Source organism: Pseudomonas sp. S2_E01, from assembly GCF_054668365.1.
This window is the reverse complement of the sequence record NZ_CP162762.1, coordinates 3,200,786-3,257,793: the sequence shown is the minus strand read 5'-3', so window position 1 is coordinate 3,257,793 and position 57,008 is coordinate 3,200,786. Positions and strand designations below refer to the sequence as shown.

Below are 57,008 nucleotides of genomic sequence, written 5' to 3'. Positions count from 1 at the left end.
GGTTCGACGAAGTAGGGCGGTCGCTCTTCCTCGTTCGCAATGGCGCGTGCGCCCAGGGAAATCATCAAATCTGCGGACTGGCCCAGGGGCGTGTCGTTCAGGCTCTGCACCACCACGCTGGCGTTGGCGGTTTTGGCATTGACCTGGATGTTGTCGAGGTTGATCGACTCGCCGCCAATCCAGCCGGAAGCGGCCTGGGTGCGCGGCGTATTGATCGTGTACACACCGCGTTTCCAGTTGCGCTTCAGTTCGCCGGTGTCGGAGGTGGATTCGCTGGCATTGGCGTCCAGCAGCGACTGGTTGGGATCGGCAAACACCTTGGCGTTGTTCGCCGTCGAACCGGTTGTCAGCCAGGGCAGAGCCGGTGTTTGTGGCATGACGATCTGCAACTTGCCTTTCTCCATGGCGGTGCGCAGCAGTGCCGAGTTGCTCGGTGTAATGGCCTGGCCGAACAGCGTGTCCGGCGTCGGCGCGAAGGCATACGTGGTCTTCGCCTCGGCAACATCGCCGCGCCGGTAAAGCAGGGCGGCGGCGGGAAAGGTGGACAGCAATGCCGGGTCGTTATAGAGGTTCCAGTTGCCGACCGTCCTCCACGTTCCAGAGAGGCCCTCCTGGCTATAGGCATACTGCATCATCGCGTCCCAACCCTGGTAACTGGCGGTGCCCGCCAGATAGAGCGGCACGGCGTGGCGGTCGGGCGTGGGGAAAGGTTCGCTGTTCCACTCAGTGACGGTCAGCGGTTTGCCGCTGACCTGGGCGGCGCCAATCCAGTTGATGATGCCGGGGCTGGTCAGCGGGTTTTTCTCCAACTGGCCGAGGCCGCCGTAGCTGTGGGCATCGATGACATCGCCGGAAGTCAGGGCCGGCAGCGCCACGAGACCGTCGCCACCCCAGCTATTGGTTGTGGCGATGGGCACTTTCACGCCCAGGTCGCGCAGGTGCTGGATCATGTCGACGTTGAAACGACGTTCCAGGTCATTGAGGAACATCTTCGAGGCACCGTATTCCCAGGCGCGCCAGGTCTGGCTCGAGGACAGGTTGTGCTGCCTGGCAAACGCCTCGGCCTCGGCCATGTAGACCTTGCTGTGCTTGGGCACATCCTTGTCGCCCAGCAGGATATTGCCGAAGTGGTTGGTGATGTCGTTCTCGTTGGTGATCAGCACGGCGGCGATCGCCGGATCGTCCTTGTAGGCGAGGCCTGTGTAACTGTTGACGTGGTTCATGTAAGCGGCGGTAAAGCGCTTCATCGCCTGTTGAATGGTGATGTTGACGTAGTTGTAACCCTTGAGTCCCGCGTTGCCGTGCTCATCCTTTGGCAGCTCTTCGAAACCGTAGATATTGTCCCTGGCAGTGAAGGCCCGTTCGACGTGCATGTCGAGCCACACATAAATACCTTCGTCTTTCAGGTACTTGATCCACAGGTCGAGCTGTTTCAGCGACGCCGGACTGGGTTGTTGGGTGTCCGCGTTGGGCGCCTTGCCGAAGACGTTCGGGCTGACCCAGGGGGAGTCATGGTGGTGCAGGCGCACGAGGTTGATGCCCAGTGCCGACAGGCGCCTGGCCTGGCGCTTGATGTCTTCTTCGGCGGTGTCGAACAGCGAATAGGCTGACATGTTGGTGCCCCAGAAGCGCGCCGGGGTGTTGTCGGCGAACATCAGTTGCTCGCCGGAAGCCTTGACGAAGCCGCGCTTGCCGGCGGGTTTTTCGTTGGCATTGAGGAATGAAAGGTCGACCGGTGAGGTTTGCCAGTCGATCTTGTCGGTTGGCCAGGTTTTCGGATCGACCAGGCCGAATCGCTCGCTCGTGGTCGGAGCAAGGGCCACGTCGCCTGAGATGCTCAAGGTCGCCTTGAAATGCTGCTGGCCGGGCTTGATGGAGTTTTTGTAGAAAAACGCCCTCACTTCAGACCCATCGCCCGGTTCGACAAAGACATCCGCCAGCGCCGGCTCAAAGCGCATCTCGATGCGTCGGCCCTGGGCATTGCCCCAGGCCCAGCCCTTGTTGCCATCGAGCAACTTCGGCTTACCCATATCGCCCTGGAACAGCGCCGGGTCGAAGTTGAACACGAAGCCTCCGCCGATGACGTTCGGCTTTGCGCTGTGTGCATCAAGGGTGACGTCCCAGCTCAGTTGCTGTTCGCCTTCCTTGCGGATGTTGGCTTTGAGATCAAAGTCGAGGGTCGGGTTCTGCCCGATCAGGCTGTAGCTGTAGGGCGCCTGGGTGGTGAATTGGGTCGGGAACCCCGTCCAGCCATAATTGGCCTCGAAAAACACGAATGAGGACGCCAGGGCAGGGCTGCCCCCTTGCGTCAGCGCGGGCAAGCCACTTTTTTCATCGACATTGGCCACCCAGTCCGACGCCCCGGCGCTCAGTGGCAGGAAAACGACAGACAAGACAACCGGAAGCAGCAAGCGGATGCGGCGAGCAATGTGAGCCATGGGGTTACCGGAGTTGGAGGTGGGCACTGGCCGTGACGGCGGGCGCGGTTTGCTTGAGATTGCGCACCATTCGGACGTAGGCAACGCCCAGCCCGGCCACCGACCAGTACACCACTGGAATGATCGTGATGCTGCTGACGGTGAAAATGGTCACCATGATGCCGGCCAGTGTCGCGAACAGCGCCCGGCCGAGCCTGCGCCCTTCATCATCCTTGTCGGGGAACGAACGCATGGACTTGCGGATGCCGAACAGTACGGTGGCAAAAAAGGCGACGAACACGGTCAATCCGACCAGTCCATAGGACAGTGCGACGCCGATGTAAGTGTTGACGATATCAATGATGCCCTCGCCCTGGATCATGACCTGCATCTCTGGGGCCTTGCGGTAATCGAAGGTGCCCAGCAGCGGGTTGCGCTGGATCACCAGGAGGGAGTTGTCGATCAGGCGTTCACGGTAAGTGATGTTCTCCACCTCCACCGTGCCGATGAAGGGCAGCAGGTCGAGGACCTTCTGCCCACCCGGCACGAGGGTCAGTGCGGGGAGGGAGAGTACCCCGGCGCATCCCAGCAGCATCATGCGCTTGATCACTTTCTCGCCGGTGGCGATGTACACCAGGAACATGGCCAACGCCCCCATCCACGGGCCCCGGGACAGCGGCGCGAACAGTCCGCCGGCGAGCAACAGGGCGCCCAGGCGCCGTTGCAGCTTGCTGCGCACGCTTTGTTGCAAATACAGGTAGAAACCGAGCGCCGCGCTGATCACCAGTCCCAGCGCGATGGCCTGGCCGGTGGTGACGCTGGCGCGCAGCAGGCCGCCACGACTCAAGTAGCTGGACATTTCCCATTGCATGCCCATGGCGCCGATCAATGCGCTGTAGAGCAACCAACCACGGGCAAACTCGAAAAAGCCGATCAGCGACATGACCATCGCGGCGAGGACAAAACCGAGCAGGGCGTCCTTGAAGTCATTGATATTCTTCAGGGCACGGCTGGCCACGTAATACGGCAGGAAAACGTCGGTGAACTGGTAGAGCGTCTGGCGCATGGTGTCGGTGACGGTGGTTTCGCGCAACAGAAGCAGGCTGGTCAGGACCAGGTAGACGGCGAGGAATTTGTCTGGCCAGGTGCGACCGAAACCTTGGGTGTCGCTTTGCCGACGCAGTGCCAAAAACGCCGGCAGCAGCACGCACAGAGACAGCAGGCGCACATAGTTGAGGTCGAAAAAGTAGTTCATCAGGCCGAAGCCGGGGATTCGCGCCTGAGCGGGCGGCACCAGGAACGCCAGGATGAAGAACAGCGCCACGGGATTGTGTTCGCGCTTTCTCGCCACGGTCAGGAGGATCGTGGTCACGGCCACGTAGATCCAGAAGCTATGGGAAACGAATGCCAGGACGGTCAGCACGAACCACAGGTTGCGTCGACGGGTGAAGTCCTTGGCTGGGATCAGGTCGCTTGCAGGCCGGCGTGCCATGTAAAAAACGACACCGGCTAGAACCAGAATGACGACTAACGCGCGAAAGTGCTCAGGCATGGAGAGTCAGGCTTACCGGTGGGTGAATGACAGATACTAGTAGAATGGCAAAGTGCGACTATAGTACGTTTTTAGGGAGTTGAGTCCGGGGTTGTTCTGATGCCACCAGCTGATATCTCGCCATCGTTGAGCCTTCGCAGGCGGGCCATCTTTGCCGGGGCATGGAATTTGGGGGCGCTGATCACGTCCCAGGCCATCCGGCTGGGCGGCAACCTGATCATGGCCCGCCTGTTGATGCCTGAAATGTTCGGCATCATGGTCATCGCCACCACCGTGTCGGTGGTGCTGCACCTGCTGTCCGATGTCGGCTTTCGGCAGAACATCATCCAGAGTCCTCGGGGCGACGATCCGGCCTTTCTCAATACCGTGTGGACGGTGCAGATCATCCGCGGGTTCATTCTTTTCGCCTTCACCCTGTTGATTGCCGGCTGTTCCTGGTTCACCCAGCTTCTGCACCTGTGGCCGGACCAGTCGACCTACGCCTCGCCGCAACTGCCACTGGTACTGGCCGTCACCGGATTTTCGGCGATCATCTACGGGTTCCAGTCGACCAAGGTCGATGTCGCCGTGCGCGACTTCCAGCAGAAAAAAGTCGTGCTCGCCGAGTTCATTTCGCAGTTGGCGGGCCTGCTGACCATGTTGGTCATCGGCTATTTCACCCGGTCGATCTGGGCGTTGGTAGGTTCTGGCCTGGTCGCCGCCCTGGCCATGACGCTGCTGGGGCACTTCTGGTTTCCGGGCAAGCCCAACCGTCTACACTGGGATCGTGAGGCGCTTGCCGAAGTCGTGGTGTTCGGCCGCTGGATGCTGTTGTCCTCGGCGGTTGGCGTGCTGGCCATGAACGGCGACCGGATCTGGTTCGGTGGCAGCATGTCGGCCAATGAACTGGGGGTCTTTTCAATTGCCGTGCTGATACTGGGGGCGTTGCAACTGGGCATGGCGCGGTTGCTCGGAGCGGTGGCGCTACCGGCATTCAGCGAGGCCTCCCGGGTCAACGACACGGCACGGTTGCACCTTTTGTATGATCGCTTCAAATTGATATTCGATCTGGTTTCGTTGTTCATCTGCGGGTTGTTCTGGGTCATCAGCCCGTTGCTCATCAGCATTTTGTACGATGAGCGCTATGCCGAAGCCGGCCACATGCTGTCGGTGCTTTCGCTGTCGTTTTTCACCTGGCGCTTTGCGGTGGCGCATCAGGTCTGGCTGGCGCTGGGGCTGACCAAATACCAGGCCATGGACAACATCATCCGCGCGGTGTCGTTGTGGGTGTTGCTACCGCTGCTGTTGTCCATTGGCGGCGTGCATCTGGCCATCTGGGGGGTCGCTCTGCACGCCTTGCCGACGGTGTTCCTGGTGGTCTACGTGAATCGCAAGGTGGGCTTGTTTGATCTCAGGCGTGAGCTGATCGTCCTGCCCATGGTGTTGGTGGGGGTTGTTTGCGGGCAAATGGTGTTGGGGATTGCTGATTGGTTTTGATCTTGATGTCGGGGAGCTTTGAATCATGAATGAACTTGATTTGAGTACTTCTGCGATGGATCGCAGGGACTTCCTCCAGGTGTTTGCGCTGTTGAGCCTGGGAGTGTTGGCCTTTGGATGTTCCGAAACCGTCGCCCGGCCTTCCGCAGTCAAGTCCGGGTACATCGTTATCAATGGATGGGTGCTGCCTGCCCAGCACTTTCAGCCAGCGCAAACATGATCAAAGACTATCAAACGCAAAAAGAGCTGCGCGACTTCTACGACATCTGCATCATCGGTGCGGGGCCGGCGGGCATTACCCTGGCCTTGCAACTGGCGGTCAATGGCCGGCAGGTGTTGCTGCTCGAGGGCGGCGGGCACGAGTATTCGCAAAACTCGCAGAGCCTTTACCAGTGTCCCTCCACTGGACTTGAGGTCTATGCAGAGGAAACCCGCCTGCGTTATCTGGGGGGGACGTCCAATCATTGGTCGGGGCGCTGCCGTCCCTTCGAGGCGTCCGACTTCAATACCGGCCCGCCGGTGCGCCTGCCCGGTTGGCCGATCGCATTTTCCGAAATGGAGCGCCACCTGGCGCAGGCAATGGCGATTGTCGACCTGGTGCCCAATGCCAGCTTCAAGGCGATCAACCCGTCCCTGGACGGCGCCGACTTTGTAGCGGATCGATTCCTGCTCAGCCCGCCGACGCGTTTTGCCAAGAAGTACGCCAAGGAGCTCAATGACACCGAAGGGCTTGATGTCTTCATCAACTGCAACTGCGTTGATCTCGAATTCAACAGCAACACCGGGCGGATCGAGACGATCGTTGTCGCGGACTACGAGCAGCATCGTGAACGGGTCAAGGCCAGGCAATTCACCCTGGCCACCGGCGCGATCGAGAATGCCCGGCAACTGCTCAACAGCGAGTCCCTGGCCGTGGGCGGAATCGTCAGTGAGGGCGGCCTGGTCGGCAAATGTTTCATGGAACACCTGAACGTCGAGCTCGGCACCTTCATTCTCAAGGACGGGCAGGGCAAGGATTCCCGGGAGTACTTCACCACCGATACCTTCGTCTCGCAGCACAAGGCCGGCAAGGGCAACGTGGCGATCTCGCTGGTCTCCGAAGTCAAAACCTACGGGAGAATGGCGGCCATCAAGAGCTTCTTCGAGAACCTGATCTGCGATGTCGGTGTAGAGCAGAAAATCGAATTCATCACCAAGTTCGATTGCCCGGGCGACGGCGTCATTGGCACGCTGATCGAACAGTTTCCCAACCTCAACAGCCGCGTCTCGCTGGTGCCCGAGCGGGATGCCTTGGGCATGCGCAAGGCGACCGTGCATTGGGAACTGGGCCCTGCAGACCGTGACACCGTGAAGTCCATTGGCCTGGAAATGGCCAAGTGTTTCGCCGATACCGGCCTGGGCCTGGTCAAGCTGGAGCAGTGCGTCTATGACGAAACCGTGCCATTGAAGCTCAACCCCCATGCGCATCACATGGGGACCACACGGATGGCCACGGCGCCGGAATTCGGCGTGGTCGACGAGAACTGCAAAGTGTTCGGCGTCGAGAATCTCCATATCGCCGGCAGCAGCGTTTTTGCGACCGGCGGTGCGAGCAATCCGACCATGCCGCTGTTACAACTGACACTAAGACTGGCGGAGCACATTAATAGTATAAGTTAGCGCTTGATTGGATTTTCTGGCTGGTGCTCGTCAGGGTGGCTCGATCACGGCTCACCTGGCTGGATGTGCATCGGAATTTGGTAGCCAGCCTCCGGTTTTCCGGAGGGGGAATGGAGATAGCCTGTTGAAAGTGACTTTTGTTCTGAGTGTGGCCAGCATGTCCGGCGGTATTCGCGTGGTGACCATCTACGCGCAGGCATTGGCCGACGCCGGGCACGACGTGACACTCGTCTCCCTGCCTTATCCCGCGATTCCGCTGCGCAGAAAGATCAAGAGCTTCGTGACAGGCAAGGGTTGGTTGGTCACGCCGGTCATTCCTTCCTATCTGGACGAGATGGACCTCGATCACCGGGTGATCGAAAAGTACCGACCCATCGTGGAGTCGGATGTCCCGGATGCCGATGTGGTCATCGCCACCTGGTGGGAAACCGCCGAGTGGGTGAACGACCTCAGCCCGGCCAAGGGCGAAAAGGTGTATTTCGTGCAGGGCCACGAGATTTTTCCGTTCTGCCCGACCGACCGGGTCATCGCGACCTATAACACGTTGCCACTGCACAAAATCACCATTTCCCGGTGGCTGGCCGATCTGATGCGCGTGGAGTACGGTGACGCGGATGTCGACCTGGTGCCCAACAGCGTCGATCACCAGCAGTTCTTCGCGGCACCGCGGGGCCGTCAGCAGCGACCGACCCTTGGCTTCCTGTACCACGAAACCCCGTTGAAGGGGCTCGACGTGACGATCGACGTGATTAGCGCGCTCCAGAAGAAAATCCCGGACCTGCGCGTCATTTCCTTCGGCAGCTTTGCGCCCACCGGGGCGTTCGAACTGCCGGCGAGTGTCGAGTTTCACTTGGCGCCCGATCAGGAACATATCCGCGACCTCTACACCCAGTGCGATGTCTGGCTCGCCTCCAGCCGCAGTGAAGGCTTCAACCTGACGGCGATGGAAGCCATGGCCTGTCGCACGCCCGTGGTGTCGACCCGCACGGGTTGGCCGCTGGAAGCCATCACCTGTTTCAAGAACGGCGTGCTGGCCGACATTGATGACACCGAGGCGCTGACGGCGGGTGCCGAACACCTGCTGACCCTGGACGATTCGCAATGGCGCGCGGTGTCCGAGGCGGCCCATCAAACCGTGGCATCGAGCTCCTGGGAGCACTCGGCGAAGCTGTTTGAAGCGGCATTGGTCAAGGCGGTCGGGAAGCGATCCTCCGGGCAACGTTTGGCCAAAACAGCCTCTTCCGTGGTGTAAACCGGTGTGCCTGCCAGATTCCAGTGGTATGGCTGACGGCGACTATAGTACCTTTTCGTGTCATTGATTCCGGGGTTGTAGTGATGCCACCAGCTGATGTATCGCCACCGTTGAGCCTGCGCAGGCGAGCGATATTCGCCGGGGCGTGGAATCTGGGGGCGCTGGTGGCATCCCAAGGCATTCGCCTGGGTGGCAACCTGATCATGGCGCGCCTGCTGATGCCGGAAATGTTCGGCATCATGGTCATCGCCACCACCGTGTCGGTGGTGCTGCACCTGCTGTCCGATGTCGGCTTTCGCCAGAACATCATCCAGAGCCCGCGTGGCAACGATCCGGCATTCCTCAATACCGTGTGGACCGCACAGATCATCCGCGGCTTCATCCTTTTTGCCTTTACCCTGCTGATCGCCGGCGTTGCCTGGTTCGCCCAGTACATCCATATGTGGTCGGAACATTCCACCTACGCCGCGCCCGAGTTGCCTCTGGTGCTGGCGCTGACGGGTTTGTCCGCGATCATCTATGGCTTCCAGTCGACCAAGGTCGACGTGGCGGTGCGCGACTTCCAGCAGAAAAAAGTCGTACTCGCCGAGTTTGCCTCGCAGATTGCCGGCCTGTTGACGATGTTGGTCATCGGTTATTTCACCCGCTCGATCTGGTCGCTGGTGGGGGCTGGCCTGGTGTCCGCCCTGGTCATGACGCTGCTGGGGCACGTATGGTTTTCGGGGCCGCCCAACCGCCTGCACTGGGAGCGTCGTGCGCTCGAGGAAGTGGTGGGCTTCGGTCGCTGGATGCTGTTGTCTTCCGCCGTTGGCGTACTGGCCATGAATGGCGACCGGATCTGGTTCGGCGGCAGCATGTCGGCCGGCGAGCTGGGTGTCTATTCCATTGCCGTGCTGTTTCTGGGCGCCCTGCAAATGGGCATGCAAAGGTTGCTCGGAGCCGTGGCGCTACCGGCATTCAGCGAGGCCGCTCGGGTCAATGACACGGCGCGACTGCACCTGTTGTATGACCGCTTCAAATTGATGTTCGACCTGATCTCGCTGTTTCTCTGCGGCTTGGCGTGGGTTCTCAGCCCGCTGCTGATCCACTTTCTGTACGATGAGCGTTATGCCGGCGCTGGCCATATGCTGGCGATTCTTTCGTTGTCGTTTTTCACCTGGCGGTTCGCCGTGGCGCACCAGCTCTGGCTGGCGCTTGGGCTGACCAAGTATCAGGCCATGGACAACATCATCCGCGCGGTCTCGTTGTGGGTGCTGTTGCCGCTGTTGTTGGCCGTTGGCGGTGTGGAATACGCGATCTGGGGCGTCGCCCTGCATGCGCTGCCGACGTTGTTCCTGGTGGCGTATGTCAATCGCAAGGTGGGGTTGTTCGACATCAGGCGTGAACTGATCGTCTTGCCGATGGTGCTGGTCGGGTGGGCGTGCGGGCAGTTGCTGCTGGGGCTGTTCCAATGGTTTGACTGGGTGTGACGACAGTCGTGCCGGATTTCGGCGTGGGGACTACGCTTAGGGACACGAATCGAGAACCAGGGTGAACCGAACCCTGGCGCAGATGTTTACTGGTTTTTTGGGGCTGACAGGATGATTGGTCTACTGAAACGCGCGATTGCTTGTATTGCCATGAGAACGGGGCGATTAACCTGGATCTACAAGCGATTTTGTCAACCGGATGGCCTGCAATGGGCTATACATATGGCTCGCTGGGGCGGGCTGCACTCCATTGGCAAGAACGTGTGGATCAATCTTGGTTGCAATATCGCCGACCCGACGCTGGTACGCCTGGGCAACAACGTCGGGTTATCCGATTGCACACTGTTCGGCCACGACGCGACAGTTGGTCTGCTCAACGTGCGCTACGGCACCAAACTCGATTCCGTCGGCCCGATCGACATCCTTGATAACTGCTTTATCGGTCATGGCGCGATCATCCTGCCGCGCGTGACGATTGGTCCGGATTCCGTCGTGGCAGCGGGAGCCGTGGTGCTCCGGGACGTTCCACCCGGGGTGGTCGTGGGGGGAAATCCAGCCAGGGTGATCTGTACGATGGAAACGCTATTGAAAAATTCCCAGGAACGCTGCGCCGCTTATCCGTGGATGGACCTGATCCGCGAGCGTGACGGTGAGTTCGACCCGGAACTGGAGTTGAAGCTGCGAGCCATGCGCGTCGAATATTTCTTCGGTGAAAAATCCAATGGCTAGTGCTCCCCTCGATGTACTGGTGGTCAACTACAACACGGCGGGCCTGTTACAGCCGATGTTCAACGCATTGCGCCAACCCGCCAGTGCCGAACCTGCGCGCTTTCTGGTGGTGGATAACGCCTCGGTGGATGATTCGCTGGAGCGTTTGGCGACAGTCTGTCCCGAGGCCCTGCTGTTGGCCAACGAGAACAACGTTGGATTCGGCCGTGCCAACAATCAACTGGTCGAACACCTTCAAGGCAAGTACGCGCTGCTGCTCAACACTGACGCGTTCGTCGCTGCGGACACCTTGAGCAAGACCCTCGAGTACATGGAGGCCCATCCCGATTGCGGCGTCCTCGGCGTGCGCCTGGAAGGCCGGGAAGGGGATCTGCAACCCTCTTGCCGTTATTTTCCGACGCCCCTGAATGTCTTTCTCTCACGCACGGGGCTGGAACGTTTTTTCCCGATGGTCAGGCGAGTCGACGACCTGCAGTGGGATCATGCCTCGGTCCGCGAATGCGACTGGGTGCCGGGCTGTTATTACCTGATCCGCCGTGAGGTGATCGACACCGTCGGGCTGTTCGACCCGCGCTACTTCCTTTACTACGAGGAAGTGGATCACTGTAAACGCGTCAAGCAGGCGGGCTGGAAAGTCATTTTCTACCCGCACACGACGGTGGTGCATATCGGCGGTGAAAGTGCCAAGTCCGTTGACGAACTCAATGCGGCGAGCCGGCAAATCCCCAGGCTGCAAATCGAAAGCGAGCTGCTGTATTTCCGCAAGCACCACGGCGTGGTGGGCCTGGCCTGGCATATGGCGCTGGTGTGCGCGGGAGACCTGATCCTGGCGCTCAAGGCGTTGCTCAAAGGTCGCGGCCGTCCGGCCATGGCTGCGTGCTGGGAGCACGCACGGGTCACCTGGGCGCTGCTGCGTGATACCAAACTTGCCACCCAACCCACACGGTAGAGCCTTTCATGTTTGACAACATACGCGCGGATTTACGTGCCTACGGCGGTGATTGGGGCGCCCAGGGGTTCTGGGTGATGCTGGTTTATCGCTTCGGGCGCTGGCGTTATGGCGTACGCCCGGCACTGTTGCGCAAGCTGTTCTCTTTCATCTACAAAGTGCTGTTCAAACTGGTGCAGATCGTCACGGGCATCGAGTTGCCATGCGAAGTGGCGGTGGGGCGCAACTTTGTCATCGATCATTTCGGTGGCATCGTCATCAGCGGCTACGCCCAGTTCGGCGACGACTGCCGGATCCGCAACGGCGTTGTCGTGGGCCTGAAGAATGTCGAAGAGCCCATTGCGCCGGTGATCGGCAACAACGTCGACATCGGTTCCGGGGCGAAGGTGCTGGGCAATATCCGCATCGGTAACAACGTGGTCATCGGCGCCAATGCCGTGGTGTTGACCGACGTACCGGACGACTGCGTAGCCGTGGGCGTCCCCGCGATCATCAAACAACGCAAGCCAGCACAGGCCAGGGAATGCTCATGAACATTTTTGCTTGCCGGACCTGGTGAACGCCTTGATCAATGACATGGGGGTCGTGGTCATCGGGCGCAACGAAGGCCAGCGCCTGGAGCGTTGCCTGGCATCACTGGTGGGTGCAGCGCAGCAGATTGTCTACGTTGACTCCGGGTCGAGCGATGGTTCGGTGCAAATGGCCCGGGCGCTCGGAGTGGCGGTGGTCGAGCTGGACATGACGATTGCGTTCACCGCCGCCCGTGCGCGCAATGAAGGGTTTGCCTGCATGCAAAGGCTGCTGCCGACCCTGCGTCATGTGCAGTTTGTCGACGGCGACTGCGAAGTGGTTGCCAGTTGGTTGCCCCGGGCACAGGCGTTTCTCGATGCGCGGCCCGAGGTCGCGGTGGTGTGTGGCCGGCGCCGTGAGCGCTTTCCCCAGCGCTCGGTGTACAACCTGATGTGTGACATCGAATGGGACACGCCGATCGGCGAGGCCAAGGCCTGCGGTGGCGATGCCCTGATGCGCGCGGATGCCTTTGCCGCCGTCTCCGGATACCGCTCGGACCTGATTGCCGGCGAAGAGCCGGAGCTGTGCGTGCGCTTGCGGGCCAAGGGCTGGCTGGTCTGGCGGCTGGACGAGGAAATGACCCTGCACGATGCGGCCATGACTCGTTTTGGCCAGTGGTGGAAGCGCACCTTGCGCGGTGGCCACGCGTTTGCCGAGGGCGCCTCGCTGCATGGGGCAACGGCGCAACAGCATTGGCGACGTGAATCGCGGCGTGCCTGGTTTTGGGGCCTTGGCGTGCCACTGGTGACACTGGTTGCCTGTTCGCTGCTGGGCGCGGCGGGGTTGTTGATCCTGCTGATCTATCCCTTGCAGGTGGCGCGCCTGGCTCGCCGTGGTGGCCGCTCGACACGGGAAAACTGGCTGCTGGCGTTTTTCCTGGTGCTGGGGAAATTTCCCGAGATGCTGGGCCAGGTCAAATTTCTATTGAGCAAATTCGGCGCCGGCAAGTCGGCCTTGATCGAATACAAGTGAGGCGTTCATGGATTATTGGCTCACCCTCAAAAGCTTGCTGAAGCTCAATGCCGGGGTCACACCGAGAGCGTTCAAAAACCAGCTCAAGGTGCCTGGGCTGGTGGCAAAAAACCGGCCGGCCCTCGAGCTGTTTTCGTCACGCATGATCAAGGCGCTGGGCGCGAATGGCTTGCAAACCCTGGGCACCGATTGCCTCGGCGTCGTTCAGTGGCCTTATGTCAGCAAGCGCTGGGAGGCCGAGCAAAGGCTGAGCGCGATCGCGTCACATTACGAGGTGGTCACCCAGCGTTGCCCGCAACTGCTGTTGTCCGGGCGCGATGAAAGCCTGAAGTTGGGCGACTTGTCCGAGTGGGCTCCCGAGTGCTCCCTGGTGATGGATCGACCGAAGTGGTTCATGCGCGAAGGCGAATTGGTGCTGAACCTGTTCCAGGACGATCTTCGAATCGCCTCACTGGCGTTCACACTCGGGCGCACCGAGGCCGGAGTCTGTCTGTTCATCGGCGCTGTCCAGGGGATTCACAAAGGCGTGGACAGTGACAGGTCCCTGGCGATCTATCGGGATCTGACCAAGGCTTTTGAAGGCCTGCGCCCCAGGAGCCTGCTGATTGAAGTGCTCAAGCACCTGGCGGTCAGGTTGGGCGTCGACAGGCTCTACGCAGTCGGGGATGAGTTTCGTCATCATCGCCATCCGTATTTTGGCGCCAACAAGGCCCAGGAACTGGCGGCCAATTACGATGTGATCTGGTTGGAGCACGGGGCGACGCCCTCTGATCGCGAAGACTTTTTCGAGATCCCCATGGCGCCGTCGATCAAGCCCCTGGAAACCATTGCTGCGAAAAAACGCGCCATGTATCGCCGGCGTTATGAGTTGCTGGAAAGCACGTTCAACAAAGTCGACAGCGTATTGATCGGCAGCGGTGCGGCCATTCCCCCCGCGCGCACCGATACACAGGCAGCCGTGGCCATGCCCGCCGCCGTCACTCCCAACGATCTTTAAGCCCGGTCCCTATGCGCATCGCTTACTTCATCAATCAATACCCCAAGGTCAGCCATAGCTTCATTCGTCGCGAGATCCTGGCGTTGGAACGCCAGGGGTTCGAGGTGCAGCGCATTGCCCTGCGGGGCTGGGATGCCGAATTGGTGGACGCCGAGGACGTGTCCGAACGGGACAAAACCCTTTATGTCCTGCAGGGCGGGGTCATGGCGCTGCTCAAACCGGTGCTGCAAGTGCTGCGCCACCGGCCACGGGCATTCTTTTCGGCATTGTGGCTGGCGTTGCGCATGGGTCGGCGTGCCGATCGCAGCTGGCCGTATCACTTGATTTACCTCGCTGAAGCCTGCCGTATGCTGCCCTGGCTGCAAACGTTCGGTGCAGAACACGTGCATGCGCACTTCGGCACCAACTCCACTGAAGTGGTGATGCTGGCCAATGCGCTGGGCGGCCCGACGTACAGCTTCACCGTGCACGGTCCGGAGGAGTTCGACAAAGCGCAGTTCATTCACCTGGGTGAAAAGGTCCGGCGCTCGGCGTTCGTCGCTGCCATCAGTTCATACGGGCGCAGCCAGTTGTATCGCTGGGTGGACCATGGGCATTGGGCCAAGGTGAAGGTCGTGCATTGTGGGCTGGAGCGGGCGTTCCACGATGTGCCGGCGGTGCCGATCCCCGCCGTGCCACGCCTGGTTTGTGTCGGGCGTCTGTGTGAACAGAAAGGCCAGTTGTTGCTGATGGAAGCTGCACGCCTGCTGGCGGCGAAAGGCGTGGCATTTGAAATGGTCCTGGCCGGCGACGGTGAAATGCGCGGGCAAATCGAAACCCTGATCGCGCAACACGGCCTTCAAGCACAGGTGCGCATCACCGGCTGGATCGGCAGCGAACAAGTGCGCGAGGAAATCCTGGCGGCGCGCGCCATGGTCTTGCCAAGCTTCGCCGAGGGGTTGCCGGTGGTCATCATGGAGGCGATGGCGTTGCGTCGTCCCGTGCTGACGACCTATGTGGCGGGCATTCCCGAACTGGTGCGCCACGGTGAGAACGGTTGGCTGTTTCCCGCAGGGGCCGTGGAGGAATTAGCGGACGTGCTGGAAGATTGTCTGATGCAACCCGATGAGGTGTTGCAAAGGATGGGCGAAGCCGCGTATCAGCGTGTGCTGCAGCGACACGACATCGACACCGAAGCGGCCAAACTGGCGGCATTATTCAAGGCGCAGGCATGATCACACTTCTCGGTTGGTTGTTCAGTGCGGTGTTGCTACTCATCGTGTTGCCGGTGCTGGTGCTGTTTGTCCAGGTGCTGCTGGCCTGCCTGCCGGTGCGCTCGAATCAGCCCCTGCGAGGGCCGCGACCACGGGTGGCGGTGCTGGTGCCGGCGCACAATGAATCCTCGGTGATCGTCGCGACGATCAACAGTATCAAGCCGCAGCTCCAGGCAGGTGATCGTCTGCTGGTGGTGGCCGACAACTGCAGCGACGACACCGCCGCCGTAGCCCGTACTGCCGGTGCCGAGGTGGTTGAACGCAGCGACGAACAGCAGCGCGGCAAGGGCTTTGCCCTGGAGTTCGGCGCCCGTCATCTGGCCAGCGATGCACCTGAGGTGATGGTCGTCATCGACGCGGATTGCCAGCTGGGGGAGGGCACGATCGAACGTCTGGCCATCCGCTGCATCGAGTCAGGGCGGCCGACCCAGGCGCTCGACCTGATGCACGCGCCAACAGGTTCCGGGCTGAAGGTGCAACTGGCGGAATTTGCCTGGTGCGTGAAAAACCGCGTGCGCCCGCGTGGCTGGGCATGGCTCAATCTGCCTTGCCCGTTGATGGGCACGGGCATGGCGTTTGTCTGGAAGGATCTGGCGCTGATCGAGTTGGGCAGCAACCACATCGTCGAAGACCTGAAGATGGGCCTGGATTTCTGCCGCAGTGGCAAGCCGCCGCTGTTTTGCCCCGATGCACTGGTGACCAGCTACTTCCCCCGTACCGATGAAGGCCTGGCCAGCCAGCGAACCCGCTGGGAGCATGGTCACCTGGGCGTGATCCTGGGGGATGCACCGAGGTTGTTCGTCGAATCGATCCGCCGCAAAAACTGGAACCTGCTGGCGATGACCCTGGATATGTGGGTTCCGCCGCTGGCGTTGTTGACCCTCATGCTGGGGGCCGGGTTCGTTCTGGCATGGCTGGTGGTGCTGTTGGGTGGCCCTGGCGCGCCGGCCTCCATCGCCACGGCGGGGATGGTCCTGCTGGGCGTCTCGATCCTGCTGGCATGGAGCCAATTCGGGCGGGCGATCATTTCGTTCACCGCGCTGATGTACGCCCCCCTTTACGCACTGAAGAAAATCCCCCTGTATATCGGCTTTTTGCTCAAGCGCCAGGTTGAGTGGGTGCGTTCGAAACGGGATGATCATTGATGAGCACCTGGGGCTGGCAACGTCACTGGCAAACGATCGTGCGCAAAATCCGTGTGGTTGGCGATGCAAGCGATGAACAAGCGTTGATTGAAGGCTTGTCCGACCCGCAAAAGGCCACGGTTGTCGGCTTCGTCAACGCCCATGCGATGAACCTGGTGACGGGCAACGACGATTACTACCAGGCCCTGTCGGCGGCCGACGTATTGCTGCGTGATGGCTCCGGCATGACTATCCTGTTTCGCCGGCTGGGTACCGAGCCCGGGCTGAACATGAACGGTACCGATCTGATTCCGAAGTTGCTGGCCGCTTACAGTGGGCGGCGGGTGGCGTTCTGGGGAACACAGGAACCGTGGTTATCCAGTGCGGTACGACAAAGCGAAGCAAGGTTTTCGGTCAATGTCGTTTCGGCTCACCATGGTTTTGCGCCGATGCAGGAATACGTTGATCTGGCCGTGAAACATCAGCCGCAACTGATTGTGCTGGGCATGGGCATGCCCAAACAGGAGGCTGTCGCTGCCATGCTGGCGGCCAGCAGCGAGCCCTGCGTGATTGTATGCGGCGGGGCCATCCTGGACTTTCTCGGCGGCAAGGTTTCCCGCGCTCCGCAATGGATGCGCCGCCTCGGTTGTGAATGGGTATTCAGGCTGATCAGCGAGCCGAAACGCCTGTTCAGCCGTTACGTGGTGGGTAACCCACTGTTCCTGTTACGGACTTTTCTCAGCAAGGATTTTTGAGGGGAGTCGGCCTAAGTAACAGTTCTGAAATATCTTGCAAAACACTCGGCTTGCATCTTTACTCTGCTTAGTATTTCGACTTGGCAGGTGTGCTAAAACTTTTATCTTCACAAGGGGTGTTGACGACTTAATGGCGTCAAAAACCGGTGTCCACGGAGGGAGTTGCGAGTTTATCGCAAGAAGGAAAGTTGGCATGTATTCAAAGACGTGTAATGTCATGTTTTTGCAGCACGTCGTAGAGCGCTGATGTCGAATAGTGGGTTTATTGGTTTTAAACCTGAATAAACTTTATTTGACGTGTGTTGAAAAAATGAAAGAAAAAGCAGCGCAAATATTACGCAAGTTATTATCACCATCGGTGCGATTTGAACTGCGAAAAATGCTCGCCTGGTTTCAGGATATCGCCGCGCGGGCCTGTTTCTGGCAGTGGGAGGTAGTTCGATTCAAGCTACGAGAAGACAGCGCTCACGACATCCTTTACCTGGGCACGAAAACACGCCGAGCGTTTGCGCAAGTGTTGTTGGGCGCAAAGCCCCAAGGTGCCGATAACCGGATGCGGCTGCGAAAGTCGGCGCACACCGTGCTGGTCACTGAAGTGCCCACTCCCGGTGCCTTGTACGTGCCGCAATTACTCAGTGCGGTGGTTCCGCTGAACCGCTCTATTGATGAGATTGCCGGACAATACAACGCCGAACTGCGGCGAAACCTGCGAAAGAATCGTGCTCGTTATCGTATGCAACAGGCGTTGAACGATGATGATATCGCCAGCGCGGACCGTGACATGCTGCAGCCCTATGCCAGCGCCAGGCATGGTTCCGCGGCCTCGCAAATTGCAACCCATGAGGTGCATCGCGTTGCAAAAACCGCCGGACGACTCGATCTGGTGCTGTTGGAAGATGAGGTCGTCGCTTGCCACCTTGGCTGCACCGTGATCCGCGCGGGCAAACGTTATTGGAGCACCGTACGGTTCGGGTATCCCGATACCGTGTTCTCTGATCAGAAAAAGTTGCGTGAAGTTAATTCGATTACCACGTTCATGGCACTTGAATGGGCGATTGAAAACAACTTCGATTACTACGATATCGGAACTTGTCTCGCTCGTCCGGATGACGGGCTTCTTGAGTGGAAGAGAAGGCGCGGTGGTGATGTCGATACGTTGGGTAATCACGGTTATTTGTTTGTAACCCTGCCGAAAGCGGGCGCTGCAGAGTTTCTTTGGGAAACGCCACTCTTCGCAGTTGAAAGTGGAAAGTTGACACTGCACTTGGGTGTGCCTGGCGATAAGAGTGATGCACAAGTTGCCACTCGTTATCGGGAAATGGGGTTCGGTGGGTTATCCAGGGTCTACCTCCATTGTCCAGATACACCACGGGAAGAACTGCTGGATATTTTGCGCAGTCGATACAGTCACCTGAACGATCCCCCGCTCCTTGAAACAGTTTTGTCGCCTGAACAGTCGCCCGTTGAAAGGGTCGTTGGGTATAGCCGCGGTTAGAGGGGGTGAGGACATGTTGCAGTTAAACGCGTCGGCCGGCAGCAGTCCATCGAAGTGGAGCCTTGCTGCGTACAAATACATGTTCAATACCCGAGTGACCCGCAAGCCCTCGGCGACCCTGGAAAGCCTCGCGGTCAAGTCCTGGGACATTGCGCCCGGCTCGAGCGCTATTGCACCGCCAGCGTTTTACCTGCCCAACCAACTGGAGCGGGTCACCGGTTGGGAAGAGGCGTTGTTTTATCCCAACGAGCACCCCCGTCGGACCATGGAAGGCACCGGGCTGGTTGAGCACGGCGCAACCCGGGGCTTTCTGCTCAAGGATGTGTGGATGATCGATGGCGCGCTTTACAAGGACAACGCCAAATCCTGGCTCACGCCGGGTGCCGGCCGGCTGCCGGGGATCCGCGTGGACCAGGAGATCGAGCGTGGGGCGTTGTATTGCACCGTCGGCGGCAACAAATGGTTTGGCACCTGGTTGATGGATGATTGCCTGACCTATCGCCTGGCCTGCGAAGAGGGTGTTCCAGTTACAACAGCTCCTTTTGCCGACAACGCATCCGTTGCCCGCAACGGTATCCTGCACGCACCCGGTTACGAGCGGTGGCTGGGGATGAGTCCCGTGCGCGTGCGCAATGCGTTTTTTCGAGAGCTGGTGATTTTCAACGACCTGAGCCAGAACTTGCATAAACACCGGCGTTTCCGGGCGATGGGTGAACAATTGCTTTCACACGTCAACGTCAACACGCATCCCGGAGTATTCATCGTACGGGGCGGCCATGGAGCCTCGCGGCGGTTACGCAATGAGATGGAAGTGGCTGAACGCCTGCGTGACCGGTGGGGCTTTCGCATCCTCGACCCCGCCACCAGTGATGTCCCGACCATCGTTGCGGCCTGCGCCGGCGCGAAAACCGTGGTTGGCATCGAGGGCAGTCATCTGATCCATGGGGTCAACGTGCTGCCGCCTGGTGGTTCGCTGCTGGTCTTGCAGCCACCGAATCGCTTCCTGTGTTTCTTCAAGTACCTCACGGACCGCGACCATCAGAACTTCGGGTTCGTGGTGGGGATCGCGCAGGGGGATGGTTTCAGGATCGATCCTGACGAGGTTGAGCGGACACTGGAACTGTTCCCGGCGTCGTATGAAGGATTGAACCGCTATGGCAGCCTTTGAAGCGGTTCGGTACTTGATCGGTTCACGCAGGTCGCGTGAACCGATCAAGTAGTGGCCCGCTCAATAGGCATGCTTGCCGGTAAACGCAAACAGCGTGCGCACCAGGATGGTGAAGTCGAGCCACAGCGACCAGTTGTTGATGTACTCGATGTCTGAATCGACCCGGCGGATCATCTGGTCGATTTCACGGGTCTCACCTCGCAGCCCGCGCACCTGCGCCAGGCCGGTAATACCGGGTTTGATGTTGTGGCGGGCAAAGTAACCCGAGACATCGGGTGAGTACTGCACGTCATGTGCGATGGCGTGGGGGCGCGGGCCCACCAGTGACATTTCCCCCATCAACACGTTAAACAACTGCGGCAGCTCGTCGAGGCTGGTGCGTCGGATGAAGGCGCCTACCCGGGTGACCCGTGGATCGTTCTTTTGTGCCTGCTTGATGGTCCCCTCGGCGGGTTGATGGACCACCATGCTGCGGAATTTCCAGATGCGAAAGGACTCGCCGCTCCAACCCATTCGCTCCTGGCGAAAAAACACCGGCCCCGGGCTGTCGAGCTTGATCGCCAGGGCAACCAGCGCCAGCACCGGGGCAGCCATCAGCAAAATGAGGGAGGACAGGACTTTGTCCTCAAGGTTTTTGAGGAACAGGCGCATGCCGATCAGCGGCGTTTCCGACAAGGTCAGTACGGGAATGCCGGCAATCTCGCGAACGCTGTGGTTGATCAGGCGCAGGGAAAAAATATCCGGCACCCAGTTAACCGATATGTGTTTGTCGAACAGTCTCAGGTACACATCCTGGATCACCTCGGATCCACCCAGCGGCGTGACAAAATAAACGGTACGGATGGAATGCTTGACCACCAGTTCGTCCAGGTGCGAGATATCGCCGAGGACCGACAAGCGATGCTTGACGTTCGCGGGCTCCTTGCCTCGATCATCGTCCGCGCCAATCAACACGCAGCCGACGATGCGCTCGCCCAGCCAGGGGTTGGTACTGATTTTCTTGTGCAGGTAGTTGGCCAGTTCGCCGGAGCCGATGATCAGGGCATTTTCCAGTTGCGTGGGGTGGGCGAGGAATTTCTTCTGCATTTCCCGGGTCGCCAGGTGCAACAGCAACTGGGCGATATAGCCCAGGACGAAGAGCTCGCCCATCAACAAGCGTGAATAGACTTCGCTCTGCTTGGTCAGGAATGCCATGGCCACCAGGAACCCGAAGGTCGCGGTCCACGCCTTGAGAAGCTTGAACGCCTTGATGGTAAACACCACGTTGCTGCGGTAAATGGCGTAGTGGTCATAAACCACGGCCAATGCGCCAAGCAGCAACAACAGCATGATGACGTAGTCTTGGGTGATGTAGCCGATGTGATAGGTGATCAGGAACCAGGCAACGCCGGTGACTGCAACACAATCCAGACCTGCCTGAATCACTGCACTGGTACTGCTTCGACGCTGGAGCACGGAGCGGGTGTTGTTAGGTTCAAAAATCATGCTTGGACCTCATTTGCTTTCCTTCGCGCTCGATAATGACGAGATTCAGGTCAGTCGACTCCCCTCGAGAGTCCTGGCGTCACCGGCAAGCCACTTCACCCGTCATCCATCTCCGCAATGTACAGATTACGGAAGATGGAGACGCGTGCTATCACTTTAGCAGTACTGTGCAATCATCGACGGTATTGCTGCGGTTTGATACAACATCCTTGTCAAAAAATGAAGTCTGTTTCCTGCAGATCAAGCGAGCATTGCCTGCAAGCTGCCCTGACGATCCAGTTTTGCCAGGTCGTCGAACCCGCCGACATGAATGTCGCCGATAAAAATCTGCGGCACGCTGCGCCGTCCACCGCTGCGGGTGAGCATTTCCTCGAACTTCCCAGGTTCGCGCTGGACATTTATTTCTTCGCCAACCACCCCTCGGCTGGCCAGCAACGCCTTGGCGTTGCGGCAATACGGACAGGTGTCGGTGGTGTAGAGCGTTACAGTGTTCATCAGCAATACTCCGCAATCGGGTAACAGGGTTCAGGCGACCGGAAAGTCGATCTCGGTCTGCGCCACGTTGTTGAGGTAGTTGGTCAGCGTCATCAAGGCGACCTGGGCGATCACTTCAATGATTTTGCTGTCGTCGATGCCGGCAGCTCGTGCGGCTTCAATCTGTTCGTTGGCCAACCGGCCACGGCTCTCGGTGATCTGCCGTGCGAGGAGGGCAACGGCATTCAATTGGCCATGGCGTGCGGCGTCGATGTCTTGCGCCGACATCCCGGCCTTGCCGGCAAAGAACGAGTGGGCGCTGAGGCAATAGTCACAGCCGTTGACCTGGGAGGTGGCGAGGGCGATCACCTCTTTTTCCACGGCGCTCAGTGACGTCTTGCCCAGGGTTGCCGACTGTTGCAGGTAGGATGTCAACACGGCAGGTGCGTGTATCAGCGTCTTGAACATGTTCGGCAGGAAGCCGATTTTTTTCTGCACGCCTTCCAGCAGCGGGCGGGTAGCGTCAGTGGCGTGTTCGAGGCTCAGGGTGTTGATGCGGCTCATGATGTTTCTCCGTAAGGGGCGCGGTATGCGCTGGGTACGGAGTTCATGTTAGTGATCATGGCTGGTGTATTGGGTGCAAATCGTCGAGGATATACAACAGATCGTCCAAACTTGTTGTCGGGAGTCCTTCCATGGATCGCTTGTCGACCTTGCTCAGTCATTTCGGCGTCAGTGCCGGCACCTTCCACAGCGGTACATTCTGCGGCATCACCGCGTTCGACGGTGAACAGGCCTGCGGACACCTGCATCTGCTGCGCGCCGGCGAGCTGACGCTGAAACTGGCCGATGAGCGCGAGCTGCTGCTGGACACGCCCACACTGGTTTTTTTCCCAGGCCTTATCGTCATCGTCTGTTTGCCGATGACGCGTCCGATACGCAACTGGTGTGTGCTTCACTGGATTTTGATGGTGGCGCCGGCAATGCACTGGCGGCGGCGTTGCCCGATTACCTGGTGCTGGATCTCAAGGACCTGCCGACCTTGGCCGGCACCCTGGACTGGTTGTTCCAGGAGGCCTTCGACGGACTGTGCGGGCGAGAAGCGATGATGGATCGCCTTTTCGAAGTGCTGGTGATCCAATTGCTGCGTCACCTGCTGAGCAGCCGCGAGCAAACCCCGGGCTTGATGGCGGGCCTTGCCGATCCACGGCTGTCCCGTGCCTTGAGCCTGATGCACGATACGCCGGCCAAGGCCTGGACCGTGGCCGAGTTGTCGGCAGCGGCCAACATGTCCAGGGCCAGCTTTGCTGAACACTTTCGTCAAGCGGTGGGGCAGACGCCAGTGGATTATCTGGTGAGCTGGCGGGTCAGCCTGGCGCAGAAGCGTTTGCGTGAGGGTAAGTCGATCGCCTTGATTGCCGATGAAGTCGGCTATGAAAGTCCATCGGCACTGTCTCGGGCATTCCGGCGCAAAACCGGGGTCAGCCCGCGTGAGTGGGTGCAGGGCAGCAAGCGACGCTAGACGCTTGCGCTCATGGGGTCATGCCGTCTTCGATGGCGATGCCTTGTGCTTGCATCGCCTTGATCAGCTCGGCACGGGTGCCGGGCAGGTTGAGCATGGTTTCAGCGCGCAGGGCCGTGACTTCTTCGGCGGTGTACGGCTGGTAATGTCCGGGCACGCTTTTGCCGGCCATGCCGTCCGGTCGCATCAGCCAGTTGAGCAGGTCAGCCAGTTGCGCGTTGTTCAATGCCGATTGCGACATGCCAGGGACCCGCACGAGAAACTCGCGCCCGCCCGGCACCTTCAGAAAGTTGCCAACGAAGCCGGCCATCCTCGGGGTGTCATTGGCAGGCGAGCCCATGCCATTGCCCAGGTGGCAGCCCGCGCATTGCAGCTGGTAGTTCACACCAACGCTGTAGCCGGCCTGGTCGATCGGCGTCTGCAACGCTTCGTTGCCCGGTGCATGACGTTGGTTGGGATTTGGGATGGCCCGCGCATGGGCGAGCGGGGCAATAAAAAGGCAGGCCAGGCTGAGGATTAACACGTGACGCATGACAGACCCTTCTTGTTTTTATGATCGGCCCTGTCCCTGTAGGAGCGAGCTTGTCTCCGGGCGGCGTTCCGACGATGGTCGTTAACGATAACGCTGGCTGTCTGAATGCCAGCGGTGCCTGGGCGTCCATCGCGAGCATGCTCGCTCCTACAGGGATTGCAGGGGTATGGGGGTTACATCAACTCAAACAGCCACACCACGAATGATCGAAACGGTGCAGTGATAGATGTGCGATTTGGCAGCCAGGCACCAGTTCACATCGTTGTTGTTGAACGGGCGATAGGCCGGTTCTTCACTGTCGTTTCGGGTACAGGCGCATTGGGCGCAGCTTTGCTTACCGCAGCAGTCGTTGTAGGAAATGATGTAATCCTTGCCGTCGGCCGGGTTGCGGCACGTGCCGATCCAGGTCACTTGGGAGGCCTCGGTGCCCGGCGGGCAGGAGGTCACCGACCCGCCGCAGCAGCTGCACAGAAAGCCGTCAATGGAGCAATAGCGCCAGTAATCGCAGCTATTTGGGTCACCAGGGTCGCCGGCTTTCGGGTCGGTGGCCGCCAGTGCCTTGCTGGTGCGATCCAGCGGCAGCAGCAAGGGCAGGGCGGCACCGGCCACCATCAGCGAGCCCATGCGCGCCAGCAGTTTGCGGCGCGAAGTGGTGTCGGCAACACGGCGCGAGGAGCGCTCGAACAACAGATCCAGCAGTTTCATGAAGGTCTCCCTGCCTTATCAGTGGCTATGGCCGTGGCTGTGATCATGCTCGTGGGGCTGAGCATTGAGGTATTGCTGCAACGTGGCGTGCTTGAGGTGTTCGACTTCAAACAGGCTGTCCAGGTGTTCGCGGGAATTGACCAGGCCCTTGGCTCGCAGGGTGCCGGCCTTGTCGATCAGGGCGGCATAAGGCAGCTTGCCAATCTGGTAGGTCATGCCCACTTCCGGGCCGACCACGTAGGTGGCGTCTTCGAGTTTGTGTTCGCGGATCAGGGCTTGCTGGGCGTCCATGTCGCCATCGCTGACAAACACCACGTCGAGGCGGTCTGCCTGCTCTTTGGCGATGGATTTGATCGCCGGCAGCAGCGACTTGCAGATCGGGCAGGTCGGCGAGAGGAAGAACAGCAATTGCGATTTTTCCCCGGCGTAGCCGAAGTTCACCGGGCGGCCGTGACGGTCCGAGGCGGTGATTTGTGGTGCGGCCTCATTGACCGCCACACCTTTGTCGACCATCAGTGCGCCGGCAGGCGCCAGGCGACCGTGCAGCACACCAATCTGACGCACCAGGCCCATGACGACGAATGCCACGGCGACCAGCAGCACCCAGAGCAGAACGTTGGAAACGATTAAACCTTCCATTTTGATTACCTACCAATCAATTTGAGCAGAAGAGGGGAGTTCGCCAGCAGGCCATCGGCTGCGGCGTAAATCAGTAGCGCAACGGCGCTGGCGGCGACGGTTACGAAGCCATCGAAGAAACCGAGTTCGCGCACGGCCGGCGTGACGCAAGCCAACAGCGCCAGGCCCACCAGTGCGCTGTTTCGCAGCAGCAGGATCGGGCGCAGCGGTTGCGCCTGATCGGGGCCCGCGCAGCCACAGTCGATGTCGCGCCGACCGCGCCACAGGTTGATGCCGATGGCGGCCGCGTACAGCGCGATCAGTGCACCAGCCGTCAGAGCAGCGTAGGCGCGGCAGGCCGGCACAAGCAGGGCGAAGGCAATCACCAGTTCAACCACCGGGATCAAGCGGGCAATGGGCCGCACCAGAACATCGGGCAGCAGTTGATAGTCCGCCAGTTGTTTTCTGAAGCGTGCCGGCGCGCGCAACTTGTGGGTTGCGGCGCTGGCCAGCAACACCGCGATGGCGAGTGCGCTGGCAATGATGAAAATCGGATCTGGTTGCATGGCCAAGCCTCGTTAGTAGCTCATGACCTGGGTCGCGGTTTTTGCGACCTTCGCCATGCTGCCGGTGTGCTTGTTGGTCTTGAGGTCGAAGATCTGCAGGCCGCCCTCGACGTCGCTGCCCAGCAGCAATGGCTTGTCGTCGCCAGTGGCCTGCATGCTCCAGATCGGTGCCGGCGCTTCCAGGGTGGCGATTTTCTTGCCCGTCTTGAGGTCGAAGGCCCAGATCAGCGGGCTCGGGTCTTCCCACTTCATCGGTTCGTGAGCGTCATGCATCAGCACGTACAGGCGATTCAGCTTCGGCGCGACCGCCATCAGCTGCCAGCCTCCCGGCGCCCAACCGGCCTTCTTTTCCTCTTCGGTGGTCAGCGACCAGCTCGGCAGGATCTTTGGTGCTTCGCCACTGAAATCCACTGCGCGGACGGTGCCGGTGGTCGTGGTGAAGTAGTAGGTGTCGCCGACGTTGACGGCGCGCTCCACCAGTCGCTCGGCGTTCGGATCGAAGAACGGCGTGCGGCTGCGCGTGGTTTCCTGGCCCTGGTCGTTGAGAGTGACGACCTGCAGGCTGCCATCGCCGCACAGCGAGGCGAAGCGACGTTTGCCCACCGGGTAGTTGAGCACGCAACCGGGGATCGCGATTTCGGTGACCACGGCCTTGGCCTCGGTGTCGACCACGGTTACCGATGTCGACGGGGTGAAGTTGTAGACGTAGACGAAACGGTCGTCGGCGCTGGTTTTCAGGCCATAGCGCTGGGTCAGCGACTCGGCGCGTTTGTTCGGGATCAGCACTTCCCAGGCCGGCGACAGGGTCGAGCTGTCCCAGGCGGTCAACACGTCGGTGCGCGTACCGCGAGTGCCGCGCGAGTACCAGATGTCGGCGCTGTAGAGGGTTTTCTGGTCGTGGCTCAAGGTCGACGGGGCGGCGAAACCGGTCGGCACCATGCCGAGCACGCGCTTCTTGTCGGGGTCGACCACGGTGACGCGGCCCGCGACGAAACTTTCGAATTCGACATCGACCACAAAGGCTCGATGGGCTTCGGGCGGGAATGCCAAAACGGTCTGGCCGATGCCAGTGTCAGCGGGAAGATCCGCGCTGGCATTGTTCAAACCCAGTACCAGCAGGCTGAGACTCAGCGCTGACTGTACGGTGATCCTGGTGGCTCGCATGGGAACTCCCTGAATTATTGTTCTCGCAAATCGCGGGTGCATGGCAGATTTTTACAGTTCGATTCTGCCTTGCCGGGGAGGAGGGGGAATTGCTGTGGGTGCCAAGAGGTTGTGTGTCTGTGCCAGTCTTGATGAGTGGGGGGCTGATTGGTGTACATATCCATTGTTGCGGTAACGGCCACCTAAGGTTCCGCCCTTTCGTTCGGTGCCTCGCCTAGGCTCGGCATACCCTCGCTCCGGCATCCCGAGGGGGCGGACACCGCGTCACGGCGACGCGAGGCGGCCTACCGGCCGGCCTGTTCTTTGAAGCGACGCATGCCCCTGTAGGAGCGAGCTTGCTCGCGATGGTGGTCAAGATGACGCTGGCGGCCTGACACACTGCGGTGCCTGATCCACCATCGCGAGCAAGCTCGCTCCTACAGGGATCGTGCCCGCTTTTGATCTTGATCTTCTGTGGGAGCGGGCTTGTCGAGGCGTAGAACCGTCGCGAAGGTCGTTAACGATGACGCGGGCTGTCTGGATGCCCCGCGGTGCCTGGGCCACCATCGCGAGCAAGCTCGCTCCTACAGGTCCGGGGCGATGGGGAGGGTGAAGCTGAACACCGCGCCACAGGGCTCCAGGTTCTGGGCCCAGATGTCGCCGCGGTGGCGGCCGATGATGTTTTTGCACAGGGCCAGGCCGATGCCGTTGCCGCTGACCTTGGAGGAGAAGAAGCCGTCGAACAGTTTCTCCTGGGCCTCGGCCTGGATGCCGCGTCCACGATCCTCGATGCGCAGCAGCGCCATGCCGTCCTCACTGCTCGCCTGAATGCGCAGCACCCGGCGTTCGACGGGCAAATCGCTCATTTCTTCAATCGCATTGAACGCCAGGTTGAGGATGACCTGGCCGATCAGTACTTTTTCGCAACTGACCCGCAGCGGCGTCGGGCTGGGGATGATCTCGACCCGAACCTGGCTTGGGTCGGCGCGCAGGCTGATGAAATAGCGGGTTTCGCGCAGCAGCTCGTTGAGGTCGATCAGTTCTTCGCTCTGCTCCAGTTTGACCACGTAGTCGCGCACGCTTTTGATGATCACCGAAGCGTGTTCGATCTGCCGTACAGCATTTTGCAAACCCCAGGTCACGCCCGGATCGGTGCTGGGTTCCTTGCCCAGGCGGATCACCGCGCCTTCGATGAAATTGCGTGTCGCCGCCAGCGGTTGGCTCAACTCATGGGCAATCGCCACGGCCATTTCGCCCATGGCGTTGTAGCGCGCGAGGTATTCGAGCTTCTGCTCACTCAAGCGCCTCGCCTCTTCGGTGCGCACTTGTTCGGTGACGTCACGAAACAGCAGCAGGTGGCCGACCAGGTCGTCCTCGATCTCGATAAACCGACAGGTCGCCTGATGCCAGCGCCAGGCTCCATCACGACGCTGTACGTGGTAATGCACGCTGAACGGCGCATGTTCCGGGGTTTCGCTGGCCAGTTGTTGCAACAGACGCTGGCGTGAGTCGTCGTCGCACCAGGACAGGAAGTTTTCCCCGGTCAGCGCATGCCCTTCGCCGTGCAGCAGGAGCGCGCCGGAGTCGCTGATAAAACGGATCTCGCCCTGGGGGCCGAGCACTGCCACGCCTTCGGCCAGGTCCTGCATGAATGCCTTGAGCCGGCTTTCGAACCGCTTGAGGTCACGCTTGACCTTGTCCTCTTTGGAGATGTCGCGGAACTGCACCATCAGCACATCACGGCCTTCGAGGTGCACCAGGGTCGCGACCGCCTCGGAGAGAATTTCCACCCCTTGCTTGGAGCGATAACACCACTCGATGGCGCGCTGGCCGGTGCGTGCGGCGCCTTCCAGCCAGCGCAGGCCGACCGAACGCCGGTACTTGGGCGCATTGCGGGTCATGTCGGGGGCCTTGAGCGGTGTCAGTTCTTCCAGGGTGAACCCCAGCGCGTCGAGGGCGGCGGTGTTGGCCCAGAGAATCTCCTTGCTGTGTGCGTCGTGAAGAATGATGCACAGCGGCATGGCTTCGATCAGGGTGAAGAAATCGTTGGATGTTGGCAGGTACATCGCGCAGCCCTTGCAGCCAGTGAAACCTGGGAATGGGAAGTATGGCTTTTTATACCCGCTTGCGCGTGGGGATGCGCTCAGAAGTAACCGGGGGCGGGGTAGGGGATTTCTTTAGCCATGGGGCTACACGCACCAATAGTTGCGCACTGAGGCGGTTTTTACACTGGAACCCAACACAAGGGTAACGGCCTGCCGCTTCCCCTGTAGGAGCGAGCTTGCTCGCGATGACGGTGTGTCAGCCACCAGTGATGTCGACAGGTACACCGCCATCGCGAGCAAGCTCGCTCCTACAGGGGGACGCGGGGCAACGAATAATAAATACAACGGAGACAAGCCATGCTGCGTTCAGCTGTCGCGGAGAAAGACCCTCTGCCAGGCGTTGAAGAGAACACCGCTTTTGCGCAAGTGCTGGAAGAAGTACGCCAGCGCCGCGATGAGTTCGATGCGGTGTCCCATGTGCCACGGGACATGATCGAACGCTTCAAGCAGATCGGCATCTACCGCGCCGCCACGCCGAAACGCTTCGGTGGCGATGCTCTGGCACCCGCGCTGTTCCTGCGCATGATCGAGCGAATCTCCGAGGCTGACGGCTCGGCGGGCTGGGTCGCCAGTTTCGGTAGCGCCGGTGTCTACCTCGCGGCTTTACCGCCAGAAACCCTGGCCGAACTCTATGCTGACGGTCCTGACCTGGTGTTCGCCGGCGGCCTGTTCCCGCTGCAACCGGCCGAAGCGGTCGAGGGTGGTTATCAGGTCAACGGCACCTGGAAATTCGCCAGCGGCTGCAAGGGGGCCGACCTGCTTGGTGTCGGCATCGGCGCGGCCGGTGGCAAGCCGCGCACTGCGGTGCTGCGCCCGGATCAGGTGGATATCATCGAAAACTGGGACGTGGTTGGCCTCAAGGGCACCGGCAGCCATGACTTGCGCGTCTGCGACAAACGTGTCGACGAACGCTGGACATTCATTCGCGGCGGCGCAGCCACCATCGACGAACCGCTGTTCCGCTACCCGTCAATTGCCTATGCCGCCCAGGTGCTGGCGGTGGTCAACCTTGGCCTGGCCCGCGCCGCGCTCGACGAAGTCAGCCGCATGGCTGCCGGCAGCGGCATCACCGGCGCGCCAAAAATGGCCGACCGCGCCTACGTGCGCATCGAGATCGCCAAGGCCGAAGCCAGCCTGGCCGCCGCGCGCGGTTTCTTCTACAACGCCACCGAGCAGGTGTGGAACTCGATCCTCGCAGGCTGCCCGGTCACCGCCGAACAGACCAGCCTGCTGCGCCTGTCCGCCATTCACGTGTCCCAGGCCGGTGCCGCCGTGGTGCAAAGCGCCTACAGCCTGGCCGGTACCACCGCCATTTACCTGCGCCACCCGCTGCAGCGTTACCTGCGCGATTCGATGGTGGTCACCCAGCACGCTTTTCTCAGCGAAGGCCTGTACGACGGCGCCGGTTCGGTGCTGCTCGGCGTGCCGCCATTCCCTGGCTACATCTGAACCCACACTTAAAGGATCACCCCATGTCCCAGACTACCCAGGAACCGTTGCGCGTCGTCTTTTGCATCGGCATCACCCAGAACTTCTTCGACCTGCCCACCGGCGAAGGCCTGAGCGTGTGGAAAGGTTTCAGCCAGATGATGGCCTCGCTTGGCGCCATGCCCGGCATCACCGTGCTCGGCGCGATGGACGATGATCGGCTGATGGTCGGCCCGTCCACCACCTCGCCCTGGACCGTGTACATCATGGCCGACGTCGATTGCCACCAGTCGGTGATCGACGCCTGCAACCTGTTCCGCACCACCCCGGTAAACGAGTACAGCCTGTGGCGCTACGCCAAGGTCGAAGCGCGCATCGGTCGGCCGCTGACCATTCCCGACGCGGCCAAGGTGTAAGCCATGGAACAGGCCTTGCTCCAGCGTCTGGCGACGCTCGAAGGGGAAAGTGAGGTGCGCCGTTTGATGGCGCGCTACATGGACCTGTGCGATGTCCCCAGGGCACCCAGCCACGTCAGCGAATTGGCCGAGCTGTTCTGCCTCGACGCAATCTGGGAAGGCATCGGCAGCCAGGCCGCGCAGACCTTCGGCCAGCATCACGGGCGGGACGCGGTGGCGGCATTCGTCGGCGGTTACCTGCCGCCGTCGGATCACTTCCGGCTCAACCTGCATTACCTCACCAGCGAGTCGATCCAGGTCTACGGCGGGACGGCGCAAGGGCAGTGGATCATGCAGCAGATTTCCACTTACGCCGACGGGCGCAGCGAGTTGTTTGGCACACGGTTGAACATCGATTTTCGCTGCGTCGACGGTTCCTGGCAGATCGCACATTTTCGCACCCAACGCCTCTTCAACCAGGAACTCAATGCATGAGCACCTTCATCAGCGAATTCCGCCTCGGCGGCAACGGCAAACGCGTGGCCATCAAGGACTCCATCGACATTGCCGGTCACCCGACCCGTTCCGGCAGCCGTGCCTTTGCCGACGCAGCGCCAGCGACGAAAAACGCCGAGGTGGTCGAATCGATCATCCAGGCTGGCTGGCAGATCGTCGGCAAGACCAACCTGCACGAACTGGCCTTTGGCGTCACCGGTATCAATGACTGGACCGGCACGCCGATCAACCCGCAGGCGCCGGACCGTGTACCGGGTGGCTCCTCCAGCGGTTCGGCAGCGGCGGTCGCGGCGGGGCTCGCGGACATCGCCATCGGCACCGACACCGGCGGTTCCGTGCGAGTGCCAGCGGCTTGCTGCGGTGTTGCCGGGCTCAAGCCGACTTATGGCCGTGTCAGCCGCGTGGGTGCGCATCCACTTCAATCGAGCCTCGATTGCGTCGGCCCGTTCGCCCGCAACATGGACGACCTGATTGCGGCCATGCGGGTGATCTGCCCGGGCTTCAACGTTCAGGGACTGCCCGCTGACGGCGCCCAAGTCGGGTTTCTTGAAGTCGATTGTGATGCCCACCTGCAAGCCCGTCTCGGTGCCGCTGCCGACCGCGCAGGATGGCGGCGCAGCTCGCTTTCGTTGAGCGAGTTCGAGGCCGCGTTCGCCGCCGGCCTGACCGTGATCAACTTTGAAAACTGGGCGGCCTTCGGCCACCTCACCGGCAAGGGTCTGATCGGCGCGGACGTCGAGCAGCGCCTGCTGGCGGCCAGTCGCACCACGGCGGCGGACCTGGCCCAAGCGGAAAAAGTGCGTGCGCGCTTCAGCCAGCAGGTGGATGCCGCGCTGGATCAATTCGAGGTGCTGCTGTTGCCCACGTTGCCCAGCCTGCCGCCGACGTTGGCAGAGGCCCGCAGCGCGAGCAAGGCAGTGGCCGGGATGACGCCGCTGGTGCGGCCTTTCAACCTGAGCGGCCACCCGGCGCTTTCGGTGCCGGTGGAACTCGATTGTGGCGGGCTGAAGGTCGGCCTGCAGATTGTTGGCCGCAAAGGCCAGGACGAACAGGTCTGCGCCTTCGGTGCGCAGTTGCAACAACGCATGGCCGGTTAACGCTTTAGGCCTGAAAACAATCATAAAAACGCCATGAGGAGAACCGCATGAGCACCCATGACTACCGGCTGATCGCATCATCGAAAAGCCCCGAAGACCTGGTCCAGCCTGACCGCGTCGACGTCTCGCTGTACAACGACCCGGCGCTGTTCGAAGTCGAACTGGAGAAGATTTTCTACCGCACCTGGGTGTGGGTGGCCCACGAAAGCGAAGTGCGCAATAGCGGCGACTTCAAGACTGCCATGATCGGCCGTCGCCCGGTGATCGTGGTGCGCGACAAGAAGAACACCATTAACGTGCTTGAAAACCGGTGCCGCCACCGTGGTGCCACCGTGTGCGAAAAGCACAAGGGCAACGCCACCGGTTTCACCTGCCCGTACCACAGCTGGTCCTATGGCCTGGACGGCAAGCTGCGTGCGCTGCCGTACCCGGACGGTTATGAAGGCATCCTCGAAAAATCCGAGCTGCCGCTGACAAGCCTGCGCGTCGAAAGCTACGCCGGCATGATCTTCGCCAGCTACAACGACGATATCGAACCGCTGGAGGACTTCCTCGGCGGGGCCAGACATTGGATGGACCTGTTCATGAAGCAGGGCGCCGGTTATCCGATCAAGACCCAGGGCGAACACAAGTTCAGCTTCAAGGGCAACTGGAAGATCCAGCTGGAAAACACTACCGACGGCTACCACTTCCCGATCGTGCACAAGTCGTTCATGTCGTCGGTGGATGAGGAAACCTCGGAAATGCTCTCGTTCATGACTGACGAGCAGGCCGTGACCCATTCGCTGGGCAACGGGCACAGCGTCATGGTGATGGTGCCGGAGCACGTCGATCTGGATCACGACGACGGCACCGAGCAGTTGCAGGAACGCTTCGCCCACGTCACCCGGGAGCTGTCCAAAACGATGGCGCCGGAGCAGGTGCGCCGGATCGTACGCTCGTTGCATGGCGCCGGGTTCAACCTGAACCTGTTCCCCAATGTGGCCATGTCGATGTCGTTCTTTCGGGTGTTGCGCCCGGTGTCGGTCACTGAAACCGAGATCCGCCATGTTGCCCTGGGCATGGACGGCGGTCCGGAAATCGCCAACCGCGAGCGCATGCGTATTCATGAACACTTCCAGGGCCCGTTCGGTTTTGGCAGCCCCGATGACGCCGAGGCCTGGGACCGCGTGCAGCGCGGGTCCTACGCGGGTGTCGATGCACCGATCCTGGTCAACCGTGGCCTGAACCGCGAAATCACCGCTGAAAATGGCGACAAAGTCAGCCACGCCACCGACGAAGGCGGGATGCGCGGTGCCTACGACATGTGGAAAAGGATGATGAGCCAATGAGCAATCACGACATCTTGAATGGCGGCCCGCTGGCCCAGGCCATCGAATTCATCTGGCGCGAAGCCGAGTTGCTGGACCACAAGCACTACGCCGAGTGGGCGACCCTGTGGAGCGAAAGCGGCAAGTACATCGTGCCGATCGACCCGGACACCGAAGACTTCGAGGCCACGCTCAACTATGCCTACGACGACGCACGCATGCGTGACCTGCGCATTGAGCGCCTGACCGCCGGTTACTCGCCGTCTGCCGTGGACGCGGCGAAAACCATCCGCACCGTCTCGCGTTTTCGCCTGGTGGAAGCGGCGGGAGACATCGTTGAAGTCAACTCGGCACAGTTGCTCTACGCCTACAAACGTGGGGTGCACACGCCGTTCGTGGCCGACCTCAACCACCGCATCCGCTTCACCGACGGCGTGCCGAGCCTGGAACGCAAAGTGGTACGCCTGATCAACTCCACCGACAGCCTGAGCGCGCTCGGCTTCCTTTTGTGAGGGCTTGAACATGGACCGAGTAGCCCTTGTCACTGGCGCCTCGCGGGGGCTGGGCGAATGCATCGCCCGGCGCCTGCATGCGGCGGGTTATCGCGTCGCCTTGGCCGATGTGCAGATCAACGGCGTGCAGCGCCTGGCCCTGGAGCTGGACAGCAGCGGGACCAGCGCGGTGGCCATCGAGCTCGACGTGCGCAGCAAGGATGATTTCGTCCGCGCTCGCGACCTGTTGGGCGAACGCTGGGGCGGCACCGACATCCTGGTGAACAACGCCGGAGTGTCGAAAGTCGCGGCGCTGATGGACATCACACCCGAAGAGTTCGACGATTCGATGGCAATCAACCTGCGCGGCACCTTCGTCGCCTGCCAGGTGTTCGGCGCGCATTTTGCCGAGCGTGGCTTTGGCCGCATCGTGAACATCGCCTCGCTCGCCGGGCAGAACGGCGGTACCGCCACCGGCGCGCACTATGCGGCGGCAAAGGGTGGCGTGGCCACGTTGACCAAGGTGTTCGCCCGTGAGCTCGCCCCGAGCGGGGTGACGGTCAACAGCATTTCGCCGGGTCCGCTGGACTTGCCGGTGGTGCGCGAGACGGTGGCGCCGGAGCGTCTGGAGCAGATCCTCAAGATGATCCCGGCGGGCACCCTCGGCGACCCGGCGTATGTCGCCGACAGCGTGCTGCTGCTGATCGCTGATCACGCCACCTCGATGACGGGCGCGTGTCTGGACATCAATGGCGGGTTGTTCATGCGTTGAAGTAATTTCAGCAACACCCTCACCCCTTGTGGGAGCGGGCTTGCCCGCTCCCTCAGGAGTAAAGCATTCCACCGGGGGCGGGGCATTCCAACAAAAACAACATGATTCAGGTGATGCAATGATGAAGGTGAAGATCGAAAGGATCGTCGACGAAGCGCTGGATATCCGCTCCTTTCGCCTCGTGCGCAGTGACGGCCAGCCGCTCGACACCTATGAGCCGGGTGCCCACGTCGATTTGACCGGGCCAACCGGGGTGACCCGTCAGTATTCGTTGTGCAGTCCACCCCAGGACCGCCGTGCGTACCTGGTGGCGGTGAAGAAAGAGGCGCAGTCCCGTGGCGGTTCGGCGGCGCTGCATGAAGTGCAGGAGGGCACCGAGCTGGAAATGGGCGCGCCGCGCAACCTGTTCCGCCTCGACCCTGAGGCGGGTGAACATGTGTTGTGCGCCGCCGGCATCGGCGTCACGCCGCTGCTGAGCATGGCCTACCGGCTGGCGGAGACCGGTCAACCGTGGCGCCTGCACTATTTTGCCCGTTCTGCGCAGTACGCTGCGTTTTCGGCTCTGTTAGCCGAGACGTTCGCCGGGCATGTGCAGTTTCACTACGGCGTCGAACCGGATGACATGGACGCGGTGTTGAGTGAGTGCCTGAGTCAGGCCGGACGCGCCGCCCACGTTTACACCTGCGGCCCGGCGCCGTTCATGAACAAAGTGGTGGAAGTCGCGGCGCGCGGTCGTGGCGATGAAGCCATCCACCTCGAGCATTTCCAGGCCGATCCGGCCGCGAATGCCGGTCCCTGTGGCGATTTCGAAGTCGAGCTGGCCAGTTCCGGCGTGGTGCTGCAGGTGCCCGCCAATATGTCGCTGGTGGACGTGTTGCAGGCTCATGGCTGCGACATCGATACTGAATGCCGCGAGGGGATCTGCGGAACCTGCATCGTCGAGGTGCTCGACGGTGTGCCGGAACACCGCGACAACTGCCTGTCGAACAAGGAAAAGGCAGGGAACAAGCAGATTTGCGCCTGCGTATCCCGCGCGCTTTCCGCTCGTCTGGTATTGGACATCTGATTCAAGGCAAGACTGGCTATGCTGCGCAGCAGTCTGTTGAATAGAACCTGCGGCTGTCGAGGGAGGCGGCGGCCCAGGTTGTGACATTTGCCGAACCGCTCGACGAAGCGGTCGAAAAATAACAATAAAAGACGTGAGGCTTTGCAGTGATGATGACTTCTTCGGCGGTTCGCAACGAGGCGTTCGAAAGCTGGTTGAACCAGGTCAACCAGGCGTGTGGGCGTTTCGATGCCCGGGCCCTGGACAGGGATTTCTATGGCGAGCTGGCGGAGTACCGCAACGGTGCCATCAATCTCAGTGTCGTCGACATGGCGCACGTGCACCTGTATCGCACCAGCAAGGACGTCAGCGTCAGCAGCGACGGGCATTACTACGCGGTGTTCCAGATGCGCGGCAGCTCACAACTTGAGCAGGGCGGCAATCGTGCCCGGCTGGGCGCGGGCGACATCGCCCTGATCGATGCCAGCCGCCCCAGCGACATGACTTATCACGACGATTCCCGGCAGTTGTCGCTGATCCTGCCTCGGCAGGTGGTCGAGCGCGGTTCGCACTTCAACGCGGTCAACTGCGCCACGCGCATTGGCGCCACATCGCCCTTGGCGGCCATGGCCAACAAGCTGGTGCTCGACACCCGACAGCAGGAAGGCCTGGACATGCAGGAGAGCGAAGCCGTGCTGGATGCGCTGGTGAGCTTGCTGCTACCGGGCATCAGCGCCCGTGATAATGGCGGCGACCCTCATGAGCGGCAGTTTCGCAAGATCATCGCCTACATCGACGACCACCTGGGCACCGAAGAATTGTGCCCCGAGCTGATTGCCCGAGAAGTGGGGATTTCCGTGCGCGGGCTGTACCGGATGTTCTCCAAACGCGGTTTGGTGGTGGCGCAATACATCAAGCACCGACGCCTGGATTTCTGCGCGGAAAACCTGCGCCGCTCAAACGTCGAGCAGAAGCTGTCGGCGCTGTGTTATGCGTGGGGGTTTTCGGACTCGAGTTATTTCTCGTCAGCGTTCAAGTCACGCTTTGGCGTGTCGCCGGGGGCTTATCGCAAGCGCTATAGCCAGGTTTGACCTCACTGCCGCCATCGCGGGCAAGCCCGCTCCCACAGGGTTATGCGCCGAGAACAAATGTCAGGCTAACCGCAACACCTGTGGGAGCGGGCTTGCCCGCGATGGCGTCCCAATGTTCACCTCAATGCCGCACCGGCTCCTCCGCCGGCAAATGCAGCACTTCGCGCACCAGCATGGCGATGCTGGTCACGCCCATCTTTTCCTTGATCTTGGTGCGGTGCACGTCAACGGTCTTGACGCTGATGTTCAGCTCCCGGGCGATGACCTTGCTGGCCTTGCCATCGATCACCAGCATCAACACCTCGCGCTCACGCCCGGTCAGCAGCGCCAATTTGCTTTGCAGGTGCTGTCGCTGCTGCTGGTCGGCCTGGGCGTGTACGGCGGTCTTCAGCGCGGCCTGGATGCGGTCGATCATCTGTTGCGGGTTGTAGGGCTTCTCGACGAAGTCCAGGGCGCCGTTCTTCATCGCCGTCACCGACATGGGAATGTCGCCATGGGCCGAGACGAAGATTGTCGGCAGGCTGCTGCCGCGCTGGTTGAGGATTTCCTGGAGCTGGAAGCCACTGGTTTCCGGCATGCGCACGTCCAGCACCAGACACGCCGGCTGCCTCGGATCGTACTGACTGAGGAACTCTTCAGCACCGGCAAAACACTGCGCCTGCACGCTGACCGACTCCAGGAGCCAGGCCAGTGAGGTGCGCAGATCCTTGTCGTCGTCGACGATATAAACAATCGGTTTGCGAGTTTCCATCAGGGTTGCCACGAATTTCTAATTATTGTTTTCGCACGCGTGCACGCAGCGGCGGTTGGCGTCCATGTGACGTCTACAAGCAGCATAACCACTGCTGCGGGCCCTGACGATAAAGAAACCACCTAGTCGACTAGCGGAAAGCCCACCTCGTCATGGTGATCGTCAGAATGGCTGCGCGCTGCGCCCGGCCTTAGTCTTGTATTCAATCCAACGGGCCGCGCAATGACGGCCCTGCACAAGAAAAAGGGGCACCGACATGGCCAACCTGAGCCAGCAGCAAATCGACTTCCGCAACGCCATGGCGCAGTTGCCAGCGGCGGTGAACATCATCACCACCAACGGCCCCGGCGGTCGCTGCGGGATCACGGCCAGCGCGGTGTGCTCGGTGACCGATTCGCCGCCCACCGTGCTGGTGTGCGTCAACCGCAACAGCGCCACCCACGACGTATTCCGCACCAACGGACAACTGTGCGTCAACGTGCTGTGTAGCGAACAGGAAGAACTGGCACGCCACTTCGCCGGAATGACCCAGGCAACCATGGCCGAGCGTTTCGCCTGGGACCTGTGGGACGGCGGCGACAGCGGCGTGCCGGTGTTGCGCGATGCGCTGGTGCAGTTGGAAGGGCGGATCAGCGAATGCAAGGAAGTGGGCTCGCATTCGGTGATGTTCGTCGAGTTGTCCAACATCGGTGTGCGCGGGGCGGGCGACAGCCTGGTGTATTTCAACCGCCTGTTTCACCGGATCGAGCATGCCGGGGTGGCTTGCTGAATGTGATTAACCTGTAGGAGCGAGTTTACTCGCGAGGGTCTCAAGGTCGCCGCGGGCTGTCAGGTTTGCCGCGTGATCGTTCACGACCATCGCGAGTAAGCTCGCTCCTACAGGGGACAGGGTGTACACAAATCATGTGAACACCGCTGGCCTTGTGGGAGCGGGCTTGCCCGCGATAGCTATGCAACAGGCACAGCAGATATCAGATCCGAAAACTCCCCACCAACTCATGCAACCGCCCAGCCTCGCGCTCAAGCTCGGTACACGCGCGCAAGGTCGATTGCAGGTTTTCCACCCCACGCTGGTTCAGGGTGTTGATCTCGGTGATGTCGACATTCAACGCCTCCACCACCGACGTCTGCTCTTCGGTGGCGGCGGCGACGGACTGGTTGACGTTGTCGATCTCGCCGATGCGCTGGGTCACGCTGCCCAGCCGGGTGCCGGCGAGGTTGGCGATGGTGACGCTTTGCTCGCTGTGCTGCTGGCTCTCGGTCATGGTGCTGACCGACTCGCGCGCGCCGATCTGCAGCGCTTCAATCATCTGCTGGATCTGCGCTGCCGAAGTCTGCGTGCGACCCGCCAGGCTGCGCACTTCATCGGCGACCACCGCAAAACCACGACCGGCTTCACCGGCCCGCGCCGCTTCAATCGCGGCGTTGAGCGCCAGCAGGTTGGTCTGCTGGGAAATGCCCTTGATCACTTCGAGGATTTGCCCGATGTCCACGGTCTTGGTGTTCAGCACCTCAATGTTGGCGCATGAGTCGCTGATTTTTGCGGACAGTTCGTTCATCACCTCAATGGTGCGCTCCACCACCTGACGCCCATCTTCGGCCTGTTGCCGGGCGGCGGAAGCCTGCTGCGAGGCGTCGGAGGCGTTGTGGGCGATTTCCTGTGCTGCGGCACCTAACTGGTTGATGGCGGCGGCGACGCTGTTGGTGCGGGTCGATTGTTCGTCGACATTGCTCAGTGACGAGTTGGACGCCAGGAGCACGCGCTTGGCCCCTTCATTGACCCCGAGCGCTGCCGAGGACACTTCGCGGATGGAGTGATGGATGCGCTCCACAAAGCGGTTGAATGCCGTCGCCAGTTGGCCGATCTCGTCCCGCGATTGCACGGTCAGGCGTCGGGTAAGGTCGCCTTCGCCCAGGGAGATGTCTTCCATGACCCGGGTCAGCACTTGCAATGGCCGGGTGATGCGATAGGCCGCGTACCAGATGAGCGTCAGTCCCAACAGGGCTGAGCCGCCGCCGAGCAGCAGCGACAGCGCGGTGCTTTGCACGCCTCGCACCTCCAGGTGACTTTGCAGCGTGGTGACCGGTGCCAACAGCGCGTCCTGCGGGACGCCGACCAGCACGCCCCAAGGCGCGGAACCGGCAATCGGTGCCAGCGGCTCGAGGACCTCGATCTGCTGTCGGTCGGCGAACACCTTCGGCTGTCCCTGGCGCAGGGCCGCCATGACTTCGTTATTGTCCAGCGTCTGTCCCAGGCGTGCCATGTCCCGGCTGTCGGCTGAGATCACTCCGCGCGGGCTGACGATGCTGATCTGGCCTTGGCCGTCGAACAGTTGTCGGGCGCTGGCCTCGCTGTTTTGCTGGAGGGCGGCGAGGTTGATGTCGAGGCCGACAACGGCGATGACTTTGCCGTTGTCCAGCAGCGGGAAGGCGATACTGGTCACCAGTTTGCGACTACCGGAGGCTTCGTCGAAATACGGTTCCAGCACACACGCCTGGCGGCTGTCCCGGGCGCAGGTGTAGAACGCGTTGTACGGCGCGCCGCTGGGGCCCGGCTCGGTGTTTGCCAACAGGCCTTCGTCGCCGATCACCGCTTGCAGCTCACCGGGTTTGCCTTGCACCCAATACACTGAGAAACGACCTTTTTCGTTGCTGCCCAGATCGGCCTTGTCGATAAAAGCGGTGTCGTCGCCGTCCAGCGCATCGGGTTCGAAAATGACATAAAGCCCGAGCATGTCGGGCTTTTCGTTCAGGGCTTGACGCAGCTGGGTGTTCAGCTCCTGGCGCAGTTGTTGGCGGGTCAATGTGCCCTGATGTTGAAGTTGCCGCAGGTACAACAGATAGCGCGACAGGCCTTGGCCATATTCCTGAGTCTGGTTGAAGGTGCGTTGCACCTGCATCGCCTGCACCTTGCCCAGTGCCTGCATGTGTTCCCTGGCCGCATCGGCGAGCATGTCGCTGCTGGCCTGGGCCACTTGCTGGCGGCTCTCGTGGCTCTGGTACAGCGCCAGGCCCATCAGTAACGCCACCACCAACAGCAGGCAGAGGCCGGCGAGCAGGGCAATCTTGCTTTGGATCGTGAGGAATTTGTTGTGCATTGGAAAAGCCTTTTTCCTGGAAACGAACCCTATTCCCTGTAGGAGCGAGCATGCTCGCGATGGAAGTCCAGGCACCGCTGGGTATCAGACAGCCAGCGTCATCGTTGACGACCATCGTCGGAACGCCGCCCGGAGCAAGCTCGCTCCTACAGAAAGCAGGAAGCAGCAGAAAGATCAGAAGGTGGTGGCGAAAATCACCTGGCTGTAGAGGTTCTTGTCATTGTTGCCCAACTGGGTGCCACCCTGATCGGCGCTCTTGTCCGGCTGGAACAGGCCCACCAGCGGCATGATGCTCAGGTGGTCGTTGACGTGCCATTCGGCGTACAGGTCGATTTCGTGGCCGTCGGGATTGCCGAGGTTTCGGTCGATGGTGTCGAAGTTGAAGTACATGGCGCCGACGTTGACGTTCTCCAGCGGCGAGACGGTGAACTTGACCTGCTGGATGCGTGAGTTGGTGTTGAACGGGCCGGCGTAGTTGCCCGCCACTTCACCCTGGAACCAGGTGCCGAAACCACGGCTGAAACCGTAGAACAGCGTGTCGTAGTTTTCCGAGAAACGGCTGTAGCGATAGCCCACGTACGGCGACCAGGCGACGTCGGAAAAGGTCCAGCCAGCTTCCAGGTACCAGGCGTCTTCAGTGCCGGTGTGCGGTTTGTCCTGCGTGGCGTATTCACCGGAGAGGAACAGGTCCTTGACCCCGGCGTTGCCCGTGGCGCGCAGGCTGTAGGTCTTCATGCCGTCGCGCTCGAGCTGGATCGGCGAAGCGTATTGTTCGTCGACGTCGGTGGTGTCGATGTAGGTCAGGCCGACAGTGACGGCTTCGGACACGTGCTCCAGGGTGCCGACGTACATTTCGGTCATGGCCTGGGCGCGGTTGTTCGACTTGAGGTACATCAGGTCGCCACGCCAACCTTCCTTGCCACCGATGCGCAGCACGGCGGTTTCATCGAACGCCTTGCGCGCGGCCAGCCAGTAGGCGCCGCCACGGTTGAACTCGCCATCCGCCAGGCCCTTGCCCATGTTCAGGGCGTCGCCGTCGATCAGGAAACCATCGCCCACCACGATGTTCTGGCGGCCGAAGGACAAGTCGATGCCGTCGTCACCGAGCACGTCGAACAACTTGCCCGAACGCCAGCCGAGGTAAGCGTCTTCGAACTTGGTGGTGCGCTCGGAACCGTCGCTGAAGCCTGCGGCATCGCCGTCACCCCAGGTGCCGGAGCTGAGCAGGTTCGCCGCACCATAGGCGGTGCCCACGCCGGCCAGGCCCTTGTCAAAGCTCAGGCCGTATTTGATGTAGCCCTCGCGCCACGACGACGAACCCTCATTGAGGCGACCCGACAGCGCGTAGTTTTCCTGGCTGTGGAAGACGCCGAACACGGCTTCCAGCGTGGCATTCAGGTGGCTGTCATCATCGGCGTAGAGTTCGTAGGCGCAGGCCTGGCCAGCGCTGATCATCAGCGCAAGGGTGGAGAGACGAAGCAAGGGCGACTTGAGCATGGTGGGGCATCCGTTCTTGTTCTTGAGCGCAGGTTTGCGGTCTTTTTCGATACTAAGTCGCGGAACTTTTCCAACCTTTTGTGTGGTTGCCAAAGAGTTGGTTGTGCTTGCCAAAATGACCGGTTTGGCAGCCTCGACAATACGACTGGCACGCAGGGCAAAGCCTGCGCGCCAATGACCGTCGACAATCCTTCTCAACCTGCCGATGCCGCGTTGCATCAGCCTCCCGTGTTGGCGCTCGCCTGGCGAGTGCGGATTTTCAAGGTCGTTTCCCTATGTTCAGTTCTTTGCGTCTGCCCCTTTTCGGCTTGCTCTCGTTCACCGTGGCGCACACCGCGTTGGCCGCCGATTGCAGCCCCGACCAGGGCCGTGGCGCCCAGGTCTTCGCCAACGAGTGCGGCGTGTGCCACTCGCTCACCAAGGGCGCGACGGGGATGATGGGGCCGAACCTGGCCGGGGTGGTGGGGCGCAAGTCGGGCTCGCTGGAAGGCTTCAACTATTCCCAGGCCATGCGCACCAGGGGCGTCACCTGGCAGGCCGAGAACATCGCGCAACTGATCACCCAGCCCCAGGCGTACGTCCCGGGCACCTACATGCCTTACATGGGCCTGGCCTCGGCGGACGACCGCCAGGCCGTCACGTGCTATCTCAAAGAACAACACTGATCAGCCGGCTTCAGGCTGACATCCAATCGAAAGGTGATGTATGAGCAATGTTGAAATCCTGCCGCAGGTTGCTGCATTTCTGGAGCGCCGCCATGGCTGCTTCATCGACGGCCAATGGGTGTTCGCCGAAGGACCGCGCATTGCCGTAGTCAACCCGGCGGACGGCCAGACCCTGTGTGAAACCCTCGATGCGCCACTGGACGTGGTCGAGCAGGCCGTGCAGTCCTCGCACAAGGCGTTCAAGGCGGGCGTCTGGTCGGGCCTGCGCCCGGCGGATCGCGAACGCATCCTGCTCAATTTCACCCGACTGGTGGAAGAGCACGCCGAAGAGCTGGCACAGCTGGAAACCCTGAGCCAGGGCAAGTCGATCAACATGGCCCGCGCCCTGGATTTGAACGCCACCGTGGAGTTCATGCGCTACATGTCGGGCTGGGCAACCAAGATCGAGGGACAGACGTTCGACGTGTCGATCCCGCTGCCACCGGGGGCGAAGTTCACCGCGTTCACCAAGCGTGAACCGGTGGGTGTGGTGGTCGGCATTGTGCCGTGGAACTTCCCGCTGCTGATTGCTGCCTGGAAGCTGATGCCCGCACTGGCCACCGGTTGCACGGTGATCATCAAGCCGGCCATGGAAACCCCGCTGACCGCCATGCGCCTGGCCGAACTGGCGCTGGAAGCGGGCATTCCGGAGGGCGTGTTCAACGTGGTTACTGGTGGCGGTGCCTCGGTGGGGGGCGTGCTGACTGCGCACCCGCTGGTGAGCAAAGTGTCGTTCACCGGCTCCACCGCCGTGGGCAAGAGCGTCGGCGTGGCCTGCATGGCCAACATGACGCGGTTCTCGCTGGAGCTGGGCGGCAAGAACCCGATGATCGTGCTGGCCGATGCCGACATCGAAAAAGCGGTGCAGGGCGCGATTCTCGGTGGCCTGTTGAACAACGGCCAGGTGTGCGCGGCGGCCTCGCGTTTCTACGTGCATCGTTCGATCCACGACACATTTGTCGAAGCCCTGGCCGCCGCGGTTTCGGCCATGCCCATCGGTGCCGGCATGAACGGCGACGCGGCGATCAACCCGCTGGTGTCGCGCAAGCAGCAACAGGCGGTGCTCAAGCACATCGAACTGGCTCGCCAGGAAGGTGCACGCGTGGTGACTGGTGGCGAACTGCTGGACCGCGAGGGCTTCTTTGTCCAGCCCACCATCCTGGCCGATATCGACCATGGCATGACCGTGGCCCGCGAAGAAGTGTTCGGCCCGGTGCTGGGGGTGATGCCGTTCGATGATGAAGACGCCGTGATCGCCCTGGCCAACGACAACCGTTACGGTCTGGCTGCGAGCCTGTGGACCAACGACCTTGGCAAGGCGATGAACCTGGTGCCGCGCATCGAGGCCGGCACCGTATGGGTCAACGCCCACGTGTTGCTCGACCCGGCGATGCCGTTCGGCGGGGTCAAGCAGTCGGGCATGGGGCGTGAGTTCGGGCGAGCGGTGATCGAGGCCTACACGGAGCTTAAATCGGTGTGCATCGCCCACTGATTCACGTGGTTGGCGCGGGCTTCGCCAGTTCGATGCCCGCAGCGCCCAAGCGCTTGAGAATCTCGAACAGCAGGTCGCTCTTGGTCACCCCGACAATCCTGGGACTGGCCACGTAGCCCGTAACGGTCAGGGTGATGCCATCGGGCGTCAGCTTGCTGAACCGCACCACCGGCGCCGGTTTATCGAGGATGGTCTCGTTCTCGTGATAGGCGTTGTAGAGCAGGTCCTTGACCTGTTCCGGGTCGATGTCCAGGGGAAACGTCAGCTCCAGTGACGCCACCCCCTGGGCACTGCCACCCAGGGTCACGTTGCGCAGGTTCTGCGAAATCAGCTGTGAATTGGGCACGATGACAATCGAGCGGTCACTGAGCTGGATTTCCGTGGCTCGCACGTTGATCCGGCGGATGTCGCCTTCGACGCCGCTGATGCTGATCAGGTCGCCCACCTTCACCGGGCGCTCGGTGAGCAGGATCAGGCCGGAAACGAAATTTTTCACGATCTCCTGCAAACCAAAACCAATCCCCACCGACAGGGCGCTGACAATCCATGCCAGGTTGGTCCATTGCACCCCCAGCGACGACAAGGTCAGCAGGATCACCAGTGCATAGGCGATGTTGGCGAACAGCGTGCTGAGCGAGGCGCACATGCCGGGGTCCATGCGGGTTTTGGGCAGGAACTCGTTGTCCAACCAGCGTCGCAACGTGCGCACCAGGTAGATGCCAATCATCAGGGCCAGTACGGCGTTGAGCAAATGGCCGGGGATGATGTTCAGTTTGCGCAGCCCCGCACCGCCAAGCACGGCCATGGTCTGGTCGATCAATTGCCCCAGCGTGGTGCCCACACCACCGACGAACAGCGTGATGATCGCCAGCAGGATCAACCCTGCGCGACCCAGGCCCGAAAGAATGACCGACGCCTGTTCGAGGCGCGTATCGCCCATGCCCAATACCTGTTTCAACGCCTTGCCGCTGGCACTTTTGGGGGAAAACAGGTGCTCGCAGGTGTCGTTGAACAACTGCACCAGCAGATAAAAACCGGACAGGATGATGAACATCCACACCAGTTGGTAGGTGATGAAGCGTGCGGCGGAAATGTAGCCGATCAACAACGCACACAAGGAGGCCAGCACGCACAGGCAGGCGAAGGCATACAGGAGGCTGGCGACCGCGGAGCTGGAAGGGGAATGGTCGCCTGTGCCCGCCACGGCTTTTCGCGCCTTGTTGATGCGCAGGAACAGGGCGCCGATCAGCAGGGTGATCACCAGTGAAACGAAGCCGCGCGCGAACAGCACGGCCTGGCTGCTCATGTCCGAGACATTGACGATCTGTGCCAGGGTCATCAGCACCAGCAGCACGCCGGCCACCAACTTGGGGAAGGGTTTGACCGCCTGCGCGACCGGGTCGGCAATGGCCGGCAAACGCCAGGAAGGATGCTGCGTGGACAACAAGGCACGGCTCAAGCCGGTAATGAGCACGCACACGTACACGACTTTTTCGAATTCATCTGAATAGCTCTGCATCAGCGGCGACAGGGGAATGTGGCGCGTCAGCGCGTAAAACAGCAACGACATTGCGCACGCGGTGGTCAAGAGTGTGGCGGCGACCGAGGCGAAGGCCAGGGAACTGCGGCGCAGGCGACCTTCGGGCATTCGGTGGATACAGACCCAGGTGAAACCCCGGTCTGCGACCTGGCGCCCGAACGTCCACAACACAAACGCCAGTGCTATCAATATCACTGTAAACAGACGCTCACCCGGCAACCAGGCCACCGCCAGCGCTGCCACGGCGTGCTGGAAGAAGATGCTCAGGCTATCAAGGTCACTCTCCAGTGGCCTGAACAACGGCGACCAGAAATCGGTGCTCAAGATGCTGCCGGCGCGTAACGACACTTCTGATTCCAACAGGCTGCGGCGAATCGCGGCAATCTGGATAAGCAGGCCGGCGCCGCTGTCCTTGAGGCTGGTCAGGGTCTTGATGTTGGCGTCGACTTTGCTCTTCTGTTCGGAAATGGCGTCTCGTTGCGCGGCGATTTCCGATTTTTCCAGCACCACATCGCCCTGGGACACAGGCTCCAGCACGTCGAGCTGGGCCTGCAACTGTTTCTGCTCGGGGAGTAGCGCCGACTGCATGGCCGTGACATCGGTGATGAACGACTGGATCAGGTCCTGCAACGTGATCATCTGGTTGACATTGTTGGCCTGGGAAACCTGCTGCTTGATGCGGTCCAGGCGCAGTTGCAGGCCTTGCAGGTCGCTCTGGGACACGGCCACCGTGGTGAGGCCGGACAGGGAAGGGGCGTTGCCCGTCAGGTTGGCGGCCAACAGCGGTGCGCCGCTCGGTACAAGCAGGGTGAACAGGAGAAAAAACACTGACCGCAATGCATTGCCCATGGCCTGGCCGACTCGATGTTAGTCATTCAGCCTATGAGGTTAGGTCATCCGGTCAATATTCGAGGGATAGTTTGCTTGGTGGGACCCGATTGAGCCCCACCAAGGTGCTGACTAGACGCGTTCGAACAACACCGCGATACCCTGGCCGCCGCCGATGCACATGGTCGCCAGTGCATAACGGCCCTGGACGCGGATCAATTCGTGGATGGCCTTGGTGGCGATGATAGCGCCCGTGGCACCCACCGGGTGGCCCAGGGAGATCCCCGAACCGTTCGGGTTGACCTTTTCCGGGTCGAAGCCCAGCTCCTGGGCGACGGCGCAGGCTTGCGCGGCGAAGGCTTCGTTGGACTCGATAACGTCCAGGTCAGCCACGGTCAGGCCGGCACGCTTGAGGACCAGGCGCGTGGCGGGAATCGGGCCCAGGCCCATCAGCTCCGGCTCGACACCGGCGTGGGCGTATCCGACCAGGCGGACCATCGGCTTGAGGCCCTGGGCTTTAACCATTTCGCCAGTGGCCATGATCAGCGCCGCCGCGCCATCGTTCAGGCCCGAGGCGTTGCCGGCGGTGACGCTGCCGTCCTTCTTGAACGCCGGTTTCATCTTCGCCAATTGCTCGGCATTGACCTCGCCACGCACGTGCTCATCGGTGTCGAAAGTCACGGTGCCTTTGCGCGAGGCGATTTCGATCGGCACGATCTGGCTGGCAAAACGACCTTCGGCAATCGCCCGTGCCGCGCGCTGCTGGCTGACCAGGGCCAGTTCGTCCTGGGCCTGGCGGCTGATGCCAAACCGTTCGGCGACGTTTTCGGCGGTGATGCCCATGTGGAAACCGGCAAACGGGTCCTGCAATACGCCGAGCATGTAGTCGATGGCCTGCATGTCACCCATGCGGGCGCCCCAGCGTGCCTGCGGCAACAAGTACGCGCCACGGCTCATGGACTCGACACCACCGGCCAGCGCCGCACCGGCATCACCGAGCATCAGGCTCTGGGCGGCACTGACGATCGCCTGCAAACCGGAGCCGCACAGGCGGTTGACGTTGAACGCCGGGGTTTCCTTGGGCAGCCCGGCATTCATTGACGCGGTACGGGAAATGTAGGCATCGCGGGCTTCGGTGGGGATCACATGCCCCAACACCGCATGACCGATATGCTCAGGTGCCAGCCCCGAGCGCTCGATGGCGGCGCGGCAAATATCGGTCGCCAGTTGGGTCGGCGGCACATCCTTGAGCGAGCCACCAAAACTGCCGATGGCGGAACGCACGGCGCTGATCACATAAATGTCGGATGGGTTCATGAAGGTTCCCTGCTTGAGTCGGGTGCGCGTCTGGCACTGTTAATGGTGCAAGAGTCTAGGCGCGGCGGGGGCATTGGCCTATGTCGCAAGTGCTCAAGGGCGGTGGTGTTTTTTGCCAGTTGTACCGTGCTCCGCAGCGTCCCCTGTAGGAGCGAGCATGCTCGCGATGGTCGTTAACGATAACGCTGGCTGCCTGATACCCCTTGGCGCCTGATACACCATCGCGAGCAAGCTCGCTCCTACAGGGTTGTGGTGTCAGGGCAATCACTCGCCCTGCCGCCGCGCCGGGAACACCAGCTCGAAACTCGTCAGCCCATCCAGGCTGTTGGCGCTGCATGTGCCATTGTGCAGCTGCATGATCGTCGCCACGATTGAAAGCCCCAGGCCATTGGAGTTGGCCGAGCGTTCGCGCGACTGGTCGACGCGGTAGAAACGCTCGAACAGTCGGGGCAGGTGTTCGGCGGGGATGGTCGGGCCGTGATTGCGCACGCTCAGACGGATACCTTCGGCGCACGGCGTGGCGTCGATGAGCAGTTCAGAGTCAGGGGCACCGTACTTGATCGCGTTGGCGCACAGATTGGCCAATGCTCGACGCAGAAGCATCGGTTCGGCCCAGATCACTCCACTCCCGCAGGCTTGGATGTGGATGCCGACATCGGCTGCCGGCCCCTCGAAATAATCGGCCATGCGTTGCATTTCATCGGCAGCGTCCAGTTGCTGTCGCTGTTTCAGGGCACTGGACGGGTCGGTACGGGCCAGAAACAGCATGCTGTCGAGCATGCGCGCCAGGCGCTCCAGTTCTTCAACATTGGAAGCCAGCAGCTGCTGATAGGCGTCCAGGCTGCGGTCCTGCTGCAGAGCGACCTGGGTTTCGCCGAGCAGGTTGTTGATCGGCGTGCGCAACTCGTGCGCCATGTCGGTCGAGACCTGGCTGAGTTGCGCGAAGCCTCTGCCCAGACGGTCGAGCATGGCATTGAACGCATCGATCATCGGCAACAGTTCCTGGGGGGCGCCGTGGCTGTCGAGGCGTTCGCCGAGGTTTCCGACGTCAATGCCATGGGCGTGCCGCGCCAGGCGTCGCACCGGCAGCAGGCCACGATGAACCAGCCAATAACCGGAGAGCGCGAGCAGCACCGCCGCGACGCTGGCGAACAGGTAGACGTTGAGTCGATAACTGGCGAGCAGGGCAGTGCGTTCAGTCATCAGGCGTCCGGTAACGACTTGCAGGGCCCCCATGTCGCCGGAGTCGATGTTTGCCGCGACGGCAGAAAACGGGACGCCGTCGACCCCGGGATAATGCTGCACGTCCGAAAGCCCCAGTTTATGGTCCATCGGCACTGGCGCCAGTGACGGCAGCGGCAGATTGCCGGGGTTCACCACCAGCAAGGGCTTGCCACCGGGAGGGGTGATGGTCAGCAGGGCTTCGCGGTTGCCCATCATGTTCTGGAACAACGCCGGCTTGCTCTTGATCAGCTCCAGGGTGTTGCTGTCGTTGAGGAACGTGCGCAACTGGTCGATCCGCGTGATCAGGGCGGCGTCGTCGCGGTGGATCAGTTCGCGCTCCAGGTCGCGATACAGCGCCACGCCCAACAGGGTCAGCGACACGAACGCCAGCAGGGCGAACACCAGTGCCAGGCGCAGGGTCAGGGAATGGCGCAGTCCGTTCATGGTTGCGTGTCGAAGCGGTAGCCGATACCGCGCACGCTGTGGATCAGCTTGAGCTGGAACGGGTCGTCGATTTTCAGGCGCAGACGGCGCACGGCGACGTCGACGACATTGGTGTCGCTGTCGAAATTCATGTCCCACACCCGGGAGGCAATCATCGAACGTGAGAGGACTTCGCCCTGGTGCGTGGCGAAAAGGTGCAGCAGGGCGAACTCTTTGTTGGTCAGGGTGATGCGTACGCCGGCGCGGGTGATACGACGCTTGAGCACGTCGATTTGCAGGTCGTCGACGTGCAGCTGTTCTTCCTCGCGAGTGGGGCCACGGCGCGTCAGAGTGCGCAGGCGCGCCACTAGTTCGGCGAAGGAAAACGGCTTGATCAGGTAATCATCGGCGCCCAGTTCCAGGCCCTTGATTCGGTCGGCGATGTCATCCCGGGCGGTCAGAAACAGCACCGGCGTATCAGCCTCCTTGCGCAACCGGCGCAAGACTTCCCAGCCGTCCATCTTGGGCATCATCACGTCGAGTACGATGACATCGAAGTCATGCTCCAGGGCCTGGTGCAAACCATCGGCGCCGTCCCGCGCCAGGGTCACGCAATAACCCAGCTCCTGCAGGCCGTTGAGCAAATAATTGCCTGCCTTGGGTTCGTCTTCTACTACGAGGATGTTCATGCCAATACGCCTCAGACCGATCGCGCCAGTGTAGCTGGATCAATGGTCATTGGTGCAGCCCGAGCCGTTGACCTCGTAATCCAGCACATGCTCACGGCCCTGGGAATCGAGGTAGTTGAGCTGCGCCGGAATGACCCCGCATTGTTGGGAAATGTCGGTGCTGGACAGGACCTTGGCGACATCCAGGTGCACGAAGAAGCCGGTCTTGTCGTGGATCACCGGCGCGGTGCCTGTGGTGCCGGCAAAGGCCGAACCTGCGGTGAGGAGGGCGGCGATACCGAAGATAAACATTTTCATGGCGAGTCTCTCTATTCAAGGGGGGGGCTGCCGGGGAGTGACCTGACAGTGAGTTCAGGTTAACGAGGCGATCCAGACAGCCGACCAACAGAACAATGACAATCCTGTAATGAAGCGGATCAGGGCTGGCGGCCGGAGGCTTCAAGGATCAGGTCGGTGATTTCCCTGGCGTGGGACACCAGCGACAGGTGGCTCGACGGCAGCTCGATGGTGCTGGCGTTCATGCGTTTGGCCAGGAAGCGCTCAAGGTCCGGATTGATGGTCTGGTCGAGGCTGGACACCGCATACCATGACGGTTTGCTGTGCCAGGCCGCTGCGGTGGTGCGGTCGGTGAAGAGGGTCTTGGCGATCGGTTGCTGCACCGCGAACAATTGCATGGCCTTGGCATGGGGCACGTCGCTGGCGAAGTATTTGAGGAAGGCGTCCTGTTTGAGACTGATGAACCCGCCATGCTCTTCGGTGCCGGCACGCACCGGCATGGTTGGGTATTTCGCCGACAGCGCGACGAAATCTTCGCCGGCGTCCGGGGCGCGAGCGGCGACGTAGACGAGCGAGCTGACCTTCGGATCGACGCCGGCCTCGCTGACTACGGTGCCGGCATATGAATGACCGACCAGTACCGTGGGGCCGTCCTGTTGGTCCAGTACACGTTGGGTGGCAGCAACGTCGTCGGCAACGGACGTCAGCGGATTCTGTACCGCAGTCACGTGCAGGCCCGCCGCCTGCAACCGGGAAATAACCTCCGCCCAGCTCGAACCATCGGCCCAGGAACCGTGCACCAGCACGACATTGTCGGCCTTGACCGGCGCGATGTCGGCGGCCATGGCGGAACCGGTGCCCAGCAACATCAGGCTGGCGGCGATCAGGCAAAGTTTGCTCAATGGTTTCATGATTTGGACCCTCGTCATCATCAGTGAAAAGCGTCACCCGATGGGGTGAGCGACGCCGCCACTTTAGGGAGCGAGGGGGTTGGCAACGCTGACAAGTCGATGACAAATCGGTAATGCACGCCGTGCCGTATGTCGGGCGCCAGGAACGGCTGTTGGTGCAAATCTTCCAAATCAGAACAACGAAGGGAGATCAACCATGACCAATGACTGTCGACGTGAGGCCCTGTCCGCCTGGTATAACTTGCTGGCTCACCCTGGACTTCTCATGGATGTAGAAGAGCAATACGATGAGTTGCTCAAGGCGGCAGACGAGATGGAACGCGCCAACTTGATCAGTTGTGCGGAGTGGCGAAGCCTGGTACGCAGGGCGGTATCGGTGTTTGCCCATGACAGGAGCGATGCAGGTTCTGGTGCCCAGGATCAACATTTACCCTGCAATGCTCAGCAACCACCCCCCCAGGCCACCGGCAATAACCACTAGCCATGGCGGCAGCTTCCAAAACATCAAGGCGACCAGCGCCAGTAATGCCAGGCCCAAGTCCTGTGGTTTGCCGATCGCGCTGGTCCACACCGGATGGTACAGCGCGGCCAGCAGCAATCCGACGACGGCAGCGTTGACGCCGATCAGCGCCGCCTGGATGCGCTGGCTGCGGCGTAGCGCTTCCCAAAATGGCAAGGCGCCGAGGATCAGCAAAAAGGACGGCGCGAAGATTGCCAGCAGGCAGATCACACCGCCGCCGAGGCCCGAGGGCGATTGGTTCATGGCCGCGCCCAGGAACGCGCCGAAGCTGAACAACGGGCCAGGGATGGCCTGCGCGGCGCCGTAACCGGCCAGGAACAACTCATTGTCGACCCAGCCCGACGGCACGACTTCGCTTTGCAGCAGGGGAAGCACGACGTGGCCGCCTCCGAACACCAGGGCACCGGAACGGTAAAAGGCGTCCACCATCGCCAGCGTTTGATTGGCCAGGACTTCGTGAGCCAACGGCAGGCCAACCAGCAGAAGGATAAAGAGCGTCAACCACGTTGCGCCTGCGTGTCGTCCAATGGTGATGGGCAGAGGGTCGTGCTGGCTGACGGGCATGGGTTTGAATAACAGCAGTCCCGCCACACCGGCGATCACCATCACGCCGACTTGGGCCCACGCGGACGGTTCCACCAGGACAATGCAGGCGGTCACTATCATTATGGTCATGCGCAAACCATCGGTGCACAGATTGCGCGTCATGCCCCAGACCGCTTGTGCAACCACTGCCACGGCGACCACCTTGAGGCCGTGCAGGGCGCCGGGCGGGAGGATGGAACCATAGTGGGTGAGCCCAAGGGCGAACAGGATCAGCAAGACGGCAGAAGGCAACGTAAACCCGGCCCAGGCTGCAATCGCGCCTGCGTAACCCGCCCGCGACAGGCCCAGGGCAATGCCGACCTGACTGCTGGCTGGCCCCGGCAGAAACTGACACAGCGCGACCAGATCCGCGTAGCTTCGCTCGCTCAGCCAACGTCGGCGGCTGACAAACTCGGCGCGAAAGTAGCCCAAGTGTGCGATGGGACCGCCGAACGAGGTCAGGCCCAGGCGCAGGAAGATGAGGAACACCGACCAGGCGCTTTGGGAGTGAGTCATGCCGGGCCTGTCTGGGTGGGGTGGAAGGCCGACATTATAACCATGATGCTCACTGTACGAGGGGGCTGCCGGATGCCCGCGGTGTTTGGTCTACCATCGCGAGTAAACTCGCTCCTACAGTAAGTTGCGGTGTATGCAATGTCCTGTAGGAGCGGGCTTGCCCGCGATGAGGGCGGCACATTCAGCGTCGCTGGTGTCCTTTAGGCGCTATCTTGTGGCTTGTTAGCGTTAGTCGGTAGCTCGCGGGCGCGTTAAAGTGGACGCCATGTTTCTCGCACCTCGACGGATGCTGCCCATGACTCGCCCCCGTTTCCTGCCCGACAATTTCACCTTGACCCTCATTGCCGTGGTCATTCTCGCCAGTCTGCTGCCCGCCAGCGGGCAAGTCGCGGTGGGTTTTGGCTGGTTGACCAACCTCGCGATCGGGCTGCTGTTCTTCCTGCACGGCGCCAAACTGTCACGTGAGTCGATCATCGCCGGTGCGGGTCATTGGCGCCTGCATCTGCTGGTGTTCAGCCTGACATTCATCCTGTTTCCGCTGATCGGCCTGGCGCTCAAGCCGGTGCTGTCGCCGCTGATCGGCGACGATCTGTACCTGGGCATGCTCTACCTGTGTGCCTTGCCGGCCACGGTACAGTCTGCGATTGCCTTCACCTCATTGGCGCGCGGCAACATTCCGGCAGCGATTTGCAGTGCGGCGGCATCCAGCCTGTTCGGGATTTTCCTCACGCCGTTGCTGGTGACCTTGCTGCTCAACGTGCACGGCGATGGCGGTTCGACCCTGGATGCGATCGTGAAGATCAGCGTGCAACTGTTGCTGCCCTTCATCGCCGGGCAGATCGCCCGTCGCTGGATCGGTGCCTGGGTGGGTCGCAACAAGAGCTGGCTGAAATTCGTTGATCAGGGCTCGATCCTGCTGGTGGTCTACGGCGCGTTCAGCGAGGCCGTCAACGAAGGCATCTGGCATCAGATCCCGTTGTGGGAACTGGCCGGCCTGGTAGTCGCCTGCTGCATCGTCCTGGCGCTGGTGTTGGCGGCGTCAACCGTGCTGGGCAAGGCCTTTGGCTTCAATCAGGAAGACCGCATCACCATCCTGTTCTGCGGTTCGAAGAAAAGCCTGGCGACCGGCGTGCCGATGGCGCAGGTGCTGTTCGCTGGCAGCACCATCGGCGTGTTGATCCTGCCGCTGATGCTGTTTCACCAGATTCAATTGATGGTGTGCGCGGTCCTTGCGCAGCGTTACGCCAAACGCCCGGAAAGCGTTCCGGAGTTGATGGCTCACGTCGATCCTTGATCGCGGTTTACTGGCCGTCCACCACGCGCGGCAGTTGCAACGGGTTGAAATCACGCAGCGCGTCGGGTAGCAACGCCTGCGGGAAACCCTGGTAAGCCACTGGCCGCAGGAAGCGTTCGATCGACGTCATGCCCACCGAGGTGAAGCGGCTGTCGGAGGTGGCAGGGAAGGGGCCGCCGTGCACAGTGGCGTGCGTGACTTCCTGGGGGTGAGCGAAGGCGTTGACCACAATCCGACCGGTGCGACGCTCCAGCAACGGCAACACGCGCCGCGCCAGTGGCAAGTCAGGTTCTTCAAGGTGCAACGTGGCGCTGAGTTGGCCTTTGAGCGAACGGGCCACGGCGAGCCACTGCGATTCATCCCGGGCTGTGACCAACAGCGCTGACGGACCAAACACCTCTTGCGCCAGCACCGGTTCGCTGAGGAAGCGTTCACCGCTGACCTCCAGCAAGGCTGACTGGCCGTCAAAGTCCGCTCCGGCCGGCGAGCCTGCGGCAATACGCTGCGCACCCACACTTTCCAGGGTCGCGAGGCCATTGAGGTAGGCCGCGTGAATCCCCGGCGTCAGCATCGTGCGCGCTGGCGCCTCATTCACCCGTTTCATCATTGCCTCCCGCAACGGCTGCAAACCCGCGCCTTCTATCGCGATCAGCAGGGCTGGACGCAGGCAGGCTTGGCCGACATTGACCAGCATGCGTTCGATAAAACCATCGCCGATCTGCGTACCACGCTCGGCCAGGGCTGCAGGCAGGATGAACGTGGGGTTGATGCTGGTCATTTCGGTAAACACCGGAATCGGGTCGGGCCGAAGTTGCGCCCGGCGATACAGGGCCATTCCGCCGTGTTCGGAGCCGGTGAAGGTCACCGCCTTGATCAGGGGGTGATCCACCAGGGCTTCCCCGATGGCGTTACCGGCGCCGCGTACCATCGAGAACACGCCTTCGTGCAGGCCATGATCGCGGACGGCCTTCTGAATCGCCCGCGCCTGGATTTCCGAGGCGCCCGGGTGGGCGTTGTGCGCCTTGAGGATCACGGTCGCACCCGCGGCCAGGGCCGATGCGGTATCGCCACCAGCGACCGAATAGGAGATCGGAAAGTTGCTCGCGCCGAAAATCGCCACCGGGCCGATGGCGATTTTTTGCAGGCGATGGTCCATGCGCGGGCGCGGCTGACGCGCCGGCTGCGCCGGGTCGATGGCCAATTGCAGGAAGCGGCCCTTGCGCACGACGTCGGCGAACTGGCGAAATTGCGTGGCGGCCCGGCCCACTTCGCCTTCCAGCTGCGCTTGCGGCAGGCCTGTTTCGAGTGCGGCCCGCTCCGCCAGCTCGCCACGAACAGCCTCCAGGTTGTCGGCAATGCTCTCCAGGAACGCCGCTCGCTGGCTGAGTGAGGTATGGCTGTAACTGTCGAACGCTTCGTCGGCGAGGGTCGCCGCCCGATGCACCTGCAATGCGCCACCCAAGGCGAATTCGGTTTCGAGCCATTGGTTGGTGGCCGGGTTGAGCGCCTTCATTGTCCCTTCACTGGCGGGGACATCGTGGGCGCCGATCAACAGGTTTCCCGTGAGGTTCATCGGCGATTACTCCTGACCTGTGAGGGTGGCGATGAGTTCATGGGTCGTCACGATCGAATGCGCGAAGGTCGGGCCGTTGAGTTCATGGGCGGCGTGCATCATTTCCGGACGCAACGCGGCAGTCGCGTCGCGCACCAGGGTGACGTGATAACCCATTTCGGCGGCGTAGCGGGCGGTCGCCTCGATGCAGGTATTGGCCAGCAGCCCGACGATGATCACGTGGGTGATACCTTGTTGCTTCAAGCGAAAATCCAGGTCGGTGTTGGCAAAACCACTGGAACCCCAGTGTTCCTGGACGACGATGTCACCGTCCTTGGGCGCGAAGTCAGGGTGCCATTCGCCACCCCATTCACCGCGGGCAAAATGGTGCATGTGCATGATTTTGCTTTGGGTCGGCGTCGGGTGGTCCCAGCATTCGTAGTCACCATGCTCCCAGCGGCGGTGCGGTACGATGACCACCTGGATGCCTTGGGCGCGCACGGCGAGATCCAGGGTACGCAGGTTGTCGAGCAGACCGACCTGTTCGGCAATCGGCTTGAGAAGAGGGAAAACCTTGCCACCTTCGGACAGGAAATCGTTGTACGGATCGACCAGCAGATAAGCGGTGCGATCCAGGGGATAAAAGGGCTGCGACATGA

Annotated in this window: 50 protein-coding genes and 3 pseudogenes (1 of these 53 cut by a window edge); 29 read left to right on the top strand and 24 right to left on the bottom strand. The window is 61.3% G+C overall.

Features of this window, described 5'->3' with window-relative positions:
- Window positions 1-2,438, bottom strand: partial view of a cellulase family glycosylhydrolase gene (locus tag AB4O36_RS14875; protein WP_460139564.1) — the 5' portion only. Its footprint begins 175 nt before the window's first position; the window shows 2,438 of its 2,613 coding nt (coding positions 1-2,438); its start codon is at window positions 2,436-2,438; the stop codon falls past the left edge of the window.
- Window positions 2,439-2,442: 4 nt separating this feature from the next.
- Complete coding sequence (locus AB4O36_RS14870) at window positions 2,443-3,969, bottom strand: O-antigen ligase family protein (RefSeq protein ID WP_460126393.1); 1,527 nt, start codon at window positions 3,967-3,969, stop codon at window positions 2,443-2,445.
- Between the two features lie 99 nt (window positions 3,970-4,068).
- Between AB4O36_RS14870 and AB4O36_RS14865 the strand changes: the two genes are divergently transcribed.
- From AB4O36_RS14865 to AB4O36_RS14795, 15 genes are all read left to right on the top strand, one after another.
- A complete protein-coding gene (locus AB4O36_RS14865; protein WP_460139563.1) occupies window positions 4,069-5,445 on the top strand; it encodes an oligosaccharide flippase family protein in 1,377 nt (458 codons plus the stop codon).
- Between the two features lie 25 nt (window positions 5,446-5,470).
- On the top strand, window positions 5,471-5,665 hold the full coding sequence (locus tag AB4O36_RS14860; RefSeq protein WP_460139562.1) for a hypothetical protein: 195 nt from the start codon (window positions 5,471-5,473) through the stop codon (window positions 5,663-5,665).
- On the top strand, window positions 5,662-7,104 hold the full coding sequence (locus AB4O36_RS14855; protein WP_460139561.1) for an FAD-dependent oxidoreductase: 1,443 nt from the start codon (window positions 5,662-5,664) through the stop codon (window positions 7,102-7,104). Before AB4O36_RS14860 ends, AB4O36_RS14855 begins: the two co-directional genes overlap by 4 nt.
- 130 nt (window positions 7,105-7,234) lie before the next feature.
- Window positions 7,235-8,356 carry a glycosyltransferase family 4 protein gene (locus tag AB4O36_RS14850; protein WP_460142145.1) on the top strand — a complete coding sequence of 374 codons (1,122 nt, stop codon included), beginning with the start codon at window positions 7,235-7,237 and terminating at the stop codon, window positions 8,354-8,356.
- 83 nt (window positions 8,357-8,439) lie between these two features.
- A complete protein-coding gene (locus tag AB4O36_RS14845) occupies window positions 8,440-9,825 on the top strand; it encodes an oligosaccharide flippase family protein (protein WP_460126388.1) in 1,386 nt (461 codons plus the stop codon).
- Window positions 9,826-9,936: 111 nt separating this feature from the next.
- Window positions 9,937-10,554, top strand: a complete 618-nt coding sequence (locus tag AB4O36_RS14840) for an acyltransferase (protein ID WP_460126386.1) — start codon at window positions 9,937-9,939, stop codon at window positions 10,552-10,554.
- Window positions 10,547-11,503: a glycosyltransferase family 2 protein gene (locus AB4O36_RS14835; RefSeq protein ID WP_460126385.1), complete on the top strand. Its 957-nt coding sequence runs from the start codon at window positions 10,547-10,549 to the stop codon at window positions 11,501-11,503. Before AB4O36_RS14840 ends, AB4O36_RS14835 begins: the two co-directional genes overlap by 8 nt.
- Before the next feature lie 8 nt (window positions 11,504-11,511).
- Window positions 11,512-12,036, top strand: a complete 525-nt coding sequence (locus tag AB4O36_RS14830; protein ID WP_460126383.1) for a serine O-acetyltransferase — start codon at window positions 11,512-11,514, stop codon at window positions 12,034-12,036.
- 43 nt (window positions 12,037-12,079) lie between these two features.
- Window positions 12,080-13,045 (top strand): glycosyltransferase family 2 protein, encoded by a 966-nt coding sequence (locus AB4O36_RS14825; RefSeq protein WP_460126744.1) that lies wholly within the window; start codon window positions 12,080-12,082, stop codon window positions 13,043-13,045.
- Between the two features lie 7 nt (window positions 13,046-13,052).
- Entirely contained in the window at window positions 13,053-14,042 is a 990-nt protein-coding gene (locus AB4O36_RS14820) for a DUF535 family protein (protein WP_460126382.1), read from the top strand.
- Window positions 14,043-14,053: 11 nt separating this feature from the next.
- Window positions 14,054-15,256: a glycosyltransferase gene (locus AB4O36_RS14815; protein WP_460126381.1), complete on the top strand. Its 1,203-nt coding sequence runs from the start codon at window positions 14,054-14,056 to the stop codon at window positions 15,254-15,256.
- A complete protein-coding gene (locus tag AB4O36_RS14810; protein WP_460126379.1) occupies window positions 15,253-16,440 on the top strand; it encodes a glycosyltransferase family 2 protein in 1,188 nt (395 codons plus the stop codon). The genes AB4O36_RS14815 and AB4O36_RS14810 overlap by 4 nt, the downstream gene beginning before the upstream one ends.
- A complete protein-coding gene (locus tag AB4O36_RS14805; protein ID WP_460126377.1) occupies window positions 16,440-17,174 on the top strand; it encodes a WecB/TagA/CpsF family glycosyltransferase in 735 nt (244 codons plus the stop codon). The genes AB4O36_RS14810 and AB4O36_RS14805 overlap by 1 nt, the downstream gene beginning before the upstream one ends.
- Before the next feature lie 310 nt (window positions 17,175-17,484).
- Window positions 17,485-18,669 (top strand): hypothetical protein, encoded by a 1,185-nt coding sequence (locus AB4O36_RS14800; protein WP_460126742.1) that lies wholly within the window; start codon window positions 17,485-17,487, stop codon window positions 18,667-18,669.
- A gap of 13 nt (window positions 18,670-18,682) precedes the next feature.
- Window positions 18,683-19,837 (top strand): glycosyltransferase 61 family protein, encoded by a 1,155-nt coding sequence (locus tag AB4O36_RS14795; RefSeq protein WP_460126375.1) that lies wholly within the window; start codon window positions 18,683-18,685, stop codon window positions 19,835-19,837.
- Window positions 19,838-19,897: 60 nt separating this feature from the next.
- Here the strand turns inward: AB4O36_RS14795 and AB4O36_RS14790 are convergent, their stop codons facing one another.
- From AB4O36_RS14790 to AB4O36_RS14780, 3 genes are all read right to left on the bottom strand, one after another.
- The gene (locus tag AB4O36_RS14790) at window positions 19,898-21,322 is read right to left on the bottom strand and encodes an undecaprenyl-phosphate glucose phosphotransferase (RefSeq protein WP_460126374.1); all 1,425 of its coding nucleotides are present in this window, start codon (window positions 21,320-21,322) and stop codon (window positions 19,898-19,900) included.
- 240 nt (window positions 21,323-21,562) lie between these two features.
- Window positions 21,563-21,817 carry a glutaredoxin 3 gene (gene grxC / locus AB4O36_RS14785; protein ID WP_460126372.1) on the bottom strand — a complete coding sequence of 85 codons (255 nt, stop codon included), beginning with the start codon at window positions 21,815-21,817 and terminating at the stop codon, window positions 21,563-21,565.
- A 30-nt stretch (window positions 21,818-21,847) separates the two neighbouring features.
- Window positions 21,848-22,360 (bottom strand): carboxymuconolactone decarboxylase family protein, encoded by a 513-nt coding sequence (locus AB4O36_RS14780; protein ID WP_460126371.1) that lies wholly within the window; start codon window positions 22,358-22,360, stop codon window positions 21,848-21,850.
- A 131-nt stretch (window positions 22,361-22,491) separates the two neighbouring features.
- Here AB4O36_RS14780 and AB4O36_RS14775 point away from each other — a divergent pair.
- A pseudogene (locus AB4O36_RS14775) lies at window positions 22,492-23,318 on the top strand (AraC family transcriptional regulator).
- A gap of 10 nt (window positions 23,319-23,328) precedes the next feature.
- On the opposite strand, the gene AB4O36_RS14770 reads toward AB4O36_RS14775, so the two are convergent.
- From AB4O36_RS14770 to AB4O36_RS14745, 6 genes are all read right to left on the bottom strand, one after another.
- Window positions 23,329-23,850 (bottom strand): cytochrome C, encoded by a 522-nt coding sequence (locus tag AB4O36_RS14770; RefSeq protein WP_460139560.1) that lies wholly within the window; start codon window positions 23,848-23,850, stop codon window positions 23,329-23,331.
- Between the two features lie 183 nt (window positions 23,851-24,033).
- A complete protein-coding gene (locus tag AB4O36_RS14765; protein WP_460126367.1) occupies window positions 24,034-24,555 on the bottom strand; it encodes a methylamine dehydrogenase light chain in 522 nt (173 codons plus the stop codon).
- Window positions 24,556-24,573: 18 nt separating this feature from the next.
- Window positions 24,574-25,194 (bottom strand): methylamine dehydrogenase accessory protein MauD, encoded by a 621-nt coding sequence (gene mauD / locus AB4O36_RS14760; RefSeq protein WP_460126366.1) that lies wholly within the window; start codon window positions 25,192-25,194, stop codon window positions 24,574-24,576.
- A gap of 5 nt (window positions 25,195-25,199) precedes the next feature.
- The gene (locus AB4O36_RS14755; RefSeq protein WP_460126365.1) at window positions 25,200-25,739 is read right to left on the bottom strand and encodes a MauE/DoxX family redox-associated membrane protein; all 540 of its coding nucleotides are present in this window, start codon (window positions 25,737-25,739) and stop codon (window positions 25,200-25,202) included.
- 12 nt (window positions 25,740-25,751) lie between these two features.
- Window positions 25,752-26,903 (bottom strand): amine dehydrogenase large subunit, encoded by a 1,152-nt coding sequence (locus AB4O36_RS14750; RefSeq protein WP_460126364.1) that lies wholly within the window; start codon window positions 26,901-26,903, stop codon window positions 25,752-25,754.
- Window positions 26,904-27,466: 563 nt separating this feature from the next.
- A complete protein-coding gene (locus AB4O36_RS14745; protein WP_460139559.1) occupies window positions 27,467-28,948 on the bottom strand; it encodes an ATP-binding protein in 1,482 nt (493 codons plus the stop codon).
- Between the two features lie 336 nt (window positions 28,949-29,284).
- Here AB4O36_RS14745 and AB4O36_RS14740 point away from each other — a divergent pair, with 336 nt between their 5' ends.
- From AB4O36_RS14740 to feaR, 9 genes are all read left to right on the top strand, one after another.
- Complete coding sequence (locus AB4O36_RS14740) at window positions 29,285-30,436, top strand: acyl-CoA dehydrogenase family protein (RefSeq protein ID WP_460126362.1); 1,152 nt, start codon at window positions 29,285-29,287, stop codon at window positions 30,434-30,436.
- A gap of 23 nt (window positions 30,437-30,459) precedes the next feature.
- On the top strand, window positions 30,460-30,831 hold the full coding sequence (locus AB4O36_RS14735) for a hypothetical protein (protein WP_460139558.1): 372 nt from the start codon (window positions 30,460-30,462) through the stop codon (window positions 30,829-30,831).
- Between the two features lie 3 nt (window positions 30,832-30,834).
- Window positions 30,835-31,305 carry a nuclear transport factor 2 family protein gene (locus AB4O36_RS14730; RefSeq protein WP_460139557.1) on the top strand — a complete coding sequence of 157 codons (471 nt, stop codon included), beginning with the start codon at window positions 30,835-30,837 and terminating at the stop codon, window positions 31,303-31,305.
- Entirely contained in the window at window positions 31,302-32,423 is a 1,122-nt protein-coding gene (locus AB4O36_RS14725; RefSeq protein WP_460139556.1) for an amidase, read from the top strand. Before AB4O36_RS14730 ends, AB4O36_RS14725 begins: the two co-directional genes overlap by 4 nt.
- Window positions 32,424-32,470: 47 nt before the next feature.
- Complete coding sequence (locus AB4O36_RS14720; RefSeq protein ID WP_460139555.1) at window positions 32,471-33,754, top strand: aromatic ring-hydroxylating oxygenase subunit alpha; 1,284 nt, start codon at window positions 32,471-32,473, stop codon at window positions 33,752-33,754.
- Window positions 33,751-34,245, top strand: coding sequence for an aromatic-ring-hydroxylating dioxygenase subunit beta (locus tag AB4O36_RS14715; RefSeq protein ID WP_460126358.1), 495 nt, complete (start codon window positions 33,751-33,753; stop codon window positions 34,243-34,245). Before AB4O36_RS14720 ends, AB4O36_RS14715 begins: the two co-directional genes overlap by 4 nt.
- A gap of 10 nt (window positions 34,246-34,255) precedes the next feature.
- Window positions 34,256-34,996, top strand: coding sequence for an SDR family NAD(P)-dependent oxidoreductase (locus AB4O36_RS14710; protein ID WP_460126357.1), 741 nt, complete (start codon window positions 34,256-34,258; stop codon window positions 34,994-34,996).
- A 118-nt stretch (window positions 34,997-35,114) separates the two neighbouring features.
- Entirely contained in the window at window positions 35,115-36,062 is a 948-nt protein-coding gene (locus AB4O36_RS14705; protein WP_460126356.1) for a PDR/VanB family oxidoreductase, read from the top strand.
- A gap of 149 nt (window positions 36,063-36,211) precedes the next feature.
- Window positions 36,212-37,132: a transcriptional regulator FeaR gene (gene feaR, locus AB4O36_RS14700; protein WP_460126355.1), complete on the top strand. Its 921-nt coding sequence runs from the start codon at window positions 36,212-36,214 to the stop codon at window positions 37,130-37,132.
- Window positions 37,133-37,253: 121 nt separating this feature from the next.
- Here the strand turns inward: feaR and AB4O36_RS14695 are convergent, their stop codons facing one another.
- On the bottom strand, window positions 37,254-37,883 hold the full coding sequence (locus AB4O36_RS14695) for a response regulator transcription factor (protein WP_460126354.1): 630 nt from the start codon (window positions 37,881-37,883) through the stop codon (window positions 37,254-37,256).
- A 256-nt stretch (window positions 37,884-38,139) separates the two neighbouring features.
- On the opposite strand from AB4O36_RS14695, the gene hpaC reads away from it, so the two are divergent.
- A complete protein-coding gene (gene hpaC, locus AB4O36_RS14690; RefSeq protein WP_460139554.1) occupies window positions 38,140-38,652 on the top strand; it encodes a 4-hydroxyphenylacetate 3-monooxygenase, reductase component in 513 nt (170 codons plus the stop codon).
- Between the two features lie 202 nt (window positions 38,653-38,854).
- Here the strand turns inward: hpaC and AB4O36_RS14685 are convergent.
- From AB4O36_RS14685 to AB4O36_RS14675, 3 genes and pseudogenes are all read right to left on the bottom strand, one after another.
- A pseudogene (locus AB4O36_RS14685) lies at window positions 38,855-39,451 on the bottom strand (methyl-accepting chemotaxis protein); the annotation flags it as partial.
- A 261-nt stretch (window positions 39,452-39,712) separates the two neighbouring features.
- Window positions 39,713-40,783, bottom strand: a pseudogene (locus AB4O36_RS14680) (methyl-accepting chemotaxis protein); the annotation flags it as partial.
- Window positions 40,784-41,155: 372 nt separating this feature from the next.
- Window positions 41,156-42,478 carry an alginate export family protein gene (locus AB4O36_RS14675; RefSeq protein ID WP_460139553.1) on the bottom strand — a complete coding sequence of 441 codons (1,323 nt, stop codon included), beginning with the start codon at window positions 42,476-42,478 and terminating at the stop codon, window positions 41,156-41,158.
- Window positions 42,479-42,753: 275 nt separating this feature from the next.
- On the opposite strand from AB4O36_RS14675, the gene AB4O36_RS14670 reads away from it, so the two are divergent.
- Window positions 42,754-43,143, top strand: a complete 390-nt coding sequence (locus tag AB4O36_RS14670) for a c-type cytochrome (RefSeq protein WP_460139552.1) — start codon at window positions 42,754-42,756, stop codon at window positions 43,141-43,143.
- Between the two features lie 40 nt (window positions 43,144-43,183).
- Window positions 43,184-44,674 carry an aldehyde dehydrogenase family protein gene (locus AB4O36_RS14665; RefSeq protein ID WP_460139551.1) on the top strand — a complete coding sequence of 497 codons (1,491 nt, stop codon included), beginning with the start codon at window positions 43,184-43,186 and terminating at the stop codon, window positions 44,672-44,674.
- 1 nt (window position 44,675) lies between these two features.
- Here AB4O36_RS14665 and AB4O36_RS14660 read toward each other — a convergent pair whose 3' ends face one another.
- From AB4O36_RS14660 to chrA, 7 genes are all read right to left on the bottom strand, one after another.
- Window positions 44,676-47,063 (bottom strand): DUF3772 domain-containing protein, encoded by a 2,388-nt coding sequence (locus AB4O36_RS14660; RefSeq protein WP_460139550.1) that lies wholly within the window; start codon window positions 47,061-47,063, stop codon window positions 44,676-44,678.
- A gap of 111 nt (window positions 47,064-47,174) precedes the next feature.
- Window positions 47,175-48,359, bottom strand: a complete 1,185-nt coding sequence (locus tag AB4O36_RS14655; protein ID WP_460126348.1) for an acetyl-CoA C-acyltransferase family protein — start codon at window positions 48,357-48,359, stop codon at window positions 47,175-47,177.
- A 264-nt stretch (window positions 48,360-48,623) separates the two neighbouring features.
- The gene (locus AB4O36_RS14650; RefSeq protein WP_460139549.1) at window positions 48,624-50,027 is read right to left on the bottom strand and encodes a heavy metal sensor histidine kinase; all 1,404 of its coding nucleotides are present in this window, start codon (window positions 50,025-50,027) and stop codon (window positions 48,624-48,626) included.
- Window positions 50,024-50,695 carry a heavy metal response regulator transcription factor gene (locus AB4O36_RS14645; RefSeq protein ID WP_460126346.1) on the bottom strand — a complete coding sequence of 224 codons (672 nt, stop codon included), beginning with the start codon at window positions 50,693-50,695 and terminating at the stop codon, window positions 50,024-50,026. Before AB4O36_RS14645 ends, AB4O36_RS14650 begins: the two co-directional genes overlap by 4 nt.
- Before the next feature lie 39 nt (window positions 50,696-50,734).
- Entirely contained in the window at window positions 50,735-50,992 is a 258-nt protein-coding gene (locus AB4O36_RS14640; protein WP_460126345.1) for a DUF2790 domain-containing protein, read from the bottom strand.
- Between the two features lie 119 nt (window positions 50,993-51,111).
- Window positions 51,112-51,882, bottom strand: a complete 771-nt coding sequence (locus AB4O36_RS14635) for an alpha/beta hydrolase (protein WP_460126344.1) — start codon at window positions 51,880-51,882, stop codon at window positions 51,112-51,114.
- 427 nt (window positions 51,883-52,309) lie between these two features.
- On the bottom strand, window positions 52,310-53,503 hold the full coding sequence (gene chrA / locus AB4O36_RS14630; RefSeq protein WP_460139548.1) for a chromate efflux transporter: 1,194 nt from the start codon (window positions 53,501-53,503) through the stop codon (window positions 52,310-52,312).
- Between the two features lie 295 nt (window positions 53,504-53,798).
- Between chrA and AB4O36_RS14625 the strand changes: the two genes are divergently transcribed.
- Window positions 53,799-54,797: a bile acid:sodium symporter family protein gene (locus AB4O36_RS14625; RefSeq protein WP_460139547.1), complete on the top strand. Its 999-nt coding sequence runs from the start codon at window positions 53,799-53,801 to the stop codon at window positions 54,795-54,797.
- 7 nt (window positions 54,798-54,804) lie between these two features.
- Here the strand turns inward: AB4O36_RS14625 and AB4O36_RS14620 are convergent, their stop codons facing one another.
- Complete coding sequence (locus tag AB4O36_RS14620; protein ID WP_460139546.1) at window positions 54,805-56,370, bottom strand: aldehyde dehydrogenase (NADP(+)); 1,566 nt, start codon at window positions 56,368-56,370, stop codon at window positions 54,805-54,807.
- A gap of 6 nt (window positions 56,371-56,376) precedes the next feature.
- Window positions 56,377-57,006, bottom strand: a complete 630-nt coding sequence (locus AB4O36_RS14615; RefSeq protein ID WP_460139545.1) for a cysteine hydrolase family protein — start codon at window positions 57,004-57,006, stop codon at window positions 56,377-56,379.
- Between the last annotated feature and the right edge of the window lie 2 nt (window positions 57,007-57,008).

Bases quoted from the DNA above. Each gene is read 5' to 3' on its own strand.
- AB4O36_RS14640 (WP_460126345.1), bottom strand. From the start codon at position 50,992: ATGAAAATGTTTATCTTCGGTATCGCCGCCCTCCTCACCGCAGGTTCG.
- AB4O36_RS14755 (WP_460126365.1), bottom strand. From the start codon at position 25,739: ATGCAACCAGATCCGATTTTCATCATTGCCAGCGCACTCGCCATCGCG.
- grxC (WP_460126372.1), bottom strand. From the start codon at position 21,817: ATGAACACTGTAACGCTCTACACCACCGACACCTGTCCGTATTGCCGC.
- AB4O36_RS14820 (WP_460126382.1), top strand. From the start codon at position 13,053: ATGGATTATTGGCTCACCCTCAAAAGCTTGCTGAAGCTCAATGCCGGG.
- mauD (WP_460126366.1), bottom strand. From the start codon at position 25,194: ATGGAAGGTTTAATCGTTTCCAACGTTCTGCTCTGGGTGCTGCTGGTC.
- AB4O36_RS14780 (WP_460126371.1), bottom strand. From the start codon at position 22,360: ATGAGCCGCATCAACACCCTGAGCCTCGAACACGCCACTGACGCTACC.
- feaR (WP_460126355.1), top strand. From the start codon at position 36,212: ATGATGACTTCTTCGGCGGTTCGCAACGAGGCGTTCGAAAGCTGGTTG.
- AB4O36_RS14855 (WP_460139561.1), top strand. From the start codon at position 5,662: ATGATCAAAGACTATCAAACGCAAAAAGAGCTGCGCGACTTCTACGAC.
- AB4O36_RS14745 (WP_460139559.1), bottom strand. From the start codon at position 28,948: ATGTACCTGCCAACATCCAACGATTTCTTCACCCTGATCGAAGCCATG.
- AB4O36_RS14735 (WP_460139558.1), top strand. From the start codon at position 30,460: ATGTCCCAGACTACCCAGGAACCGTTGCGCGTCGTCTTTTGCATCGGC.
- AB4O36_RS14675 (WP_460139553.1), bottom strand. From the start codon at position 42,478: ATGCTCAAGTCGCCCTTGCTTCGTCTCTCCACCCTTGCGCTGATGATC.
- AB4O36_RS14635 (WP_460126344.1), bottom strand. From the start codon at position 51,882: ATGAAACCATTGAGCAAACTTTGCCTGATCGCCGCCAGCCTGATGTTG.
- AB4O36_RS14825 (WP_460126744.1), top strand. From the start codon at position 12,080: ATGGGGGTCGTGGTCATCGGGCGCAACGAAGGCCAGCGCCTGGAGCGT.
- hpaC (WP_460139554.1), top strand. From the start codon at position 38,140: ATGGCCAACCTGAGCCAGCAGCAAATCGACTTCCGCAACGCCATGGCG.
- AB4O36_RS14800 (WP_460126742.1), top strand. From the start codon at position 17,485: ATGAAAGAAAAAGCAGCGCAAATATTACGCAAGTTATTATCACCATCG.
- AB4O36_RS14615 (WP_460139545.1), bottom strand. From the start codon at position 57,006: ATGTCGCAGCCCTTTTATCCCCTGGATCGCACCGCTTATCTGCTGGTC.
- AB4O36_RS14845 (WP_460126388.1), top strand. From the start codon at position 8,440: ATGCCACCAGCTGATGTATCGCCACCGTTGAGCCTGCGCAGGCGAGCG.
- AB4O36_RS14715 (WP_460126358.1), top strand. From the start codon at position 33,751: ATGAGCAATCACGACATCTTGAATGGCGGCCCGCTGGCCCAGGCCATC.
- AB4O36_RS14670 (WP_460139552.1), top strand. From the start codon at position 42,754: ATGTTCAGTTCTTTGCGTCTGCCCCTTTTCGGCTTGCTCTCGTTCACC.
- AB4O36_RS14650 (WP_460139549.1), bottom strand. From the start codon at position 50,027: ATGAACGGACTGCGCCATTCCCTGACCCTGCGCCTGGCACTGGTGTTC.
- AB4O36_RS14655 (WP_460126348.1), bottom strand. From the start codon at position 48,359: ATGAACCCATCCGACATTTATGTGATCAGCGCCGTGCGTTCCGCCATC.
- AB4O36_RS14865 (WP_460139563.1), top strand. From the start codon at position 4,069: ATGCCACCAGCTGATATCTCGCCATCGTTGAGCCTTCGCAGGCGGGCC.
- AB4O36_RS14750 (WP_460126364.1), bottom strand. From the start codon at position 26,903: ATGCGAGCCACCAGGATCACCGTACAGTCAGCGCTGAGTCTCAGCCTG.
- AB4O36_RS14770 (WP_460139560.1), bottom strand. From the start codon at position 23,850: ATGCGTCACGTGTTAATCCTCAGCCTGGCCTGCCTTTTTATTGCCCCG.
- AB4O36_RS14660 (WP_460139550.1), bottom strand. From the start codon at position 47,063: ATGGGCAATGCATTGCGGTCAGTGTTTTTTCTCCTGTTCACCCTGCTT.
- AB4O36_RS14860 (WP_460139562.1), top strand. From the start codon at position 5,471: ATGAATGAACTTGATTTGAGTACTTCTGCGATGGATCGCAGGGACTTC.
- AB4O36_RS14830 (WP_460126383.1), top strand. From the start codon at position 11,512: ATGTTTGACAACATACGCGCGGATTTACGTGCCTACGGCGGTGATTGG.
- AB4O36_RS14730 (WP_460139557.1), top strand. From the start codon at position 30,835: ATGGAACAGGCCTTGCTCCAGCGTCTGGCGACGCTCGAAGGGGAAAGT.
- chrA (WP_460139548.1), bottom strand. From the start codon at position 53,503: ATGACTCACTCCCAAAGCGCCTGGTCGGTGTTCCTCATCTTCCTGCGC.
- AB4O36_RS14720 (WP_460139555.1), top strand. From the start codon at position 32,471: ATGAGCACCCATGACTACCGGCTGATCGCATCATCGAAAAGCCCCGAA.
- AB4O36_RS14765 (WP_460126367.1), bottom strand. From the start codon at position 24,555: ATGAAACTGCTGGATCTGTTGTTCGAGCGCTCCTCGCGCCGTGTTGCC.
- AB4O36_RS14625 (WP_460139547.1), top strand. From the start codon at position 53,799: ATGACTCGCCCCCGTTTCCTGCCCGACAATTTCACCTTGACCCTCATT.
- AB4O36_RS14645 (WP_460126346.1), bottom strand. From the start codon at position 50,695: ATGAACATCCTCGTAGTAGAAGACGAACCCAAGGCAGGCAATTATTTG.
- AB4O36_RS14840 (WP_460126386.1), top strand. From the start codon at position 9,937: ATGATTGGTCTACTGAAACGCGCGATTGCTTGTATTGCCATGAGAACG.
- AB4O36_RS14870 (WP_460126393.1), bottom strand. From the start codon at position 3,969: ATGCCTGAGCACTTTCGCGCGTTAGTCGTCATTCTGGTTCTAGCCGGT.
- AB4O36_RS14740 (WP_460126362.1), top strand. From the start codon at position 29,285: ATGCTGCGTTCAGCTGTCGCGGAGAAAGACCCTCTGCCAGGCGTTGAA.
- AB4O36_RS14810 (WP_460126379.1), top strand. From the start codon at position 15,253: ATGATCACACTTCTCGGTTGGTTGTTCAGTGCGGTGTTGCTACTCATC.
- AB4O36_RS14815 (WP_460126381.1), top strand. From the start codon at position 14,054: ATGCGCATCGCTTACTTCATCAATCAATACCCCAAGGTCAGCCATAGC.
- AB4O36_RS14705 (WP_460126356.1), top strand. From the start codon at position 35,115: ATGATGAAGGTGAAGATCGAAAGGATCGTCGACGAAGCGCTGGATATC.
- AB4O36_RS14790 (WP_460126374.1), bottom strand. From the start codon at position 21,322: ATGATTTTTGAACCTAACAACACCCGCTCCGTGCTCCAGCGTCGAAGC.
- AB4O36_RS14695 (WP_460126354.1), bottom strand. From the start codon at position 37,883: ATGGAAACTCGCAAACCGATTGTTTATATCGTCGACGACGACAAGGAT.
- AB4O36_RS14665 (WP_460139551.1), top strand. From the start codon at position 43,184: ATGAGCAATGTTGAAATCCTGCCGCAGGTTGCTGCATTTCTGGAGCGC.
- AB4O36_RS14620 (WP_460139546.1), bottom strand. From the start codon at position 56,370: ATGAACCTCACGGGAAACCTGTTGATCGGCGCCCACGATGTCCCCGCC.
- AB4O36_RS14835 (WP_460126385.1), top strand. From the start codon at position 10,547: ATGGCTAGTGCTCCCCTCGATGTACTGGTGGTCAACTACAACACGGCG.
- AB4O36_RS14795 (WP_460126375.1), top strand. From the start codon at position 18,683: ATGTTGCAGTTAAACGCGTCGGCCGGCAGCAGTCCATCGAAGTGGAGC.
- AB4O36_RS14805 (WP_460126377.1), top strand. From the start codon at position 16,440: ATGAGCACCTGGGGCTGGCAACGTCACTGGCAAACGATCGTGCGCAAA.
- AB4O36_RS14710 (WP_460126357.1), top strand. From the start codon at position 34,256: ATGGACCGAGTAGCCCTTGTCACTGGCGCCTCGCGGGGGCTGGGCGAA.
- AB4O36_RS14725 (WP_460139556.1), top strand. From the start codon at position 31,302: ATGAGCACCTTCATCAGCGAATTCCGCCTCGGCGGCAACGGCAAACGC.